This is a genomic window from Limnohabitans sp. DM1 (genome assembly GCF_001269385.1).
Lineage (GTDB): Bacteria > Pseudomonadota > Gammaproteobacteria > Burkholderiales > Burkholderiaceae_C > Limnohabitans_A.
Genome location: NZ_CXOO01000010.1, coordinates 285223 through 341141, shown reverse-complemented (window position 1 = coordinate 341141; position 55919 = coordinate 285223). Strand labels below are relative to the sequence as shown.

General features: G+C 60.1%; 56 protein-coding genes, 3 tRNA genes and 1 pseudogene (2 of these 60 only partly in view). 37 read left to right on the top strand and 23 right to left on the bottom strand.

Annotated elements, in window-relative coordinates; genetic code table 11:
• The 21 genes from AMM33_RS02840 to AMM33_RS02740 all read left to right on the top strand — a co-directional run.
• On the top strand, nt 1–117 hold the final stretch of the coding sequence (locus AMM33_RS02840) for a M16 family metallopeptidase (protein ID WP_090138779.1). 1257 nt of this gene lie to the left of the window's left edge; the window shows 117 of its 1374 coding nt (coding positions 1258–1374); its start codon lies off the left edge, out of view; the stop codon is at nt 115–117.
• 124 nt (nt 118–241) lie between these two features.
• Nucleotides 242–559: a hypothetical protein gene (locus AMM33_RS02835; RefSeq protein ID WP_090138568.1), complete on the top strand. Its 318-nt coding sequence runs from the start codon at nt 242–244 to the stop codon at nt 557–559.
• A gap of 330 nt (nt 560–889) precedes the next feature.
• Nucleotides 890–1534: a 16S rRNA (guanine(966)-N(2))-methyltransferase RsmD gene (gene rsmD, locus AMM33_RS02830; protein WP_090138566.1), complete on the top strand. Its 645-nt coding sequence runs from the start codon at nt 890–892 to the stop codon at nt 1532–1534.
• A gap of 45 nt (nt 1535–1579) precedes the next feature.
• On the top strand, nt 1580–2074 hold the full coding sequence (coaD, locus tag AMM33_RS02825) for a pantetheine-phosphate adenylyltransferase (RefSeq protein ID WP_090138565.1): 495 nt from the start codon (nt 1580–1582) through the stop codon (nt 2072–2074).
• A 139-nt stretch (nt 2075–2213) separates the two neighbouring features.
• On the top strand, nt 2214–3017 hold the full coding sequence (locus AMM33_RS02820) for a GntR family transcriptional regulator (RefSeq protein WP_194945202.1): 804 nt from the start codon (nt 2214–2216) through the stop codon (nt 3015–3017).
• Between the two features lie 21 nt (nt 3018–3038).
• Nucleotides 3039–4241 (top strand): ABC transporter substrate-binding protein, encoded by a 1203-nt coding sequence (locus AMM33_RS02815; protein WP_090138563.1) that lies wholly within the window; start codon nt 3039–3041, stop codon nt 4239–4241.
• 24 nt (nt 4242–4265) lie between these two features.
• Nucleotides 4266–5138, top strand: a complete 873-nt coding sequence (locus AMM33_RS02810; RefSeq protein ID WP_053170744.1) for a branched-chain amino acid ABC transporter permease — start codon at nt 4266–4268, stop codon at nt 5136–5138.
• The gene (locus tag AMM33_RS02805; RefSeq protein WP_090138561.1) at nt 5135–6112 is read left to right on the top strand and encodes a branched-chain amino acid ABC transporter permease; all 978 of its coding nucleotides are present in this window, start codon (nt 5135–5137) and stop codon (nt 6110–6112) included. Before AMM33_RS02810 ends, AMM33_RS02805 begins: the two co-directional genes overlap by 4 nt.
• A complete protein-coding gene (locus AMM33_RS02800) occupies nt 6109–6885 on the top strand; it encodes an ABC transporter ATP-binding protein (RefSeq protein ID WP_369802390.1) in 777 nt (258 codons plus the stop codon). The genes AMM33_RS02805 and AMM33_RS02800 overlap by 4 nt, the downstream gene beginning before the upstream one ends.
• On the top strand, nt 6882–7592 hold the full coding sequence (locus AMM33_RS02795; protein WP_090138557.1) for an ABC transporter ATP-binding protein: 711 nt from the start codon (nt 6882–6884) through the stop codon (nt 7590–7592). The genes AMM33_RS02800 and AMM33_RS02795 overlap by 4 nt, the downstream gene beginning before the upstream one ends.
• A 100-nt stretch (nt 7593–7692) precedes the next feature.
• Nucleotides 7693–8685 carry a tripartite tricarboxylate transporter substrate binding protein gene (locus AMM33_RS02790; RefSeq protein WP_090138556.1) on the top strand — a complete coding sequence of 331 codons (993 nt, stop codon included), beginning with the start codon at nt 7693–7695 and terminating at the stop codon, nt 8683–8685.
• Entirely contained in the window at nt 8682–9962 is a 1281-nt protein-coding gene (locus AMM33_RS02785) for a 3-isopropylmalate dehydratase large subunit (protein WP_090138554.1), read from the top strand. Before AMM33_RS02790 ends, AMM33_RS02785 begins: the two co-directional genes overlap by 4 nt.
• Nucleotides 9959–10462, top strand: a complete 504-nt coding sequence (locus AMM33_RS02780; protein ID WP_090138553.1) for a LeuD/DmdB family oxidoreductase small subunit — start codon at nt 9959–9961, stop codon at nt 10460–10462. Before AMM33_RS02785 ends, AMM33_RS02780 begins: the two co-directional genes overlap by 4 nt.
• Nucleotides 10463–10491: 29 nt before the next feature.
• The gene (locus AMM33_RS02775; RefSeq protein ID WP_194945190.1) at nt 10492–12144 is read left to right on the top strand and encodes a hydantoinase B/oxoprolinase family protein; all 1653 of its coding nucleotides are present in this window, start codon (nt 10492–10494) and stop codon (nt 12142–12144) included.
• Nucleotides 12141–14213 carry a hydantoinase/oxoprolinase family protein gene (locus AMM33_RS02770; protein ID WP_090138551.1) on the top strand — a complete coding sequence of 691 codons (2073 nt, stop codon included), beginning with the start codon at nt 12141–12143 and terminating at the stop codon, nt 14211–14213. Before AMM33_RS02775 ends, AMM33_RS02770 begins: the two co-directional genes overlap by 4 nt.
• Complete coding sequence (locus tag AMM33_RS02765; protein WP_090138516.1) at nt 14210–14812, top strand: cysteine hydrolase family protein; 603 nt, start codon at nt 14210–14212, stop codon at nt 14810–14812. Before AMM33_RS02770 ends, AMM33_RS02765 begins: the two co-directional genes overlap by 4 nt.
• A 4-nt stretch (nt 14813–14816) precedes the next feature.
• Nucleotides 14817–16217, top strand: a complete 1401-nt coding sequence (locus AMM33_RS02760; protein WP_090138515.1) for an FAD-dependent oxidoreductase — start codon at nt 14817–14819, stop codon at nt 16215–16217.
• A complete protein-coding gene (locus tag AMM33_RS02755) occupies nt 16214–17095 on the top strand; it encodes an isocitrate lyase/PEP mutase family protein (RefSeq protein WP_090138513.1) in 882 nt (293 codons plus the stop codon). Before AMM33_RS02760 ends, AMM33_RS02755 begins: the two co-directional genes overlap by 4 nt.
• On the top strand, nt 17092–17583 hold the full coding sequence (locus tag AMM33_RS02750; protein ID WP_090138511.1) for a GNAT family N-acetyltransferase: 492 nt from the start codon (nt 17092–17094) through the stop codon (nt 17581–17583). The genes AMM33_RS02755 and AMM33_RS02750 overlap by 4 nt, the downstream gene beginning before the upstream one ends.
• 15 nt (nt 17584–17598) lie before the next feature.
• Nucleotides 17599–18588, top strand: a complete 990-nt coding sequence (locus AMM33_RS02745) for a Bug family tripartite tricarboxylate transporter substrate binding protein (RefSeq protein ID WP_090138509.1) — start codon at nt 17599–17601, stop codon at nt 18586–18588.
• A 23-nt stretch (nt 18589–18611) separates the two neighbouring features.
• Nucleotides 18612–19862 carry a flavin-dependent oxidoreductase gene (locus AMM33_RS02740; RefSeq protein ID WP_090138508.1) on the top strand — a complete coding sequence of 417 codons (1251 nt, stop codon included), beginning with the start codon at nt 18612–18614 and terminating at the stop codon, nt 19860–19862.
• Nucleotides 19863–19966: 104 nt separating this feature from the next.
• Here AMM33_RS02740 and AMM33_RS02735 read toward each other — a convergent pair whose 3' ends face one another.
• Both AMM33_RS02735 and AMM33_RS02730 read right to left on the bottom strand, forming a co-directional pair.
• Complete coding sequence (locus tag AMM33_RS02735; RefSeq protein ID WP_090138506.1) at nt 19967–20665, bottom strand: glutathione S-transferase family protein; 699 nt, start codon at nt 20663–20665, stop codon at nt 19967–19969.
• Between the two features lie 292 nt (nt 20666–20957).
• Nucleotides 20958–21662, bottom strand: a complete 705-nt coding sequence (locus AMM33_RS02730) for a 2-keto-4-pentenoate hydratase (RefSeq protein WP_228767909.1) — start codon at nt 21660–21662, stop codon at nt 20958–20960.
• 227 nt (nt 21663–21889) lie between these two features.
• Here AMM33_RS02730 and AMM33_RS02725 point away from each other — a divergent pair.
• Nucleotides 21890–21966: transfer RNA gene (locus AMM33_RS02725), tRNA-Met, on the top strand.
• Between the two features lie 449 nt (nt 21967–22415).
• On the opposite strand, the gene AMM33_RS21720 is transcribed toward AMM33_RS02725, so the two are convergent.
• Both AMM33_RS21720 and AMM33_RS02720 read right to left on the bottom strand, forming a co-directional pair.
• On the bottom strand, nt 22416–22601 hold the full coding sequence (locus AMM33_RS21720) for a hypothetical protein (RefSeq protein WP_194945189.1): 186 nt from the start codon (nt 22599–22601) through the stop codon (nt 22416–22418).
• Between the two features lie 40 nt (nt 22602–22641).
• Nucleotides 22642–23687 (bottom strand): annotated as a pseudogene (locus tag AMM33_RS02720) (NAD(P)H-dependent flavin oxidoreductase).
• Nucleotides 23688–23919: 232 nt separating this feature from the next.
• Between AMM33_RS02720 and AMM33_RS02715 the strand changes: the two are divergent.
• From AMM33_RS02715 to AMM33_RS02705, 3 genes are read left to right on the top strand one after another with little or no spacing between them, the layout of a single operon-like run.
• Nucleotides 23920–26439, top strand: a complete 2520-nt coding sequence (locus AMM33_RS02715) for an ABC transporter permease (protein ID WP_090138502.1) — start codon at nt 23920–23922, stop codon at nt 26437–26439.
• A 25-nt stretch (nt 26440–26464) separates the two neighbouring features.
• Nucleotides 26465–26869: a group II truncated hemoglobin gene (locus AMM33_RS02710; RefSeq protein ID WP_090138500.1), complete on the top strand. Its 405-nt coding sequence runs from the start codon at nt 26465–26467 to the stop codon at nt 26867–26869.
• Between the two features lie 35 nt (nt 26870–26904).
• Nucleotides 26905–27543 carry a Smr/MutS family protein gene (locus AMM33_RS02705; protein ID WP_090138498.1) on the top strand — a complete coding sequence of 213 codons (639 nt, stop codon included), beginning with the start codon at nt 26905–26907 and terminating at the stop codon, nt 27541–27543.
• Between the two features lie 35 nt (nt 27544–27578).
• Here AMM33_RS02705 and AMM33_RS02700 read toward each other — a convergent pair whose 3' ends face one another.
• Nucleotides 27579–28406: a symmetrical bis(5'-nucleosyl)-tetraphosphatase gene (locus AMM33_RS02700; RefSeq protein WP_090138497.1), complete on the bottom strand. Its 828-nt coding sequence runs from the start codon at nt 28404–28406 to the stop codon at nt 27579–27581.
• Between the two features lie 105 nt (nt 28407–28511).
• Between AMM33_RS02700 and AMM33_RS02695 the strand changes: the two genes are divergently transcribed.
• Nucleotides 28512–29825: a hemolysin family protein gene (locus tag AMM33_RS02695; RefSeq protein ID WP_090138773.1), complete on the top strand. Its 1314-nt coding sequence runs from the start codon at nt 28512–28514 to the stop codon at nt 29823–29825.
• 29 nt (nt 29826–29854) lie between these two features.
• On the opposite strand, the gene AMM33_RS02690 is transcribed toward AMM33_RS02695, so the two are convergent.
• A complete protein-coding gene (locus AMM33_RS02690) occupies nt 29855–30874 on the bottom strand; it encodes a P1 family peptidase (protein ID WP_090138495.1) in 1020 nt (339 codons plus the stop codon).
• 61 nt (nt 30875–30935) lie between these two features.
• Here AMM33_RS02690 and AMM33_RS02685 point away from each other — a divergent pair, with 61 nt between their 5' ends.
• The 7 genes from AMM33_RS02685 (at nt 30936) to greB (ending at nt 36871) form a co-directional block, all read left to right on the top strand.
• Complete coding sequence (locus tag AMM33_RS02685; RefSeq protein WP_090138772.1) at nt 30936–31895, top strand: ABC transporter permease; 960 nt, start codon at nt 30936–30938, stop codon at nt 31893–31895.
• Nucleotides 31896–31900: 5 nt separating this feature from the next.
• Nucleotides 31901–32737 (top strand): ABC transporter permease, encoded by an 837-nt coding sequence (locus AMM33_RS02680; RefSeq protein WP_090138770.1) that lies wholly within the window; start codon nt 31901–31903, stop codon nt 32735–32737.
• Nucleotides 32738–32742: 5 nt separating this feature from the next.
• On the top strand, nt 32743–33744 hold the full coding sequence (locus tag AMM33_RS02675) for an ABC transporter ATP-binding protein (protein WP_228767908.1): 1002 nt from the start codon (nt 32743–32745) through the stop codon (nt 33742–33744).
• The gene (locus AMM33_RS02670; RefSeq protein ID WP_228767907.1) at nt 33741–34553 is read left to right on the top strand and encodes an ATP-binding cassette domain-containing protein; all 813 of its coding nucleotides are present in this window, start codon (nt 33741–33743) and stop codon (nt 34551–34553) included. The genes AMM33_RS02675 and AMM33_RS02670 overlap by 4 nt, the downstream gene beginning before the upstream one ends.
• A 20-nt stretch (nt 34554–34573) precedes the next feature.
• Complete coding sequence (locus AMM33_RS02665) at nt 34574–36091, top strand: ABC transporter substrate-binding protein (RefSeq protein ID WP_090138492.1); 1518 nt, start codon at nt 34574–34576, stop codon at nt 36089–36091.
• Between the two features lie 53 nt (nt 36092–36144).
• Nucleotides 36145–36221 (top strand) — tRNA-Arg (locus AMM33_RS02660).
• 89 nt (nt 36222–36310) lie between these two features.
• On the top strand, nt 36311–36871 hold the full coding sequence (greB, locus tag AMM33_RS02655; RefSeq protein WP_090138490.1) for a transcription elongation factor GreB: 561 nt from the start codon (nt 36311–36313) through the stop codon (nt 36869–36871).
• A 4-nt stretch (nt 36872–36875) separates the two neighbouring features.
• Here the strand turns inward: greB and AMM33_RS02650 are convergent, their stop codons facing one another.
• From AMM33_RS02650 to AMM33_RS02635, 4 genes are all read right to left on the bottom strand, one after another.
• Complete coding sequence (locus tag AMM33_RS02650; RefSeq protein WP_090138488.1) at nt 36876–39146, bottom strand: RelA/SpoT family protein; 2271 nt, start codon at nt 39144–39146, stop codon at nt 36876–36878.
• Nucleotides 39147–39248: 102 nt separating this feature from the next.
• Nucleotides 39249–39449, bottom strand: coding sequence for a DNA-directed RNA polymerase subunit omega (gene rpoZ, locus AMM33_RS02645; RefSeq protein ID WP_019425866.1), 201 nt, complete (start codon nt 39447–39449; stop codon nt 39249–39251).
• Nucleotides 39450–39468: 19 nt separating this feature from the next.
• Entirely contained in the window at nt 39469–40089 is a 621-nt protein-coding gene (gene gmk, locus AMM33_RS02640) for a guanylate kinase (protein ID WP_090138486.1), read from the bottom strand.
• Nucleotides 40090–40101: 12 nt separating this feature from the next.
• Entirely contained in the window at nt 40102–41013 is a 912-nt protein-coding gene (locus tag AMM33_RS02635; protein ID WP_090138484.1) for a YicC/YloC family endoribonuclease, read from the bottom strand.
• 240 nt (nt 41014–41253) lie between these two features.
• Here AMM33_RS02635 and rph point away from each other — a divergent pair, with 240 nt between their 5' ends.
• The 3 genes from rph to hemW are packed head-to-tail and all read left to right on the top strand — an operon-like array spanning nt 41254 to nt 43788.
• Entirely contained in the window at nt 41254–41955 is a 702-nt protein-coding gene (rph, locus tag AMM33_RS02630) for a ribonuclease PH (protein ID WP_369802396.1), read from the top strand.
• An 18-nt stretch (nt 41956–41973) separates the two neighbouring features.
• Nucleotides 41974–42576: an RdgB/HAM1 family non-canonical purine NTP pyrophosphatase gene (gene rdgB / locus AMM33_RS02625; RefSeq protein ID WP_090138480.1), complete on the top strand. Its 603-nt coding sequence runs from the start codon at nt 41974–41976 to the stop codon at nt 42574–42576.
• A gap of 3 nt (nt 42577–42579) precedes the next feature.
• The gene (gene hemW, locus AMM33_RS02620) at nt 42580–43788 is read left to right on the top strand and encodes a radical SAM family heme chaperone HemW (RefSeq protein WP_090138478.1); all 1209 of its coding nucleotides are present in this window, start codon (nt 42580–42582) and stop codon (nt 43786–43788) included.
• Between the two features lie 10 nt (nt 43789–43798).
• Here hemW and AMM33_RS02615 read toward each other — a convergent pair whose 3' ends face one another.
• The 4 genes from AMM33_RS02615 to AMM33_RS02600 all read right to left on the bottom strand — a co-directional run bounded on the left by AMM33_RS02615 (nt 43799) and on the right by AMM33_RS02600 (nt 47426).
• Nucleotides 43799–44371: a hypothetical protein gene (locus AMM33_RS02615; protein ID WP_090138476.1), complete on the bottom strand. Its 573-nt coding sequence runs from the start codon at nt 44369–44371 to the stop codon at nt 43799–43801.
• Entirely contained in the window at nt 44368–44736 is a 369-nt protein-coding gene (locus AMM33_RS02610) for a helix-turn-helix domain-containing protein (protein WP_090138474.1), read from the bottom strand. The genes AMM33_RS02615 and AMM33_RS02610 overlap by 4 nt, the downstream gene beginning before the upstream one ends.
• Nucleotides 44737–44846: 110 nt before the next feature.
• On the bottom strand, nt 44847–45947 hold the full coding sequence (gene lptF, locus AMM33_RS02605; RefSeq protein WP_090138473.1) for an LPS export ABC transporter permease LptF: 1101 nt from the start codon (nt 45945–45947) through the stop codon (nt 44847–44849).
• 33 nt (nt 45948–45980) lie between these two features.
• Complete coding sequence (locus AMM33_RS02600; RefSeq protein WP_228767928.1) at nt 45981–47426, bottom strand: ArnT family glycosyltransferase; 1446 nt, start codon at nt 47424–47426, stop codon at nt 45981–45983.
• A 52-nt stretch (nt 47427–47478) separates the two neighbouring features.
• Between AMM33_RS02600 and AMM33_RS21715 the strand changes: the two genes are divergently transcribed.
• Complete coding sequence (locus AMM33_RS21715) at nt 47479–47706, top strand: hypothetical protein (protein WP_194945206.1); 228 nt, start codon at nt 47479–47481, stop codon at nt 47704–47706.
• A 36-nt stretch (nt 47707–47742) separates the two neighbouring features.
• Here AMM33_RS21715 and AMM33_RS02595 read toward each other — a convergent pair.
• The 9 genes from AMM33_RS02595 to AMM33_RS02555 form a co-directional block, all read right to left on the bottom strand.
• Nucleotides 47743–47830, bottom strand: a tRNA-Ser gene (locus tag AMM33_RS02595).
• Between the two features lie 64 nt (nt 47831–47894).
• On the bottom strand, nt 47895–49067 hold the full coding sequence (locus tag AMM33_RS02590) for an ABC transporter substrate-binding protein (RefSeq protein ID WP_090138469.1): 1173 nt from the start codon (nt 49065–49067) through the stop codon (nt 47895–47897).
• A gap of 73 nt (nt 49068–49140) precedes the next feature.
• A complete protein-coding gene (locus tag AMM33_RS02585) occupies nt 49141–51009 on the bottom strand; it encodes an AMP-dependent synthetase/ligase (RefSeq protein WP_090138467.1) in 1869 nt (622 codons plus the stop codon).
• Nucleotides 51000–51776 (bottom strand): ABC transporter ATP-binding protein, encoded by a 777-nt coding sequence (locus tag AMM33_RS02580; protein WP_090138464.1) that lies wholly within the window; start codon nt 51774–51776, stop codon nt 51000–51002. The genes AMM33_RS02585 and AMM33_RS02580 overlap by 10 nt, the downstream gene beginning before the upstream one ends.
• A gap of 2 nt (nt 51777–51778) precedes the next feature.
• On the bottom strand, nt 51779–52558 hold the full coding sequence (locus AMM33_RS02575; RefSeq protein ID WP_228767906.1) for an ABC transporter ATP-binding protein: 780 nt from the start codon (nt 52556–52558) through the stop codon (nt 51779–51781).
• Nucleotides 52555–53631: a branched-chain amino acid ABC transporter permease gene (locus tag AMM33_RS02570; RefSeq protein WP_090138462.1), complete on the bottom strand. Its 1077-nt coding sequence runs from the start codon at nt 53629–53631 to the stop codon at nt 52555–52557. The genes AMM33_RS02575 and AMM33_RS02570 overlap by 4 nt, the downstream gene beginning before the upstream one ends.
• Nucleotides 53632–53652: 21 nt before the next feature.
• On the bottom strand, nt 53653–54537 hold the full coding sequence (locus AMM33_RS02565) for a branched-chain amino acid ABC transporter permease (RefSeq protein WP_090138460.1): 885 nt from the start codon (nt 54535–54537) through the stop codon (nt 53653–53655).
• Nucleotides 54534–55475, bottom strand: a complete 942-nt coding sequence (locus AMM33_RS02560; RefSeq protein ID WP_090138458.1) for a winged helix-turn-helix transcriptional regulator — start codon at nt 55473–55475, stop codon at nt 54534–54536. The genes AMM33_RS02565 and AMM33_RS02560 overlap by 4 nt, the downstream gene beginning before the upstream one ends.
• Before the next feature lie 46 nt (nt 55476–55521).
• On the bottom strand, nt 55522–55919 hold the end of the coding sequence (locus tag AMM33_RS02555; protein ID WP_090138456.1) for an acetyl-CoA C-acyltransferase. Its footprint extends 802 nt past the window's final position; only the last 398 of its 1200 coding nucleotides appear in the window; the start codon falls outside the window, past its right edge — the gene reads right to left on this strand; the stop codon is at nt 55522–55524.

Below are 55919 nucleotides of genomic sequence, written 5' to 3'. Positions count from 1 at the left end.
GACACCTGGACGCAGCAGGTCGAGCGCGTGACCACCGCCGATGTGCGTCGGGCCATGGCCCGCGTGCTGCAGCCAGATCGCATGGCCACGGTGGTGTTGGGCGGCAGCGCGCCTTGAAAGATCGGACACACGGCGTTACAACTGCACCCAGCACTTCGTCCTCACCACGTCTTCGGGCCGCGTTGTAGTTGCAAGTCCAACAAGGTGTTGGGCTTCAAACCCGAATGAAAGAAGTCTTATCATGAACAAGTTGCTCGCTACACTGGTTGCCGGTTTCTTCGCTGCCGGTGCATTCGCTCAAGCGCCTGCAGCCCCTGCGGCGACCACCACACCCGCAGCAGTTGCTGCGCCCGCCAAGGCTGACATGAAAGATGCCAAGGCCGAAGCCAAAGCGACCAAAGCCGAGAAAAAGGCAGCGGCCAAAGCTGAACAGAAAGCGAACAAAGAAAACGCCGCCAAAACGGCAGAAAAAGCACAAGCGCCTGCAGCCAAAGGCGCTGAAAAGGCAGCTGCCAAGGCAGAAGTGAAAGCCGACGTAAAAGCCCCACAAGGCAAGTAAGCGGTGGACGCCAGACGCATAGTCTGGCGTCGCATGAGGCATGCGACCCAGCCCCGAAAAAACCAGCCAAGTGCTGGTTTTTTCTTGCCTGCGCCGAAGCAAAAAATGTCGGTGCTAAAGCTACCGACCTACGGGGGCGGTATTCGTAGGTCGGCGGTCGAAGACCCCGACATGGGGTCTGTGCCGGAGCGGACAACCGTCAGAGCCGACCTACGGTAGGCCGTATTTGTCGGCGGCTTGAGCCCCGACATCGACCTTTGCCCAGGCCCGCAATCCATCCAGACCTGGTGCGCAGTCATGGCTTGCTCGCGGCCTTTACACTTGCCGCCTATGCCTCCAACGCCCAAAAACAGAACAGCAGCGTCGTCTGCGCGCCAACCTGCAGCCAAGCCAGCCGCCCAGTGTGGCCCCAAGGGACACGCCGCACACGAAGTGCGCATCATCGGCGGCCAGTGGCGCAGAACCCGGCTGAAAGTGATCGACAAGCCCGGCCTGCGCCCCACGCCCGACCGGGTGCGTGAAACCCTCTTCAACTGGCTCGGACAAGACCTGAGCGGCTGGCGCTGTGTGGATGCCTTTGCGGGTACAGGGGCTCTGGGCCTCGAAGCCGCATCGCGGGGGGCAGCGCATGTGCTCATGCTCGAACAAGATTCTTTGCTTGTGCGTGCCTTGCAAGAGCATGTTGTGCGCTTGCAAGCCAGCACGGTGCAGGTGCAGCGCAGCGACGCCATCACCGCTTTGCAGCGCTTGTCTGCGGGCAGTGTCGATCTGGTGTTCATCGACCCGCCCTTTGATGGACCCTGGTTTGAGCCCGCACTTCAAGCCGCTGTACGGGCAGTGCCTGTGGGCGGCTGGGTCTACCTCGAAGCGCCGCAGGCCTGGACGCCAGAGGCTTTGCAGCCGCTGGGCTTGCAGTGCGAGCGCCACCTCAAAGCCGGTGCCGTGCACGCGCATTTGCTGCAACGCACTGCATAATTTGCCGCCATCCATTTGCCCTGCCATTCGTCCAAGGACACGCCCATGAACCGATCTGTGACCGCTGTGTATTCCGGTACTTTTGACCCCATTACCCTGGGGCATGAAGACGCCATCCGCCGCGCAGCCCAGATGTTTGACCGGGTCATCATCGCTGTGGCCAAAGCCCATCACAAAAACACGATGTTCACCCTGGACGAACGGTTGGCGTTGGCGCAGGCTGCCCTGGCCGATTGCCCCAATGTGAGCGCGCTGCCTTTTGATGGCCTGATCGTCAACTTTGTGAGCGCGCAAAACGCTCAGGTCATTGTGCGTGGCCTGCGCTCGGTGACCGACTACGACTACGAAACCCAGATGTCCGGCATGAACCGGCACCTGGCCCCGCAGCTGGACACCGTTTTCCTGCACACCAGCGCGAACGTGCAGCACATCAGCAGCACCTTGGTGCGCGAAATCGCCAAATTGGGCGGTGATGTTTCGGGTCTGGTGTCGTCGCCTGTGGGGCAAGCTTTGCGGGCCAAAGTCTCACTCAAGGCCTGACTGCCTGAATGGGCCTCGCAGGCCCTGTGGCGTGATTTTCGGACGGTCCGAATTCAGGGTAAATCCTAGTCAAATGTCTCATGCATGGGACCTGCTTGTCCTATTGACAGAACATTAGGACTGATCGACCATGCAAGGCATGAACGCAGCCTTGCCTTTGCCCAAATACCACCAGATCTACTTGGTGCTGCGCGAACAATTGCGTGAAGGGCGTTTTGATGCCGGGCTGCCTGGCGAGATTGCCTTGATGGGGCAGTTTGGTGTGGCCCGTGTCACGGTGCGGCGGGCCTTGTCGCAATTGGCCCAAGAGGGCCTGATCAGCCGGGAGCCTGGACGTGGCACACGACCTGTACACGCACGGGCCAACGAAGTGCAGATGCAGGCCTCCACCATGGCTACTGGCCATCAAGCGCGACTGACAGGTTTGCTGGAGAACCTGGTCACCATGGGTTTGCGAACCAAAGTCAAGGTGTTGTCGGTGGAGCGCATGCGTGCACCTGTGGATGTGGCAGCGGCGCTGCAACTGCAGGCAGGCGCTGCGGTGCAAAAAGCCGAGCGCGTGCGCAGCACGCCCGAAGGCCCCCTGTCGCACATCACCACCTGGGTGCCCGATGCGATTTCGGCTGGCTTTGGCAAGCGTGAGCTGGCGCAAAAACCCATTTTGGTGCTGCTCGAAGAGTCGGGCGTCAAGGTGGGCCGGGCTGAGCAAACCATCTCGGCCCGTCTGGCCGATGTGGGCATGGCCCAGCACCTGGATGTGTCCGTCGGATCGGCCTTGCTGGCGGTGCGGCGTTTGATTTATGACGAGGACGACCGTCCCGTCCAATGGCTGCATGGCTTGTACCGACCGGACCGGTACGAATACCAGATGCAGTTATCCCGCGTTGGCAGCATCGATGCCAAGGTGTGGGTAAGCCAAGAGCTGTCCGCCAACTTTCATTGACCTACCTTAAAGGATGTTCTCATGACCTCACGTCGCACTTTCATGGGCCAGTCCGCTGCTGCGGCCTCGGCGCTCGCGTTTCCATTGGTGGGCGGGGCTCAGCCCAAGCCCATCAAAGTCGGTGTTCTTCACCCCGTCACCGGTGCCTTGGCTTATTCGGGCCAGCAGTGCCGCATGGGCGCCTTGATGGCGATTGAAGACATCAACAAGGCTGGCGGCATCAAGTCGCTGGGCGGCGCCAAGATCGAAGCCATGCTGGGCGATGCGCAGTCCAGCCCCCAAGCGGGCACGGCCGAGATCGAGAAGATGAACGAAGCGGGTGTGAGCGCCGTGGTCGGTGCCTTTGCATCCGCCATTTGCCTGGCCACGACGCAAGCCGCAGCCAAATACAACCTGCCCCATGTGGTGGACGTTGGTGTGGCCGACCAGATCGTCGAGCGCGGCCTGAAAAACACCTTCCGCTTTGGCCCTGGCTACAAGAAGTGCGCCGAAGTGGCCGTGTCCAGCCTGCACGTTTTGAACACCGCTGCAGGCAAGCCCGCTCGCACCGTGATGATCGTGCACGAAGAGTCGCTGTTCGGCACAGGCACGGCCAACTTGCTGGCCAAAGAGCTGCCTGGCTACGGCTATGAGGTGAAAGAAATCATCAAGCACGCCAACCCCACGCGTGACTTCAACAACATTGCGCTGCGCATCAAGCAGGTCAACCCCGACATCCTGATCCCGGCCAACTACTACAACGAATACGCCCTGCTGGTGCGCACACTGCAGCAGCAAAAGATCACGCCCAAGGCCATTTACTCGGTGCTGGGCGGTGCGGCGTCGAGCTACAAGTTCGTCAAGGAATTCCCAGATGCGGCCAACGGCATCATCGACTGCAACCATTGGTTCAACCCCAAGGACAAGCGTTCGGCCGAGTTGCGCAAGCGCGTGGAGGCACAAGGCCAGTTCTTCAGCTACGAAGTGTTCATGACCTACACCGCCATGATGCTGCTGGCCGATGCGATCGAGCGCGCCAAGTCGCCTGACCGCGCCGCCATCATCGACGCGCTGGCGTCCAGCAAGTTCGCCAATCACATCATGCCCTACGGCGCGACCAATTTTGTCAACGGTCAAAACATGGGCGCACAGCCTTTGATGACCCAGGTGCAAAAGGGCGACATCAAGGTGATCGTGCCGCGCGACTACCGCGAGATTGAGCCGATTTTCCCGCTCAAGGGCTGAGCTGCGCTGACCTGAAAGACCCCGATGCTGGACTTCAACATCCTGTTTCCTTCGGTGCTCAACGGCATCACCACCGGTGCCGTGTACGCGCTGATCGCGCTGGGCCTCACGCTGATTTATGGCGTGCTGCACATCATCAATTTCGCGCATGGTGCGTCCTTGATGGTGGCGCTGTATGGCGTGTACATGCTGAAGCAACACTTCGGGGTCGATCCCTACATGGCCCTGCCCATCATGGTGCCCGCCATGTTTGTGCTGGGCTATGCGCTGCAGCGCGGGGTCATCAACCGCGCCAGCCACGGCAAGGATGAAAACATCCTGCTCGTCACGCTGGGCATCTCCATCGTGCTCGAAAATTTGGCGCTTTTGTTCTTCAAGTCCGACACCCGCACCATTGAAACGGCCTACACCTTGACCACGGTTGAGATCGGGCCCGCCTTCATCGCGCTGCCCAAGCTGGTGTCCTTTGCCGGGGCTTTGGTCGTGTCGGCTGTTTTGTTGCTCATCGTGCAAAAAACCGACTTGGGCCGCGCCATTCGCGCCGTCTCCAAAGAGAAACAAGGCGCACGTTTGATGGGCATCGATGTGGACCATGTGTACGCCATGTGTTTTGGTTTGGGCCTGGCCAGTCTGGGCGCAGCGGCCTGCTTTTTGATGCCGGCTTATTACGTGAACCCGCAAGTGGGTAACGGTTTTGTGCTGGTGGCCTTCACCATCGTGGTGCTGGGCGGCATGGGCAGTTTTGCCGGAGCCTTATTGGGCGGTTTGCTGATTGGTGTGGTGGAGTCGCTGGGCGGTTTGCTGCTGGGTGAGTCGCTGGGCCAGGTGGGTATTTTTGTGATTTTCATTGCGGTGCTGTTGCTGCGGCCGCAGGGCTTTTTTGGAGCGAAAGCATGAAAGACTTTCGCAACATCGCACTGTTTGTGGTGCTGGTGGGGGCGGTGCCCTTGTTCACCGATTCGGGCGTGATGCTCAACTTTGTCATGACCTCTTTGTACGCCTGCCTGCTCTCGCAAGCGTGGAACGTGCTGGGCGGTTTTGGTGGTCAGTTTTCTTTTGGCCATGCGCTGTTTTTTGGCACGGGCGCTTATGTGCAGGCCATCGCACAAATGCAGTGGGGCCTGAGCCCCTGGGTGGCATTGCCACTGGCCATGGTGTTTGCGGCGGGTGTGGGGGCCTTTGTGGGCGCGGCCTCGTTCCGTTATGGCCTCAAGGGCTCTTACTTTGCGCTGGTCACGCTGGCTTTTGCCGAGGTGTTCCGCATTTTGGCCACCTCGGTGCCCTTCACTGGGGCGGGCGTGGGCCTGATGCTGCCGCTCAAGGAGTCGGCGGCCAACATGCAGTTTGGCAGCCGTGCCGGTTTCATCTGGCTGATGCTGGGCCTGGTCACGCTGGCGCTGTGCATCACCGCTTGGCTGCGCCACTCGCGCTTTGGCGCCTACTTGCAGGCGGTGCGTGACAACGAAGACGCGGCCCGCGCCATTGGCGTGAACCCCTTCAGTGTCAAGCTGATCGCCACCGTGTTGTCGGGCGGCCTGATGGGCGCAGGCGGCGCGTTTTATGTGCAGGTGTTCCAGTACATTGACCCGGGCATTGCCTTTGGGGCGCACACCTCGGTCGAGGCCTTGGTGGGCGCGATCGTGGGCGGCATGGGCACGCTGTGGGGGCCGCTTTTGGGTGCGGTCAGCTTGCACATTTTGGCCGACCTGACACGCAATTTGTTCGGGCAGTTGCCCGGCATCAACATGGTCATTTATGGCGTGGTGCTGATCGTGATTGTGATGTTCTTGCCGCGCGGCATTGCGGGGCTGGGCACCATCACGCCGCTGCAGTGGTTGCGTGGCCAAAAGTCTGATGGAGACAAATCATGAGCACGCTGCTGCAGATCGAGGGCGTGGGCAAGTCCTTTGGCGGCTTGAAAGCCGTGCAAAACGTGAGCCTGTCGGTGACCGAAGGCCGTTTGAGCGCCTTGATTGGCCCCAACGGCGCGGGCAAGACGACCTTGTTCGCGCTCATGTCGGGCTTTTTGACACCGGATACGGGCCGTGTGGTGTTTGCAGGCCAGGACATCACTGGTCAGCCGCCGCACCTGAACGCCCGCATGGGCCTGACGCGCACCTTCCAGATCGTGCAGCCTTTTGCCGCGCAAACCGTGCGTGAAAACATCGCGGTGGGGGCGCACCTGCATTTACCGCGCCGCGCCCAAGCGCTGGAATTTGCCGAATCGGTGGCAAGCCAAGTGGGCCTGAGCCCGCAGCTGGACAAGCTGGCCAGCGACCTCACGGTGGCGGGGCGCAAGCGCCTGGAGCTGGCCCGCGCATTGGCCACGCGTCCGCGCTTGCTGCTGCTGGACGAGGTGCTGGCAGGCCTGAACCCGCAAGAAATTGCCGAGATGATCCCCGTGGTGCAAGGCATTGCCCAGAGCGGCGTGACGGTGCTGATGATCGAACACGTCATGCAAGCGGTGATGAGCCTGGCGCAAGAGGTGTGGGTGCTGGCGCAGGGACAGCTGATCGCGCAGGGCACGCCCGCCGAAGTGACGAACAACAAAGCCGTGGTCGAGGCTTATCTGGGCCACGGCACGGCCGAGCGCTTGCAAAAGAACGCAGCCCAAGCCAAAGCAGCGCAGGAGGTTCAGGCATGAGCGCTTTGTTGAATGTGAAGGGCCTCAAATCCGGCTACGGCGTGGTCGAGGTCTTGCGGGGTGTGGACCTGCAGGTCATGCCCGGCGAGCTGGTGGCGCTGCTCGGCAGCAACGGTGCGGGCAAGACCACGCTCAACCTCACGCTCAGCGGCCTGGTGGCCACGCGTGGGGGTCAAGTGGGGTTTGACGGACAGGACATCACGGGCCTGCATTCGCGCCAGGTGGTCCAGCATGGCTTGATCCAGGTGCCCGAAGGCCGCAAGGTCTTCCCCAACCTGAGCGTGCACGAGAACCTGGAGCTGGGCGCCTTCACCCGGGGGCGGGAGCGGAAGCAGCAAAACCTGGACAAGGTCTATGAGACTTTTCCGCGACTGAAAGAGCGCGTGGCGCAATTGGCGGGCACTTTGAGCGGTGGCGAGCAGCAGATGCTGGCCATTGGCCGGGGCCTGATGGCCGAGCCTCGCTTGCTGATTCTGGACGAGCCCTCGCTGGGTTTGTCACCTTTGTTGGTGGAAGAGTTGTTTGGCCTGATCTCGCAGCTACGCAGCAGCGGCTTGGCGATCTTGTTGGTGGAACAAAACGTGGGCCAGTCGCTCGACATCGCGGACCGCGCTTATGTGATGGAAAACGGCCAGATCCGTTTTTCTGGCACACCTGCCGAGTTGTTGGCCAGTGACACGCTCAGGCAAGCCTATTTGGGCATGTGAAACCTGTGAGGCAGAGCTGGCCCATGTGCAACGGGGGCCAAATGCGCAGGTCAGTGATTTGCACAGACCCGATTGAATTTTTGACACGGAGGACAGCCAGATGACACCCACAAACCTCTCGCACCGCGCCACGACCTCGCGCCGTGCCCTGATTGTGAGCGCAGCCTTGGCCAGTGCGGTCGCCAGCGGCTGGGCTCAGGCCCAAACGCAGCCGCCCATCAAAATTTTGGTGGGTGCGCCCGCAGGCGGCACCACCGACACCATGGCCCGCACGCTGGCCACGGTGCTGGGCACGCAACTGGGCCGCACGGTGGTGGTCGAAAACAAACCCGGCGCGGGCGGCAACCTGGCGGCGGATGCGGTGGCCAAGGCCGCGCCCGATGGCAACACGCTGCTGATGAGTTTTACCAGCCACGCCATCAACGCCTCGCTCTACCCCAGCCTGCCTTTTGATCCTGTCAAAGATTTCACGCCGCTGACCATGGTGTCGACTTCGCCGTCGATCCTGGTGGCCCACCCCAAAGTGCCAGCCAACAACGTCAAGGAGTTGGTCACGCTGGCCAAGACCAAGCCCGGACAACTTAACTTTGCGATTGGCGCACTGGGATCGTCCCTGCACATGGCCGGTGACGCCTTCAAGATGCAGTCGGGCGTGTACATCGTCAACATTCCCTACCGGGGCACGGCCCCTGCGGTGCAGGACGTGCTGGCCGGACAAGTCGATTTGATGTTTGCCGCCATTGGCAATGTGCAGGCGCACATCAAGGCGGGCAAGCTCAAGGCCCTGGGCGTGACCAGCGCCAAGCGCTTGCCCGCATTTCCCGACGTGCCCGCCATTGGCGAGAGCTTGGCCCGTTACGAGTCGAGCGCCTGGTTTGGTTTGTTTGGCCCGGGGCGCATGAGCCCTGAACTGAGCAAGCGCCTGGCCGATGCGGCCCGCGCTGCGGTGTTGTCGCCCGATGTCAAGCGCCGCATCGAAAGCGAAGGGGCCACGGCGGTGGGCAACAGTCCGGAAGAATTTGCCCGTTTTGTCGACAGCGAGATCGTGCGCTGGCGCAAGGTGGTGCAGTACGCAGGAGCGAAACCAGAATGAGCGCTGCTGTTTCGCAAACCCTGGCTCAAAAGCTGATCGCCCGTGCCGCTGGCCGCAGCCATGTGGCCGTGGGTGAGGTGGTCACCTGCAAGGTCGACCTGGCCATGTTCCACGACTCGTCCGGCCCGCGCCGCTTGAAGCCCATGCTCGACGAGCTGGGGGCCGAGATTTGGGACAAAAACAAAGTCGTGCTGGTGCTGGACCACTACGTGCCCGCACAAGACGCGGACGCGCAGCAGATTGTGCAGATCGCACGCGACACGGCCAAACAATGGAAGCTGCCGCATGTGATCGACAGCGAGGGCATTTGCCATGTGGTGCTGCCCGAGCGGGGGCACTTGAAGCCCGGCATGTTTTGCGTGGGCGGCGACTCGCATTCGCCCACGGGCGGTGCTTTTGGTTGCTACATGTTCGGCATTGGCGCGACCGAGATGCTGGGCGTGTGCGTGACGGGCCAGATTTGGGTGCAGGTGCCGCGCACCTTGCGCATGCACTGGTCGGGCCGCTTGCAGCGCGGTGTGTCGGCCAAAGACATGATGCTGCACATGGTCGGGCGCTTTGGCATGAACGGTGGGCAATACCAGGCGGTGGAGTTTGCCGGGCCTGCGGTGCAGGCGCTGTCCATGGCCGAGCGCATGACGCTGTCCAACATGAGCGCCGAGATGGGGGCGCAAGCCGGCTTGATCGCGGCTGATGAGACCACCTTGCAGTACCTGCGCGGCATTGGCGTGGCACCTGAGCATCTGGCCGGGGCCGAGCAATGGTTCACCGACGAAGACGCCGAGTACGAGCAACAAGACTTTGACGCCAACACCCTCAGCCCGCAGGTGGCCGCGCCGCACAGCCCGGCCAACACGCGCGATGTGGGCGCGTTTGCCGATGTGTTGCCGAACATTGCCTACATAGGCGCCTGCACCGGCGCCAAACTGGAAGACCTTCGGGCCGCCGCTTCGGTGCTCAAGGGCCAGCGCGTGGCTGCCGGTGTGCAGCTCATGGTGGCTCCTGCCAGCGCCCGCGAACAAGCGCAGGCCACACAAGAAGGTGTGATGCAAATCTTGCTGGACGCTGGGGCCACGGTGCTGCCCAACAGCTGCGGCGCGTGTGCGGGCTACGGCGCGACTTTCCCCGAAGGCTCCACCGTGATTTCGACCACCGCCCGCAATTTCAAAGGCCGCATGGGCCCCGCCAGCGTGAACGTGTATTTGGCCTCGCCCTACACCGTGGCTGCCTCGGCTTTGCGCGGGCGCATCAGCGATGCACGCGAGGTGCTGGCATGACGAAGCGTTCGTTTGACAACGCGCGGGTGTGGCGGCTCGGTGCCGATGTGGACACCGATGCCCTGGCGCCGGGCGCTTACATGAAACACGGCCTGGAAGTGATCGGCTGGCATTGCCTGGAAGCGGTGCGCACGGACTTCGCATCCGGTGTGCACGAGGGCGATGTGATTGTGGCCGGGGTCAACTTTGGCATCGGGTCATCGCGCGAACAGGCGGCCGGTGTGCTGCGGCACCTGGGCCTGGCGGCGGTCATTGCACCGTCTTACAGCGGTCTGTATTTCCGCAATGCCTTCAATCTGGGCCTGCTGCTCTTGACCTGCCCAGAAGCCGACCAAATCGAAGAGGGCGAGCGTGTGGGCGTGACGTTTGAGGGCGACACCCCGCTGGTGATTCGCGCGAACGGCCAGCGCCTGGCCTGCGCCCCGATTCCTGAATTTTTGATGGACATGGTCGATGCAGGGGGCTTGCTGCCTCTGCTCAAACAACGAAAGCCTGCATGAAACCGACTGAACGTGTAATCGAACCTGTGATGGATCCCGTCACCTTGGCCGTGCTGCGCGGCCGTTTGGAGCAAATCGCCGACGAGATGGACGCGACGCTGTACCGCAGCGCTTTCAACCCCATCATTGCCGAGGCGCACGATGCCTGCCACGGCTTGTACGACGCCCTCACCGGCGACACCCTGATCCAGGGCAAGTCGGGCTTGCCTGTGTTTGTGGGCGCCATGGCTTTTGCCGTGCGGGCGGCCATGCGTGTGGCGGCCGAGCGCGGCGGCATGCAACCGGGCGATGTGTGGCTGTTCAACGACCCGTACGAGGGCGGCACACACGCCAACGACTTCAAGCTGGTCAAGCCCTGCTTTCGCAATGGGCAGCTGTATTGCTTTTTGGCATCGGCCGCGCACTGGCACGACGTGGGCGGCGCAGTGCCCGGCAACTACAACCCGGCGGCGACCGAGTGCTGGCAAGAAGCGGTGCAGATTCCGCCGGTGCGCATCTTACGAGCTGGTGTGCTGGACGACGATGTGCTGGCCATTTTGCGCGCCAACACCCGCTTGCCCGACAGCCTGTGGGGCGACCTGAACGGCCAGCTGGCCGCGCTCGAATTGGGCGCACGCCGCCTGGATGGCCTGCTCGATGAATACGGCGACGCCAAAGTGGCGCAGGCGCTGGTGGAGCTGCGCACCCGCGCTGTGCGCCTGATGCGCTCACACATTGGCAGCCTGCCCGATGGCCGTTACAGCTTTGAAGACGTGCTGGACAACGACGGCGTGAAAGACGAGTTGCTGACCATCGCGCTCGACATGACGGTGGCTGGTGACCGGCTGACGCTGGACTTTTCTCGCACCTCGGCGCAATGCGCCGGGCCGGTGAACATCTCACGCGCCACGGCAGTCGCTGCTTGTTATGTGGCTTTGAAGCATGTGTTCCCCGATGTGCCCGCCAACGCGGGTGTGCTGGACGCGGTGGACTTTGTGATCCCCGACGGGCTGGTCATCAGTGCCTCGCGTCCGCGCCCTGTGGGCGGCTATACCGAAACCATTTTGCGCATGATTGACGTGATCTTCAGCGCCACGGCCCTGGCCGACCCGCAGCGGGCGGTGGCCCATGCCTACGGCACCATCAATGCCTTGTCGATTGCCGGGCACCGCACCGACGACAAACGCAAAGGCCAGCGCTGGGTGATGTTCAGCTTCTTTGGCGGCGGGCACGGTGGCCATTCCGATGGCGATGGTTTGTCGCACGGCAACGCACCGATCTCGACCGCCACCATCCCGCCCATGGAGATTCTGGAAGCGGCCTACCCGGTGCGCTTCACGCAATGGGCTTTGCGCCCCGGCTCGGGCGGCGATGGCCAGCACCGGGGCGGTCTGGGCGCGATTTACGAGATTGAATTGCTCGAAGACAGCGCCGAGGCCTTCATCTTTGGCGAGCGCGGCAAGTCGGCCCCCAAAGGCATCTACGGCGGCCAGCCTGCGCTGCCCAACGTGTTCGAGTACTGCCAAAACGGCGAGTGGAAGACGCCGCCCATGGTGTCCAAGATGCTCGGCATCCATCTGAAAAAAGGCGACCGCGTGCGCCTGCAAACCCCTGGCGGCGGCGGTTGGGGATCGCCCGCTGAGCGCTCGGCACAAGACCGTGCGAAAGACAGTGCACTCGGGTATACCAAGGAACAAGCATGAGCGAGGCAGCAGTGAATCAGCCGCATTGGGTGGTGGGTGTGGACGTGGGTGGGACCTTTACCGACCTGTTTGTGCTGGACGAAAAAACCGGCCAGGCCCGCATTGTCAAGGTGCCGTCGACCCGGGGTGAAGAAGCCCGGGGCTTCATGAACGGCATCGCCAAAGTGACCGGCAACACCGGGGCCGATGGCGCCAAAGACATTGCCACCATCGTGCACGGCACGACGGTGGGCACCAACGCCTTGTTGGAGCGCAAGATCGCCCGCACCGGCATCATCACCACACGCGGGTTCCGCGACGTGTTGGAGATGCGCCGCCGCGACCGCCCACAAACCTGGGGCCTGCGCGGCAGCTACACCCCGGTGGTGCCACGCGCCTGGCGTCTGGAAGTGGACGAGCGCGTGCTGGCCGATGGCCAGTTGCACACCCCCGTGAATCTGGACCAAGTGCGCGAACAGGCTCTCGCCCTGCTGGCCGAAGGCTGTGAGGCGGTGTGTGTGTTTTTTGTGCACGCCTATGCGAACCCCGGTAACGAACAAGCCGCCGTGGCCGCCGTGCGCGAGATCTGGCCCAACAGCTATGTGACAGCGGCCAGCGAAGTGCTGCCGGAGATCCGTGAGTTTGAGCGCTGCTCCACCGCCACCCTGAATGCTGCTTTGCAGCCCGTGGTGGGCAGCTATTTGCAGCGCCTCGATGGTGACTTGCGCGCCCAGGGCTTTGGCGGTGAACTCTTGATCGTGCAAAGCAATGGCGGCGTGATGTCGCGCCAGACCGCTTGTGATGTGCCGGTGCGAACCGCCTTGTCCGGGCCTGCGGCAGGCGTGATGGCCTGCGCCGAAATTGCCCGCGCTTCGGGCTTTGAAAACGTGATCACCGGCGACATCGGCGGCACCTCGTTTGACGTGTCTTTGGTGGCCGGTGGCGAAGCGGCATTGGCCGCGCAAACCTCGATCGAGTTTGGCTTGGTGGTGCGCTCGCCCATGATCCAGATCGAGACCATCGGTGCCGGTGGCGGCTCGATCGCTTCGGTCGATGCGGGCGGCATGCTGCAAGTGGGCCCCGAGTCGGCCGGCAGCATTCCCGGCCCGGCTTGTTATGGGCGCGGCAACACCCGACCCACGGTGACCGACGCCAATGTGCTTTTGGGCCGCATCGCGGCCGACCGGCCTTTGGGTGGCGGTTTGTTGCAAAAGCTCGATTCGGGCTTGTCTGAAACAGCGATTGCTCAGCATGTGGCCGAGCCTTTGGGCTTGACGGCGCTGGCGGCGGCCGAAGCGATTTTGACGGTGGCCAATGCCCGCATGGCGGGTGCGATCCGCGTGGTGTCCATTGAGCGCGGGCACGATCCGCGCCAGTTTGCCTACATGCCCTTTGGCGGTGGTGGCGGCTTGCATGTGTGCGCCATGATGCGTGAGGTGGGCGTGACCACCGGCATCGTGCCGCGTTACCCGGGCGTGACTTCGGCGCTGGGCTGCGTGATGGCCGACATGCGCCACGACGCGGTGCAGACCTTGAACGTGGCTTTGGCCGATGTGGCTTGGCCGGCTTTGCTGGAACGCGTGGATGGCTTGGCCGAAGCCTGCCAGGTGCGCTTGGATTCTGCCGGTGTGAATTTTGTGAGGGTGGACGAGGTCATCAGCTTTGACATGCTCTACATGGGCCAGACCCACACGCTGCAGGTGCCGGTGAAGCGCGAACAATTGAATGCGGCGGGTTTGCTGGCCGCGTTTGAAGCGGCTTACCAGCACGCCTTTGGCCGCGTGCTGCAAGGCCCGGTGATCCGGGTGATGAACCTGCGTTATGCGCGCATCGGGCGGCGGCCCAAGTTTGACCTGGCGGTGCTGGCGCCGCAAGGCGAAGGCCGCACCGACCCGGTGGGCGAGCAGCAGGTCTACCACCAGGGCCAGTGGTGGACTGCGCAGCGCTACGAGCGCCTGAGCCTGCCCGTGGGCACCGTGGTGCAAGGCCCGGCGATTTTGGAGCAGCCCGACACCACGGTGTGGTTGGAGCCGGGCTTTGAGGGCCGGGTGGACAAATTGGGCAACTTGTTGGTGGAGCGCACAGCATGAACTTGAAGAACGCGAAATTGGGCATGGTCATCGTGGACCTGCAAAACGACTTTCTGGCGCCAGACGGCGCTTATGCCCGCGGCAATACCTTGAGCGCCGAGGCGGTGAAGCTGCCCGAGCGCATGGCCCCGGTGGCGCGTGCCATCAAGGCCCACGGCGGTTTGGTGACAGCCAGCTTGTTTACCCTGTGGCCCGATGCGCAGGGCGAGCCCATGATCTCGGCGCACCTCAAAGAGCGCCGCCCGTTTTTGCGCAAGGGTGACTTTGCGCCGGGCAGTCGGGGCCAGGCCAATGTGGACCTGCTCGCGCCACTGGTCGATGTGTCGGTGTTCAAGGTCGCGTATTCGGCCTTCTTTAACACGCAACTTGACTGGGTGCTCAAAAAATCGGGCATCGACACCCTGGTGGTGTGCGGCATTGTCACCAACGGTGGCGTGGCCAGCACAGTGCGTGATGCGCATGTGCGTGACTACCACGCCATTGTGTTGTCCGACGGTTGCGCCGCCTTCAGCGAAGCCGCGCACCAGGCCGCGCTGGCCGACATGGGCTCGGTGGGTGATGTCATGGACAGCGCCACTTTTTTGAAGCAACTGGGCTGAAGCCATGAACGCGCCGCTGCCGCAAGTTCGCCTGGCTGCTGATTTGCAAGCCGAGGACCACACGCCGGTGGTGATCGTGGGTGCAGGCGCTTGTGGCCTCACGGCTGCGCTGGCCCTGCACCGCTTGGGTGTGGATTGTGTGGTGCTGGAGCGTGATGCCTTTGCAGCAGGCTCCACCGCTTTGTCCTCGGGCTTCATCCCGGCCCCCTGCACGCAAGCGCAACAAGCGCAAGGCATCAGTGACAGCGTGGCGCAGTTTGCTGCTGACATTCAGGCCAAGGCCCACGGCCAAGCCGCACCGCACCTGGTGCAGGCCTATGCCCAAAACATCGGCCCCGCCATGGACGCTCTGGCCACGCACCACGGCCTGCCCTGGCAGGTGCTGGACAACTTTTTGTATCCCGGCCACAGCGCCCACCGCATGCATGCCGTGCCCGAAAAAACCGGTGCCGGTCTGATGAGTCGCCTGCAAGCGGCTGCCGATGCCGCCGGCGTGGTGGTGCTCACCCAGGCGCAAGTCACCGAGCTGTGGGCCGACGACGCGCAGCGCATCCACGGTGTGGGTTTTGTGCGGCCCGACGGGCAGACCGAGCGCATCCGCTGCGATGCGGTGATCTTGGCTTGCAACGGTTTTGGTGGGGCTGCTGCCATGGTGAAAGAGATGCTGCCCGAGATGGCCGAGGCCACTTATGCGGGCCATGTGGGCAACGACGGCAGTGCGATCGCCTGGGGCCAACAACTGGGTGCGCGATTGGCCGACTTGGGCGCGTACCAAGGCCACGGCTCCTGGGCCGTGCCACAAGGCGCTTTGATTTCGTGGGCGCTGATGATGGAAGGCGGCGTGCAGATCAACGCCCAAGGCCAGCGTTTTCACGACGAAACCCAGGGCTACTCGGAGGCAGCGGTGCATGTGCTGGCTCAGCCCGGTGGTGTGGCCTGGAATGTGTTCGACGATGCGCTGCTGGCCTTTGCGCAAGACTTTCCGGATTTTGTGGCGGCGCAAGGCGCGGGCGCGGTGCAACACGCCGCCGATGTGGCCGCACTGGCTCAATTGATCGGTTGCCCACCCGAAGCCTTGCAAGCCACTTTGAACGCCGTGCAACCCGGCACCGACCAGTCCACAGGCCGTGACTTCAAACGCAAACTGCAAGCCCCGTTTCACGCCATCAAAGTCACGGGCGCTTTGTTCCACACCCAAGGCGGTTTGGACATCGACGCGCAAGCCCGCGTGTTGCGCGAAGACGGCACCCCTTTGCCCAATGTGCTGGCCGCAGGCGGCGCAGCGCGGGGCGTGTCGGGGCAGGCGGTGTGGGGCTATTTGTCGGGCAACGGTTTGCTCAGCGCCATTGCGGGCGGCCACATGGCAGCGCATACAGCACAACAACTTTTGAAGGACACGCCATGAGTCAGCACACCACTTTGGCCCAGCGCCTGCAACAAGGCCAGGCCTTGCTCGCCCCCGGTGTGTACGACGCACTCACCGCGTTGGTGGCCCAGCAAGCCGGCTTTGAAGCCGTGTACCTGTCGGGCGCATCGATCGCCTACACGCGCCTGGGACGCTCCGACATTGGCCTGACCACCGCCACCGAAGTGGCACAGACCTTGGCGCACATCACCGACCGGGTGAATATTCCGGTCATCGTGGACGCCGACACCGGCTTTGGCAATGCGCTCAACACCCAGCGCACCGTGCGTGATTTTGAACGCGCCGGGGCCGCGATGATCCAGATCGAGGATCAGACCTTCCCCAAACGCTGCGGCCACCTGGACGGCAAAGGTGTGGTGCCCGTGGCCGAGATGCAGGGCAAGCTGCGCGCCGCATTGGACGCCCGCCATGACAAAAACACCTTGATTTTGGCGCGCACCGACGCTGTGGCCGTGGAAGGCCTCGACGCCGCGCTGGAGCGGGCCGAGCGTTACCTTGAATGCGGGGTGGATGCGATCTTCATCGAGGCGCTCAGGTCCGATGAACAAATGAACCGCGCCTGCGCCCAGTTTGCCAAGCGTGTGCCACTGCTGGCCAACATGGTCGAGGGTGGCAAAACGCCAGTGCAAAGCGCGGCCGAGTTGGGTGAGCGGGGTTTCAAGATCGTGATCTTTCCGGGTGGCACGGCGCGGGCGGTGCTGCACACGCTGCAAGGCTATTACTCGAGCTTGCACACGCACCAGACCACGCGGCCCTGGCAAGACCAGATGCTGGATTTTGATGGCCTGAATGCGGTCATCGAAACCCCGCAGCTGCTGGCGCTGGGGCAGCGTTATGAAGGCCGCGAAAAGACATGACGCAGCCCTTTGTTCTGCGGGGTCTGCAAGTCGGTGACATCGGTTGGGTGGCCCATCGACAGGGCATTTTGTACGCGCAGGAATACGGCTGGGACGGCACTTTCGAGGCCTTGGTGGCCGAGATCGCCGCGCAGTTCGTCAAGAATCTGGATCCTGAAAAAGAAAATGCCTGGATTGCCGAGTGCGAAGGCCGGGTGGTGGGTTCGGTGTTTGTGGTCAAGGTCTCGGACACGGAAGCCAAGCTGCGTTTGCTCTATGTGGAGCCCGAGATGCGCGGCACGGGTCTGGGTCGACGCCTGACGCACGAATGCATCGCTTTTGCCAAAGCACGGGGCTACCAAAAACTGACTTTGTGGACCAACGACATCCTGCATGCGGCACGCCGCATCTACCAAACTGCCGGTTTTGTGTTGTTGTCTGAAGAAAAGCACCATTCGTTTGGACACGATCTGGTGGGGCAGTATTGGGCGCTGGACCTGAACATTTAACGACAGGAGACTTCGATGACATTCCCTTCATTTCGCCATGGTCGAACATGGTTGGCTGGTTTGATGGCTTTTGTGCTCATGGGCGCTGCGCAAGCCCAGACCGCAGCGCCTTACCCCACCCAGCCCATCAAAATCATCGTGCCCTTCACGCCGGGCACCGGCATGGACACGATCGCCCGTGCCGTGGCACCGCGCCTGAGTGAGCGCCTGGGTCAACCGGTGGTGGTGCAAAACCAAGCGGGTGCCAGCGGCAACATTGGCTCGGATGCGGTGGCCAAATCGATCCCTGATGGCCACACCCTGTTGATCACGGCCAACACCATGCTGATGGCCACGCAAATGAGCGCCAAGAGCAGCTACAACCCGGTCACCGACTTTGCACCCATTGGCATGACGGCCTACGGCACCTTGATGCTGGTGGCCCATCCCAAAACCGGTGTGAAGTCCGCCAGTGACTTGGTGCGCATGGCCAAGGCCCAGCCGGGCCGTTTGAATTTTGGTTCGCCCGGTGTGGGCACCCCCCATCACATGGCCATGGAGTTGTTCAAACTCGAGACCGATACCTTCATGCTGCATGTACCTTATCGAGGCACGGCGGGTTACACACAAGATTTGTTGGCGGGTGAAGTTCAGGCTGGATTTTTGCCAGTGCATGTGGCCGCCGGGTTTGTCAAAAGCGGTCGCTTGGTGGCGCTGGCGGTGGGCAGCCAAAAACGTCACCCTGTGGCAGCCGACGTACCGACCTTTGCCGAAGTCGGCATCCAGCGCATTGACGTGGACCTTTGGTACGCGTTTTATGCGCCCAGCAAAACACCGTCTGCGGTGGTGACCCGCTTGAACACCGAAATTTCGGCCATCATCCGCCAAAACGACGTCAAGGAACTGCTGGCCCGAGCGGGTATGGATGCCAGCACCTCCACCCCGGCCGAGTTGGGCGCCTTGGTGGCCAAAGACTACCCGCGCTGGGGCCATGTGATTCGTTCCAAACAAATTTCAGCCGATTGAAGGGCTTGGATTCAAGGGTGCATATGACACAAAGAACAGCAGACATCGCCATCGTGGGCGGTGGCATTGGTGGCTTGGCTTTGGCGCTGCACTTGCACCGCCGCGGTGTGGTGTGTGATGTGTTCGAGGCTGTCCCCCAAATCAACGAGATCGGGGTGGGTATCACCGTGTTGCCTCACGCCATGCGCGAGTTGGCCGCATTGGGTTTGGCCGAATCGGTAGAGGCCGCAGGCATTGAAAACTACGAAAGTGTGTTCTACAACCGCTATGGCCAGTTCATTTACAGCGAACTGCGAGGTCGCCATGCCGGTTATGCACTGCCTGAGGTGGGCATTCACCGGGGCAAGCTGCACAAGATTTTGTGGGATGCGGCGGTGCAACGCTTGGGTTCTGAGCGGGTGCACACGGGGCACCGTTTTGCCAGCCTGCATCAGGACGAAACGGGTGTGACGCTTTTGTTCACCGATGCGCAGGGTCAAACCTTGCCAGCGGTGCGCCGTGGCGTGGTGGTGGCTGCAGATGGCGTCAACTCGGCGGTGCGCCGGGTGTTCTACCCGAATGAGAAAGTGGCATTCAATGGCATCAACACCTGGCGCGGCGTCACGCGGCACAAGCCGATCCTGACGGGCAAAAGCTATATGCGGGTGGGCTCGATCGACACCGGCAAGATGGTGATTTACCCGATTGCTGACAACATCGACGGGCAAGGCACCCAGTTGATCAACTGGGTGGCCGAGATTGGCTTGCAAAACGAAAGCCCCAACGACTGGAACCGCCAGGGTCGACTCGAAGATGTCTTGCCCCTGTTCAAGGACTGGACGTTTGATTGGCTCAATGTGCCCGAGTTGATCGCCAAGGCCGATTCGATTTTGGAATACCCGATGGTGGACAAGGACCCCGTTCCGCAATGGACGTTTGGTCGCGTTACCTTGCTGGGCGATGCGGCCCACCCCATGTACCCGCGTGGCTCCAATGGTTCGGCGCAAGCGCTGGTGGATGCACGCACCTTGGCCGACGAATTGGCCCAGGTCACGCTCGGCGGTGATTGTGTGCAGGCCCTGCATCGTTACGAAGCCGTGCGCAGGCCAGTGACCACCCAGGTGGTCTTGACCAACCGCAGCACGCCGCCGGACTTCATCAACATCAAGGTGGACGAGTTGACACAAGGCAAACCGTTTCGCCACATTGACGACGTGATCAGTCAGGCCGAGTTGCGGCAAATTTCAGAGGACTACAAAAAAATCGCGGGCTTTTCGCTTCAGACGATGAAATAGAAGTCATGAACGCAAGCCCCTCGGGCGATGCGGTCCCAACGAAGGCCCACCCCTGTGGGCGATGGTTGACATCGCTGGCACCACGCCTGGGCTGAGCTTTGGGCTCAGGCCTTGTTCAGCCGCTCGTTTTGCGGAAATATGAACTTTTTGGCATCCGCGTCCATCTCCGTTTTGAAGGTGTATTTCGCTTTGAAGGCCTCGGCACGCTGGGCCGCTGGACGGGCGTTGACCAGGTCGAGCAGGCGTTTGATGTGGGGGTATTGCGTCCAGGTGGCGTCCCCGGTGCCCAGCACATAAGGCAGCATGCGGGCCCAGCCCCAAAGGGCCATGTCGACGACGCTGTAGTGCTCGCCCAGCATGTAGGTGTTGTGCGACAAATGCTTTTCCAGCACGTTCCAGTGGCGGTGCGCTTCAAAGTCGTAGCGGTTCAAGGCATAGTCTTTGGGCTCGGGTGCAGCATGGCGAAAGTGCACCGACTGACCAGAAAACGGTCCGATGCCGCTGGCGATGAAGAGCAGCCAGGACAGGGCCGCGCCGCGCTCCTGGGCCTGTGCGATGCCGGGCATGAATTGTTGCTCGCGGTCGGCCAGGTATAACAAGATGGCGTTGCTGTCGAACACAGTCACGTCGCCATCGGTGATGGCGGGCACTTTGGCGTTGGGATTGATGGCCAAAAAGTCAGGCGCAAATTGTTCGCCCTTGCGCGTGTCCACGGGCACGGCTTCAAAAGGCAGGCCCAGCTCTTCGAGCAGCAGGGCGATCTTCATGGGGTTGGGGGCTGCGTTGAAGAAGAATTTCAGCATGAGAGGACTCCATCAAAAAGAGCGTGAAGGTCAAGGTTTTCAGGCCTAGGGCCAAGCCAACTGCGAGTGTCACTCAGGCCAGGCTCAGAACGGGGGAGGGGCCAGTCTTGTGGGTGACTCAGTGGTCTGTGTTTTGTCGCTTCGGTCCCTCATGCCTTTGGGCTGACCGGGACCGGAAATTGTGCTTATTGCCAGTAAATGCGTTCGCCATAAGGGTTAACGATGTATGCATCGTTGATCGATGCGGGATGTTTTCAAACCATCTCCACAAAGGTGGATCAGCCCCATGACATCAGATCGAAAAATGCATGCTGACTTGTCCCAGATTTCCAAAATCGGCCCAAGCACTGTCACCGGGCTGCAACTCCAGCGGGACCATGCAGGTGCCTGTGGTCACCACATGCCCCTTGTGCAAGGTGATGCCCAGACTCGACAGCTGGTTTGCCAGCCAAGTCAAGGCGGTGCGCGGGTCACCCAAGACCCAAGCGCCTGATCCTGTGCGGCTGTATCGAATATGTTCACCTTGCAGAACTCGGGCTTGCACTTCATGCTGGCTCAAGTCGCTGTTTTGCCACCCCTCGGGTGCGGGTGAGCCGAGGACGAAATGGCATGCGCAGGCATTGTCTGCCAGCAATTGGGCTTCTCCCGCCTGGGTAAAAGGATCAAGCCGCGAGTCCGGCACTTCGATGGCTGGGTGCAGCGAGGCCACGGCGGCCATCACTTGCTCCCAACTGTAAGGGGTCGTTTGCGGTGCCAGGTCTTGCCCCATGGTGAAGGCAAATTCAGGCTCGGCTACCCGCATGCGGTTGCCCTTGGATGGCACGTTGTCCCCGCTTTCAAACACTTGGCCCGACAACAAGCGCCCAGCCAGAGGACTGCTCACGTTGATGTGGGCTTGGCCATTGCTGCTGGTGGCTGCAATCTTCCAGCCCACCACAGCACGGCCAGACACCATGGGCAACTGGGCTTGCGCCTGGTAGCCTTGTATCGCGGTCAAGGGTTTGCAGGTTTCAGGCAGGGCTTGGCGTGTCTGGCCCGATCGCCACAGTTCCCAAATCACTTGGGCAGCCTGTGTTGCGAAGGTCTCATCCTTTGATTTTTTTGAGGTCATCTGGGTTTTCTTGCGCCAAGGAGGGCTTTTTTCGTCAAATTTATGTGTAGAATAATGGGCTTGATGACACGCGTCATCCACTTCATGACAGTTTGCCATGAAGTTGGTTTAAAGGTGATATAGCTCAGTTGGTTAGAGCGCAGCATTCATAATGCTGATGTCGGTGGTTCAAATCCACCTATCACCACCAGAACACGATCCAAGGCCGTTCACTGACATCCAGTGAACGGCCTTTTTCATTGGGAAATCGCTGTTCTATCTACTACCCGAGTTCGACAGTTAACGACGTAATTTATTGATTTGTATAGGGGTGCGTTGCAAACGCTCCGCTACAACAGGCGCATTTTGGGGTTGCGTTTGGGTTTTTGATGTTCAGTGTGACCAAGATGGCTTTGTGCTCTTGAGTGATGGTCGACAGGCACGTGCCGGGCTGTGTTTTGTTCAAACTGATCTTCTGATGCTGAATGCGCCGCAATTTGTCCAGCACCTTCTGGGGTTGGGCAACAGCTTGGTTTGTCCCTCAATCAGTTTGGCGCGCACTATTCGGTAAATAATCGGGAGTGTCATAAAACAAATCGCTGCATGCGCCGGGATCCTCTTAGGCAAGTTGTGAAACAACGGGCCGATCTCGATCTCAAACTAAAGCAACCGAAACCCTTGCTCAATGTTGGTCAGAGATTTGTAGCGCTCCAGCACCTCGGTAGGCAGCAGCAGTAGCTTGCCATCCATCAAGCGCGCATGCGCCAAGACTTTGTTGTTGATCGTGTTGCTGAACCATTTGATTTTGAGGTCCTCGCGCACGACGCGCAGAGAAGGGCTTCGCAAGCCTCGAGATAAAACTTGGTGCATCTGATCGATGCAGGGGTTACGCTTCAGCTGGGAGGCCCGCGAGTAGCCGAGTAAGCGCCGCAGCCGGTATCTCGCGGCAGCCAGACGCGTTTTGTCCAGCCCATAGTGGTGAGAAACCGTTTATTCCGCGAGCTTCAGCCGCTTGCCGCAGAGGTGCGATGGCAGAGGTCGCCAGGGGAAACGCAGGCGCGGCCGCACTGATAGGGCCCAGTTCCCGCATGATCCGATTCATGATTCCCCGGGCGGGTCGTCCGGTAAACAGATTCGTCAGCGCCGTCAGGTCGGATTCTTTGCTCTTTATGGCCGCGCGGTGCAGGGTGGAGGTGGTCGCCTCTGGACAGAGCATGTATGCAGTACCGACCTGAAACCCACTGCGCCCAGCGCCAATGCTGCTGCCACGCCGTTTGCATCGGCAATTCCGCCTGCAGCGATGACAGGCACTTTGACGGCCTTCACAATCTGCGGCAGCAATGCGAAAGTCCCGATTTGCGTTTGGAGGTCGTCGGATAAGAACATCCCTCGATGTCCACCGGCTTCAAGCCCTTGCGCAATGATCGCATCGACTCCTTGTGCCTCAAGCCAACGTGCTTCGCTCACAGTGGTCGCTGAAGACAGGATCTTGCTTCCCCAACTGCGGACCCGAGCGAGCAGTTCGGCCGAAGGCAGCCCGAAGTGAAAGCTGACGACTTCCGGTCTGAACTCGGCCAATACGTCGGCGGCGTCCTCGTTGAATGGATGTCTGCCAGGGCCCGAAGTCACAGTTGTTGGATCAATCCCGAATTCTTCGAAGTATGGTAACAGTGCGGCCTTCCAGACTTGCTCCCGAACAGCGCTGGGCTCGGGCGGTGAGTGACAGAAAAAATTGACGTTGAAGGGCCGCGTTGTGCGCATGCGGATGACAGCCAGTTCCTTGCGCATTGCATCCGGGCTCAGCATGGCGCATGGTAGCGAGCCGAGCCCACCCGCGTTGCAAACGGCTATCGCCAGTTCACTGCCCTGCACGCCAGCCATTGGCGCTTGAATGATGGGCAGTTCCACTGCAAGGAGTGTTTGCATTCTCATGTGTATTCCTTAGCTTGGCCGGTGATGCTGTGCCCTGCGCCGATGGCCTTCAATGGACACACACCACCAAGACATCTTCCAATGCCGTTCACTGATGTCCAGTGTACGGCCTATTGCATTAGGGAATTGGGGTGGTAGATGGTTGAATATGTCCAAGCCACGGTGCTGCCCCATTGATCTTGTCAAAATCCCCGCCCTCACAAGACCTCTGCGTGTGCGGTAAGGTCAGGGCATGAATCAACAAGGATGGATGCACGGTCTTCGTCTCGGTGGGCGCCAGTTGTGGCGTGACTTGCGGGCGGGTGAACTGCGGCTTTTGATGCTCTCGGTCACCCTGGCCGTGGCGGCACTGACGGCGGTCGGGTTTTTGGCCGACCGCCTGCAAAACGGCTTGTGGCGCGACGCCCGTCAATTGCTGGGGGGTGATGCGGTGGTGGTCAGTGACCAGGCCACCCCTACGGCGTTTGTGCAGCAGGCTCAAAAACTAGGGCTGGTGACCAACACCAATATCAGCTTTCCCACCATGGCCCGCGCACTGGCCGAGCAAGGCGGGGCCAGCCGTCTGGTGGCCTTGAAGGCGGTGGAATCGGGTTACCCCCTGCGTGGCCGACTTGATCTGTCGCCTGCAGCGACACCGCCTGCGCTTCCAGCTTCGGGTGAAGTGTGGGTGGACCCGGCAGTGCTGGAAGCCCTGAGCCTGCAAACCGGACAGATGATTGGCCTGGGGGAACGCAGCTTTCGCATTGTCGCCACCATCGTGCGTGAGCCCGACCGGGGTGCGGGTTTCATGAGTTTTGCCCCCCGGGTCATGATGAATGCGGCCGATTTGGCCGCGACGGGGCTGGTGCAACCGGCCAGTCGCATCACCTGGCGCATGGCGGTGGCGGGCGATGCAGCATCTTCCGAGAGCTTTGTGCAGTGGGCCCGCTCCGAGCTGGAGTCATCTCGGGTGCACGGCGTGCAGATCGAGTCCCTGGACAGTGGTCGCCCCGAAATGCGCCAGACCCTGGACCGTGCTTCGCAGTTTTTGAATTTGGTGGCCTTGCTTGCGGCGCTCTTGTGCGCGGTGGCGGTGGCCCTGGCGGCCCGCAGCTATGCTGAGCGGCAGCTCGATGCCTGTGCTTTGCTGCGGGTTTTGGGTCAAAGCCAGCGCACACTCACCTTGAGTTACGGGCTGGAGTTCTTGGGCGCGGGGCTGCTGGCCAGCGCCTTGGGCGTGCTGGCGGGCTATGGCGTGCATTTGGTGTTTGTGCAGCTGCTGGCGGGGCTGGTGGATGCCCAGTTGCCCGCGCCTTCGGCGCAGCCTGTGCTCATGGGATTGGCCATGGGCCTGACCTTGCTGGTCGCATTTGGCCTGCCGCCCGTTTTGCAATTGGCGCAGGTGCCACCCCTGCGGGTCATTCGGCGCGATTTGGGTCAGTTGCAAGTGCGCTCGGGCCTGGTGCTGGTCATGGGTTTGCTGGGTTTTGCGGCCACGCTGCTCATGGTCAGTCGCAACTTGACGCTGGGCCTGATCACCGTGGGTGGATTTGCCGTGGCCTTGCTGGTGTTTGCGGGCCTGGCCGCCGCGGCGCTTTGGCTGCTGCGCCGTGCGGTGCCTGGCGAGCAAGCACCGCGCTGGTTGCGCCTGGCCACGCGCCAAGTGGCGGCCCGGCCGGTGTTTGCGGTGGTGCAGGTCAGTGCCTTGTCGGTGGGTTTGCTGGCGTTGGCTTTGCTGGTTTTACTGCGCACCGATCTGGTGGGCAGCTGGCGCCAGGCCACACCGGCCAACGCCCCCGACCGTTTCGTCATCAATGTCCAGCCCGAGCAGGCGCAGGACTTTTTGGCCCATTTGCAAAATGCCGGGGTGCAGTCGCCCGATTGGTTTCCGATGATCCGGGGGCGTCTGGTGGCCATCAACGGTCGAGACGTGGGGCCGGGTGATTTTGTGGAGGATCGCGCCAAACGCCTGATTGACCGGGAAATCAATCTCTCGCACACGGCCGATTTACCGGGCCACAACGCATTGACAAGCGGGCGCTGGGTGGCGGAGGAAGCCGACGGCGTCAGCGTGGAGTCGGGAATTGCCCAGACCCTGGGCCTGAAGCTGGGGGATCAATTGCGTTTTGACATCGCCGGGCAAGTGCGCGAAGCCCGCATCACTTCGCTGCGCAAGGTCGACTGGTCTTCGATGCGGGCCAATTTTTTCATGCTCTTTCCGGTGGCCAATATGCCCGATTTGCCCATGACCTATATGGCGGCTTTTCGCACCCCTGAAGGCGCACCAGGTTTTGAAAACGCCTTGGTGAGTCGCTTCCCCAACATCACCAGTGTGGACCTGCGCAGCACCCTGGGCCAGATTCAGCGGGTGATGGATCAGGTCATCCGCGCTGTGGAGTTCCTGTTTGCCTTCACCCTGGCTGCGGGCCTGATGGTCTTGCTGGCCGCTGTGGGCGCGAGCCGACAGGCGCGTGAACGTGAGTACGCCATCATGCGGGCGCTGGGCGCCGGGCGCGCCTTGCTGGCGCAGGTGCAGCGCACCGAACTTTTGGGCATTGGCTGGTTGGCGGGTTTCATGGCCAGCAGCATGGCGCTGGTGGTGGGCTGGGCTTTGGCGCGTTATGTGTTTGAATTTGCCTGGCAGCCGCCATTGTGGGCGCCGCTGCTTGGCGGTGTGCTGGGAGCTGTGCTGGCTTGGGCGGCAGGCAGCCTGAGTTTGTCCGGGGTCTTGCGTCAGCCCGTCATGCACACGTTGCGCCAAGCTGCCGATTGAACCAGTCACGTCACAATACAAGCCTATGCAGATTGAAGAAAAACCACCATTTGACACCCCCTTTGAGTGGATCGGGGGTGAGGCTCAGGTGCGTGCGCTCGTGGAGCGTTTTTATGACCTGATGGACCTGGAGCCCAATTACCAGGCTTTGCGCGACAGCCACGGCAGTTCCTTGCAGGGTGCCCGCGACAAATTGTTCATGTTCTTGTGCGGCTGGCTGGGTGGCCCGGATCTGTATATTGAGCGCTTTGGTCATCCCCGCTTGCGCATGCGCCACATGCCCTTTTCCATTGGCATTGAGGAGAGAGACCAATGGCTCGCTTGCATGGACCAGGCCATGGGCGAAGTGCAAGTCGACCCCGTGCTGCGTGATCGTCTGAAGAAAAGCTTTTTCCAGACTGCCGACTGGATGCGCAATCGCGGCGTCTGAGCGGTGGGTCACATTTTCATGGAACGGGACACCTTGTGAAACTCAACTCGCTGCAAGACCTCAAACAGGTCCAGAAAAAGCTGGCCGATGCCCACGCACAAGCGCAAGCCCAAGCTGCCGCGCAGGCGGCGGCTGCCCGTCAACGAGAGGCCGAGAGCAATTTGTTTGCGCGCGCCGTGGGGGTGGTCCAGCGCATCTCCCATCCCGAACCCGTCAGCATCTCACCGCCTGCACCGGCGCCGGTGGCTTCGCAGCGGCAAAAAGACGAAAAAGCGGTCTTGCGTGATTCGCTCAGTGATGAATTTGATGCCAGTACCTTGCTGGACACCGATGACGCGCTGAGCTTTCGCAGGCCGGGCATTGGTCGCGATGTGACCCACAAACTGCGCAAAGGTGACTGGTCCATTCAGCGAGAAATTGATCTGCACGGCCTGCGCAGCGACGAAGCCCGACTGGCGCTGGCCGATTTCATCCGACTGGCACACCGTCAAGGTCTGCGCTGCCTGCGCGTGGTGCACGGCAAAGGCCTGGGCTCGCCCGGTAAAACGCCGGTGCTCAAATCCAAAGTGCACAGCTGGCTGGTCCAAAAAAATCAGGTCATGGCCTTCGTTCAGGCCAAACCTGCAGAAGGCGGTGCGGGGGCCTTGGTGGTGCTCCTCAAACCCGCTGATTAACGCGCATTCAGGTGCTGGGTCTTGCGCCCATGGGATCAGCCCGGCCGCTGGGCTGGTTCGCATTTCACCTGGATCACCTCGTGAAGCCCGGTATCCGACAGGCGCATGGCGCTCAGGCAACCGCCCCACACGCAGCCCGTGTCCAAGGCCCAAACGTCCGGGCGTTGCAGCCCTCCCAGAGTGGACCAGTGTCCAAAAGCCACGACCCCATCGGCGGTTTGGCGTCCGGGCACATTAAACCAGGGCATGAAACCTTCGGGGGCTGCATGGGCACCTTCTTTGGCGGCGAATTCCATCACCCCATCGGCCGAACAAAAACGCAAGCGGGTGAGCGCATTGACAATCACCCGCAAGCGATCCATTCCCGCCAAATCATCCCGCCAGGCAGCAGGCGCATTGCCATACATCTGATGCAAAAAGTCCGGCAGATCTGGCCCGCGCAGCACACACTCCACCTCGGCGGCCAAGGCCAGGGTTTGCTGGGCAGACCAGCTGGGCAGCACGCCTGCGTGCACCATCAGTACATCGTGCGCCTGGATGGCCATGCGCTGGTGGCGCAGCCAATCGAGCATGGCCGTGCGGTCTGGCGCTTGCAAGATGTCGTCCAGTGTGTCCCCGGGCTTGAGGCGACCCGCACCGGCGGCCACAGCCAGCAAATGCAAGTCATGGTTGCCCAGCACACAGTGCACCGCTGTGCCCAAGTCCATCAAGCGGCGCAGCACGCCCGCCGAGTCGGGTCCACGGTTGACCAAATCGCCCAGCACATACAAGGTGTCGCGACTTGGCGAAAAATCGACTTGTTCCAACAAGCGGCCCAAGGGCGCATTGCAACCCTGAATATCGCCCACCCAATAATTTGACATGTTCACCTCTGGTGCCCGATTGTGCGGGATGATTGCTCGCCCCCCATAGGGTGTTGCCATGCAAGTTGCACGGGCGGGCCAAACATCCTTGGCACAATGGTGCCCATGGATTTTTTATTGATTGTTTTTCTCACCCTGCTCAATGGGGTGTTCGCCATGTCTGAACTGGCGCTGGCTTCCAGCCGCAAGGCCCGTCTTGCGGCCATGGATGAGGCGGGTGATAAAGGCGCCCATGCCGCTATTGAGTTGCTCCAGGAACCCACGCAGTTTTTGTCGACAGTGCAGGTGGGCATCACGTCCATTGGCGTGCTCAACGGCATTGTGGGTGAGGCCGCTTTCAGTGCCAGCCTGGCCGCCAAACTGGGGGGCTGGGGCTTGACGGAGTCGGTGGCGGGCATCACTGCCACGGCGATAGTTGTGACCCTCATCACCTTCACCACCATCATTTTTGGCGAACTGGTGCCTAAGCGCATTGGGCAGCTTTATCCTGAAGCGGTGGCGCGGCTTGTGGCGCGGCCCATGGCCTGGCTGGCCAAAGCGGCCGGGCCGTTTGTCAAGCTCTTGTCGCTGTCCACCCAAGGCATGCTCAAGCTCATGCGCATCGACAGCCAGGGCAGCCGGGCCGTGACCGAAGAAGAAATCACCGCCAGTCTTGAAGAGGGCGTCGATGCCGGGTTGATCGAGGAGCACGAGCACCAGATGGTGCGCAATGTGTTCCATCTGGATGACCGCGCTCTGACGTCAATGATGACGCCGCGCAGTGACATCCAGTGGCTCGAAGCAGGCCTCACGCCTCAGCAGGCCATGGACCGCATCAACCAGATGCGCCAGCAGGGCAACCACTCCTGGTATCCCGTGTGTCGCGAAGGTTTGGGGCATGTGGTGGGGGTCATCAGCTTGTCGCACCTGTTGGCCTTGCCTTTGGCTGACGGTCATGCGATTGAACGCTACGCCCAATCGGCCCACTTTGTGCCCGAAACCTTGTCTGGCATGGAGTTGCTGGAACAAATGCGTGACAAATCCAGCCGCATGCTCTTTGTGGTGGATGAATATGGCGAAGTTCAGGGCTTGCTCACGCCCCTGGATTTGCTGGAAGCCATTACCGGCGAACTCAAACCCGAAACCCAAACCGAAGCCTGGGCCACAGAGCGTTCGGACGGCAGTTGGCTGCTGGACGGCCTGATGCCTGTCAATGAACTCAAAGCGCGCCTGGACATCAAGGAATTGCCAGCCGAAGACAAGAACCGTTACAACACACTGGCTGGTGTGCTCATGTATGTTTTGGGGCAATTGCCTGTGACGGGCCAAAAAATCGAGATCGACGAATGGGTGTTTGAAGTGGTCGATCTGGATGGGCGGCGCATTGACAAGGTGTTGGGACAGCGCCGCAAGCAAGAGGATGAAGGGGCGCAAAGCTAGTTGTTTGAACGGGTGTCACGGCGATGTATTCAAGCGCGCATCTCCAGTGCGCTTGGCAAATACCCCAGGGTGGTTTGAACGCCTTGCGCATGGTGTATCGCATCAAGCGTGGCCAGTGCGGTGGCTTGCGCGGCCATGACGGTCAGCAGCATCAGGTCGGCGGGCTGGTTTTCGGTGCAGGTGGCCAGGGCAAAGAGGGTGTCGCCGTCCAGGGTGGTGTGCGCCGGGCGGATGCTTCTGGCCAGGCCGTCGTGTGCACTGATGGCCAGGCGCTGGGTCTGCGCTTTGGTCAAGGTGGCGTTGGTGCCCACCACACCTATGGTGGTGTTGGTGCCGGGCAGGGGGCGGCTGCCAGAATCGCCACAGAGCAAGGCGCGCTGCGTGTCAAGTAATTGCTGACCATCTGCCGTCCTGGCACCTGCCAGGATCTGGCCGCTGCTGGGGTCGATCACGTCACCGACCGCATTGCAGGCGATCAGGGCGCCCACCACCCACGGCCCCACGCGCACGCTGGCGTGACCCATGCCGCCTTTCATGGCGCGGCCCATGCCAAACAGTTTGCCCACGCTGGCGCCTGCCCCTGCGCCCACATTGCCTGCGGCGGGTGGCCCTGAGCTGGCGGCTTGGCAGGCGGCATAACCGGCGGCGGCGTCGGGGCGAATGTGGGGGATGTCGCCTGGCCTGACCACAGGCAGATCAAAGAGCACCGCCGCAGGCACGATCGGCACCCGACCAAAGGGCGTCTCAAAACCGATGTGGTGTTCGTCCAGCCAGCGCATCACGCCGCTGGCGGCGTCGAGCCCAAAGGCGCTGCCGCCGCTGAGCAAGACGGCGTGCACCCTTTCGACCAGATTGGCAGGGTCCAGCAAATCGGTTTCGCGGGTGCCGGGTGCGGCGCCCCGGACATCCACAGCACCGACGGCGCCATCGGGGGCCAGCACGACGGTGCAGCCGGTCAGGCGCTGGCTGTGGGTAAAGTGGCCGACTTGCAGGCCTGGCACATCCACGATGGCGCCGGGGGCAGTGTTTACAATGTTTTGAGATGTCATGGGCGTGCTCGTTTTGTACCGTTGCTATGCTGCCGTGTGGTCATTCATCTTAGGCGAACGCGTGTCCTTATTTTTCCTCAAACGAATGAGCAGCTTCATGGTGACGCTGTTGGCGGCCTCGGTCATCGTGTTTGCGGTGCTGGAGTTGCTGCCCGGTAATGCCGCTCAGGTGATTCTGGGCGAGACGGCCACGCCCGAGTCTTTGGCGGCGATGGAAGAAAAGCTCGGTTTGAATCTGCCTGCCAGTGCCCGTTACCTGCAGTGGGTGAGCGGCATGCTGGCCGGGGAGTCGGGCATCAGCATTTCTTATGAGACACCGACCGCGCAGTTGATGGCCGAACGGCTGCAGGTCACGCTGCCTTTGGCGATCATGGCCATGAGTCTGACGGTGTTGCTGTCTTTGTCGCTGGGTATTTATGCCGCATCCCGCCAAAACCGCGCAGGCGATGTCGGGGTCATGAGTCTGAGTCAGCTGGGTTTGGCCCTGCCCAATTTCTGGTTGGCCATCTTGCTCATTTTGTTGTTTGCTGTGCATCTGCAGTGGGTCAGCGCTGGCGGCTTTCCGGGCTGGACTGAAGCGTCAGGAGGCGGAATTTGGGAGGCGATCAAGGCTTTGCTGTTGCCCGCCATGGCTTTGGCGGCAGTGCAGACGGCCATTTTGACGCGGGTGACGCGCTCGGCGGTGCTGGAGACGATGCGTGAAGACTTTGTGCGCACGGCGCGGGCCAAGGGCTTGAGCCGCAGGCAGGTGCTCTGGCGCCATGTGCTGCGCAATGCCATGTTGCCAGTGCTCACGGTAATGGGCTTGCAGTTTGGCAACCTGATCACCAGCGCGATTGTGGTGGAAAACGTGTTTGTATTGCCCGGAATCGGACGCCTGATTTTTCAGGCCATTGCCAACCGTGATTTGATCGTGGTGCGTGATGTGGTGATGTTGTTGTCGGTCATGGTCATCGTCATCAATTTCGTGATTGATGTGTTGTATGTCTGGATTGATCCGCGTTTGAAAGCTGTGTCATGAGCGGCATGAATGCGTCATGGCGCCGTGCTTGGCGCCACCCCAGTTTTGTGGCGGGAGGGTCGATGGTGTTGCTGCTGGTGCTCAGCGCATTGCTGTCTGTCTTTTTGTCGCCCTACCCGGTGGGCGACATTGATATTCCGAATAAATTGGCACCGCCCAGTGCGGCACATTGGCTGGGCACCGACAGCCTGGGGCGGGACATTGCCAGCTTGTTGCTGGTGGGCAGTCAGAACTCGCTGTGGGTGGGCTTTATTGCGGTGGGACTGGGCATGGGCGTGGGTGTTCCTGTGGGCTTGCTGGCGGCGGCGCGTCGTGGCTGGGTGGAGGAACTTGTCATGCGGGCCGCCGATTTGACCTTTGCCTTTCCGGCCTTGTTGTCGGCGATCATGTTGTCGGCCATTTATGGACCCGGTTTGGTGGTGAGTGTGGTGGCCATTGGCATTTTCAACATCCCGGTGTTTGCGCGCATCACGCGAGGTGCGGCGAATGCGGTGTGGTCGCGTGATTTTTGCGCGGCTGCCCGCACGGCTGGCAAAGGCAGTTGGCGCATCACGCGAGAGCATGTCTTGCCCAATATCCTGAGCGTGCTGATCGTGCAGGCGACGATCCAGTTTGCGATTGCCATTCTGGCCGAAGCGGCTTTGTCCTATTTGGGTTTGGGTACGCAGCCACCGCAGCCAAGCTGGGGGCGCATGCTCAATGAGGCGCAGTCCCAAATGTTCCAGGCCCCTTGGTTGGCGGTGTACCCCGGGGTGGCGATTGCCCTGGCAGTGTTGGGTTTGAACCTGATGGGCGATGGCTTGCGTGACCTGCTCGACCCACGTTTGGCCAGGCAAAGATGAGCACCATGACCGATTTCATTTCTCAGCCCATGTTGCAAGTGCGTGACTTGCGCGTGAGCTTGCCCACCGCGCGTGGCTGGGCCCAAGCTTTGCGCGGCGTGTCTTTCGACTTGGCGCGTGGTCAGACGTTGGGGCTCATTGGCGAGAGTGGTTGCGGCAAATCGCTGACTGCGCTGGCTTTGATGGGGCTCTTGCCCGAGCAAGCCCGGGTCAGTGGTTCCATCCGTTTTCAAGGTGCCGAGTTGGTGGGCATGGCCGATGCCGCTTATGGGCAATTGCGTGGTGCCCGCATGGGCATGATTTTTCAGGAGCCGATGACGGCGCTCAATCCGCTGCATCCGATCTGGCGGCAGATTGCAGAGCCTTTGCGTTTGCACCAGAACATGGGGCTTGAGCAAGCCAAGGCCAAGGCGCTGGAGTTGCTCGAGCGTGTGCAATTGCCGCGCGCCCGTGAGCGGCTGCAGGCCTATCCGCACCAGTTGTCGGGCGGGCAGCGTCAGCGCGTGATGATTTCAATGGCTTTGGCCTGCAGCCCGGATCTGCTGATTGCCGACGAGCCGACCACGGCGCTGGATGTCACGGTCCAAAAAGAGGTTCTGTCGCTGATTCGTCAATTGGTGCGGGAGGACGGGATGGGCCTGGTGCTCATCAGCCACGACCTGGGGCTCATGCAAGACCAGGTCGACCGCGTGATGGTGATGTATGGCGGCACCGTGGTCGAAGAAGCAGCCACGCAGGAGCTGTTTGCACAAAGGGCGCACCCTTACACACGGGGTTTGTTTGCGGCGCGGCCAAGGCTGGGCTTGTCACGCGGCATGCGTTTGCAGACCATTGCGGGCAGCGTGCCCGAGTTGATGGACATGCCAGCGGGTTGCGCATTTTCTGATCGATGTGATGGGGCCGTCGAGGCATGCCGGACGACGGCGGTGGTAGCGCAAACCATTGCGCCGCGCGTGGTGTCTGATGTGCCGCACCGGGTGAGCTGCCCGCGCTGGAGTTTGTCATGAGTGCTGGGGCGATGTTGGCGCCTGCGCCTTTGCTGGAAGTGCGTCACTTGGGTAAGCGTTTTACCTTGCCCAGGTCGTCCATGTTCGGTGCGGCGGGCAGTTTGCAGGCCTTGTCTGATGTCAGTTTTACCCTGGAGGCCGGGCAAAGCCTGGGCATTGTGGGGGAGTCGGGGTCTGGCAAGTCCACGCTGGCCAAGTTGGTGATGGCGCTGGACAAGCCCAGCGAGGGGCAAGTTTTGCTGGCGGGCGTGGATGTGCATCAACTGGGTCCAGCGGATTTGCGCAGGCTGCGCCCACGCTTTCAAATGGTGTTTCAGGACCCTTACAGCTCCCTGGACCCTCGCCAGAAGGTGCGTCAGATCGTGACCGAGCCCCTGGAGGTGTTGTCGCCTGGCAGTGCCGCCGAAATGCATGAACGCGCTGCGCAGGCTTTGAGCGAGGTGGGTCTGCGAACGTCTGACCTGGACAAATACCCACACGAATTTTCAGGCGGGCAGCGTCAACGCATTGCCATGGCGCGGGCCTTGATCACGCGACCGTCATTGATCGTGGCGGATGAGCCTGTCAGCGCTCTGGATGTGTCCGTTCAGGCTCAGGTGCTCAATTTGATGATGGATTTGCAAGACCGCTATGGCTTGAGTTATCTGTTTGTCAGCCATGATCTGGCTGTGGTCAAACTCATGTGCGACGATGTGCTGGTTTTGCAATCGGGCTGCGTGGTGGAGCAGGGCACGGCCCAGCAGGTTTTCAATCAAGCGCAACACCCCTATACGCAAGCATTGATGGCGGCAGTACCAGGACAGAATTAACCGGTTTTTCAGGAGATCTCATGACATTCAAGGAACAGACTTTTTCGCGTCGCACTATGGGTTGGTGCGCGGTGGCTTTGCTGGTGGGGGCCAGTTGGGTGATGCCCTCCATGGCGCAGGCACAAGCCCGCAAAGACAGCCTGGTTTTGGGCATGATTTTGGAGCCTACCAGTCTGGACCCCACCATGGCCCCGGCGGCCGCCATTGGTGAGGTGGTGCACTACAACATTCTGGAGGGGCTGACCAAGATCAACATGGATGGTTCCATCACCCCTTTGCTCGCAGAGAGCTGGAAGATGGACGCCGACGGCAAGGCCTTCACCTTCAAGTTGCGCAAATGGGTGAAGTTTTCGGATGGTTCTGACTTTGATGCCTCGGCGGTTAAGTTCAGCTTTGAGCGCGCCAAGGGTGAAAAAAGCACCAACAAGGCAAAAGCTGTCTTCAACAACATCAGCTACATCGCCACGCCGGATGCCAACACGGTTGTTCTGGTGCTCAACAACCCCGATGGCAACTTCCTGTTCCGTCTGGGTGAAAACACGGCCGTGATATTGCACCCCAGCAGTGCGGCCAATGCAGCCACCAAACCTGTGGGCACCGGCCCCTACAAACTCGACGCATGGGCCAAGGGCTCCTCGATTTCCATGTCCAAGTGGGATGGCTACCGTGACCCGGGAGCCATCAAGATCAAGAAGGTCACCTTCCGCTTCATCAATGACTCGGCCGCGCAAGTGGCGGCTTTGCTGGCCGGTGACATCGACGGTATGCCCCGTTTTCAGTCGCCTCAAAGCCTCAAGCAATTTCAGAGTGACAAACGCTTTGTAGTCGAAATGGGCAGTTCGGCTGGCAAAGGCATCATGACGATCAACAACCGCAAGAAGCCGTTTGATGATGTGCGTGTGCGCCGTGCGCTGTCGCATGCGGTTGACAAGAAAGCCTTCATTGATGGCGTTTTTGAAGGCATGGCCAAACCGATTGGCAGCCACATGGCGCCCACCGACGCTGGCTATGTTGAGTTGAGCGGTTTGTATGCCTACGATCCTGAAAAAGCCAAGGCCCTGCTCAAGGAAGCCGGCGTACAGACGCCCTTGAATGTCACGCTGACCTTGCCTCCACCTCCCTATGCACGAAAAGGCGGTGAAATCCTGGCGGCCCAATTGGCCAAAGTCGGCATCAACGCCAAGATTGAAAACGTGGAATGGGCGCAATGGTTGGGCGGGGCTTTCAAAGGCAACTTCGACTTGACCGTGATCAACCATGTGGAACCCCTGGACTACATGGCCTATGCCAATCCCCAGTATTACTGGGGCTACGACAGCAAGGCTTTCCGCGAACTGGCGGCCAAGCATTCAGAAGCCACCAACGCCAAAGATCGCACCAAATTGTTTGGTGACATGCAACGCTTGATTGCCAACGATGCGGTGAATGTGTTCTTGTTCAATGCATCCAACACAGCGGTCTACCGCAAAGGCCTGAAAGGCCTGTGGTCCAGCTCCCCCATTTTTGCCAATGACATGGCGGCAGTTTCCTGGCAATAATTGTTCATCGTCTCAAAAGCGGCTCAAAATGCCGCTATAATTCAATGCATAGCGCGGCTGTAGCTCAGCTGGATAGAGTACTTGGCTACGAACCAAGGGGTCGTGGGTTCGATTCCTGCCAGCCGCACCATATTGAAAAGCTCACAACGAAAGTTGTGGGCTTTTTCTCTTTGGGGCCTGCGTATCAGGCTTCCTCTCTCGCACATGGATCTTCACAGCATGAGCAAAGCTTTCACCAAAGAAACGGATGCAGATGACGATGATGACATCGCACTGCCTGCCTTGCCTGCCGGTGCTCGCAATTACATGACGCCTGCGGGCTATGCGCGATTGCGAGCGGAATTGTTTTGCCTGATTGACGATGAACGCCCCAAGGTGGTGGAGATCGTTCATTGGGCGGCCAGCAATGGTGACCGTTCAGAAAATGGTGACTACCTTTACGGTAAAAAGCGTTTGCGCGAGATTGATCGTCGCATACGGTTTTTGACCAAACGCCTTGAAATGGCCGAGGTGGTCGATCCTTCGGTGCACCACGGCAGTGAGCAGGTTTTTTTTGGCGCCACGGTCACTTATCTGGAGTCCTCAGGGGTCGAGCGCACAGTCACCATCATGGGCATTGATGAAGCTGACAGCCTGAAGGGGCAGGTCAGTTGGGTATCGCCCATTGCACGCACGTTGATCAAGTCGCGTGAGGGTGAGGAGCTTCAGCTGGTGACGCCATCTGGCGTGATGGCCATTGAGGTGTTGCAAGTGAGTTATCCCTCGCCAAGCCCGCGTTAAGGGGTCAGCTGAGCGGGTGTCCCGGGTTGGTTTGTCGGCTGGCCTGAATGACGGCGGGGTTGCGTTTGAGCTGGCGCAAGACGGAGTCCAGGTGCGATGTATCGCGCACGGCAATCACGAACCGCAAATCCGCAGTGTCTTGTGGTGAGCCCTGGCCCATGTCCACATGCACGATGTCGGCCTCTGCTGTGGCCAAAGCCCCTACCACACGGGCCAGCACACCCTTGCCATTGACTGCGGTGACTGCGATACCAGTCTCGAAGTTCCGCACAGGTTCATCCGACCATTCCACGCCGATGAATCGCTCGCTGTCCTTGTGTTCGAGTTTTTGGGCAATGGCGCAATCGCGGCAGTGAACGGCCAAGCCCTCACCCCGGCCAAGGTAGCCCACAATCGCATCCCCAGGCAGGGGGCGGCAGCAGCGTGAGTACACCACAGAAGCGTTCTCGCTGCCATCGAGCGTGATGGCCCCTTGCGACACCGATTCATGGGCCGTGAAGCGTTCGCGGGTCATCAGCAAGGCGTCGGGTTTTTGACCCAGTTCGCCAAGCAGCACCACCAAGCGTTTGGCGACGATGCTGGCAATTCGTTTGCCCAGGCCCAAGTCCATCAATAAATCGGCGCGATTTTTATTGCCGGTAAAGCGCAGCAATTTATCCCACAAGGGTTGAAGTAAAGCCTCTTCTGTAGGCAATTCGTCGATACCCTCAGCCCTCAAGGCCTGGCTAAGCAATTTTTCGCCCAGCTCCACCGACTCGGTTTGTGCCATCGTTTTCAGATGGTGGCGGATTTTGGAGCGTGCCCTGCCCGTGCGCACAAAGCCCAGCCACGCTGGGTTGGGGGATGAAACGGGCGCTGTGATCACTTCGATCACGTCGCCATTTTTCAGCTCGGTGCGCAGGGGCACCTGGTCGCCATTGATTTTGGCGGCCATGGCGTGGTCGCCGACGCGGCTGTGAATCGCATATGCAAAGTCCACCACGGTGGCGCCGCGCGGCAGCGCCATGATTTGGCTCTTGGGTGTGAAAACGTAGACCGCATCGGGGAATAAATCGACTTTGACATGGTCCCAGAATTCGGCCGCGTCGCGAGTCTCGTTCTGGATGTCGAGCAGCGATTGCAGCCATTGCGTGCCCAGGCGTTCGGACTGGGCTTGGGTTGTGCTGTGCTCCTTGTAGAGCCAGTGTGCAGCGATGCCGGATTCGGCCACCAGGTGCATGGCTTCGGTCCGTATCTGAAACTCGACGTTGACCCCGGCTGGCCCCACCAGCGTGGTGTGCAGGGATTGGTAGCCATTGACTTTGGCAATGGCGATGTGGTCCTTGAACTTGCCGGGCACCGGTTTGTAGATCTGGTGCAACAAACCCAAGGCCGTGTAGCAATCGATGACCGAGGGTACGATGACCCGAAAGCCATAAATGTCGGTGACCTGGGCAAAGCTCAGGTGTTTGTCATCCATTTTTTTATAGATGGAATACAACGTTTTTTCTCGACCACTGATGCGCACATCCATGACAGCGTGGGCAAAAACGGATTCGACCTCGGCTTGCACCTTCTGTATCAGGTCCCTGCGACGGTTGCGGGCACGCGAGACGGCTTTGGTCAGCACGGCATAGCGCCAGGGCAGCAGGTGCTTGAAAGACAGGTCCTGCAACTCGCGATAAATCTGGTTCAGGCCCAGACGGTGCGCGATCGGCGCATAAATGTCGAGCGTCTCGGATGCAATCCGGCCCCATTTGCTGCGCGGCATGTCGGACATGGTGCGCATGTTGTGCGTGCGATCGGCCAGCTTGATGAGGATGACCCGCACGTCGCGTGCCATGGCCAGCAGCATTTTGCGGAACGACTCGGCCTGGTTTTCTTCGCGGGTATTGAATTCCAGCTTTTCGAGCTTGGTCAAGCCATCTACCAGTTCAGCCACAGGCGCGCCAAAGCGCTCAATCAATTCTGCTTTGGTGACGCCACAGTCTTCTATGGCGTCGTGCAGCAAAGCGGCACAAAGCGCTTGTGCATCGAGCTTCCATTCAGTACACAAACCAGCTACCGCGATGGGGTGCGTGATGTAGGGCTCGCCACTTTTACGCATTTGGCCCAAGTGAGATTCGTCTGCAAACTTGTAAGCTTTGCGCACCATCTCAGCATCGGGCACGCTGAGATAGTCCAACCGGGCTGTCAGAGCCGCAAAACTGGCCGCCGCCGCATTGGCTGTGGCGGGGCTGACCGCCTCGGGGGCGGGGAGACCAGTTTGAGAGGAAGGGGGCAAGACGGCACTCATGGTGTCAATGTAACTGAAGCGACCCTCTGCTCAGGGTGCAGACGTAAAAAAGCCCCATTGCTGGGGCTTCAGTGTCCCTGGCCGGGGCCAGGTTCAGGCGGATCAGGAGACGCGCTTGAGCATTTCAATGCCCACTTTGCCTGCTGCGATTTCGCGCAAGGCGGTCACACCGGGCTTGTTTTTGCTTTCGATGCGGGCTGTATGGCCTTGGCTGAGCATACGAGCGCGGTAGGTGGCCGCCAGAACCAGTTGGAAGCGGTTCGGGATCTGCTCCAGGCAGTCTTCAACAGTGATACGGGCCATGGTGATTTTTTCCTTCAGGTTAGGCGAGATGCAGCGCCTCGAATGTGTCTGCGCGGGCTCTGCGCTGAGCGGGATACTTGAGCCTTTGGGCATGAATGATGGCTTTGAGGTCAAACAAAGCACGTTCAAAAACTTCATTGATTATAACGAAGTCGAATTCTTTGGCTTGTGCAAGCTCTACGGCGGCGTTTTGCATCCGCAACTCAATGATCTCGGGGGCGTCTTCGCCTCGGCGCTCCAGCCGCGAGCGCAATTCTTCCCAGCTGGGCGGCAAGATGAAGATCAGCACAGCATTGGCATACATCTGCTTGATCTGTATGGCGCCCTGGTAATCAATTTCCAGCACCACATCGGAGCCTTGGGCCATGCGCTCTTCGATCATTTTCTTGGAAGTGCCATAGCGTTGGCCGTGCACATTGGCCCACTCGACAAAGGCGTCGGCCAGCACCATGGCGTCAAATTCCTGTTGCGAGGCGAAGAAGTATTCGCGGCCGTGCTTTTCCTGGCCACGCGGTGCGCGGGTGGTGTGCGAGACAGACGGGTGCACGCCCGAGTCGAGTTCCATCAATGCCTTGACCAGGCTGGATTTGCCCGCCCCGCTGGGGGCGGCCACGACAAAAAGGTTTCCTGGGTAATCCATGGTGATTCAGTTTTATTCGATGTTTTGGACTTGTTCGCGCATTTGTTCAATCAACACTTTCATGTCCACCGAGATGCGGGTCATCTCCAGCACGGCAGATTTGGAGCCCAAGGTGTTGGCTTCGCGGTGCAGTTCCTGAATCAGGAAGTCCAGTCGTTTGCCAATGTCCCCACCTTTGTTGAGCAGGCGGGCAATCTCATCCAGATGAGAGCGCAGGCGTGTCAATTCTTCGGCCACATCAATGCGGATGGCAAAGGCAGTGGCCTCGGTCAGGGCGCGGTCTTGCGCAGCTTCATGCAGGTGGCTGCCATCGGCCAGGGCCATGGCGTCTTTCCAGCGTTCCAGAAAACGTTGGCGCTGTTGCTCCACGAGTTGTGGCACCAGTGGGGCCGCTTGCTCGGCCAGCGTGCGCAATTGGTTAATGTGGCCTTGCAGCATGTCGGTCAGGCGTGCGCCTTCGCGGGCGCGGGCATCGCGCAAGGCGGTGACCGCTTGCTGGGCCAGTGCGAGCCAGGCGACTTCTTCCACGGCCACTGGCGTGGTATTGCCCGCCGTCAGGCGCAGCACGTCGGCCACGCTCAGGTCCCTGGCTTTGGGCAGCCAGTCATGAATCTTGTCTTGCAGAGCTGCGATTTTTTGCAAGGCCAGGTGGTTGGGTGCTTGCAAGGAAGTGCCATCGCCAGCATCCTGGCTGGCACGCACTTCCACCTTGCCGCGTTTGATCTGGCGTGTGATCAGTTCGCGCAAGCTGGGTTCGAGTTGGCGCAGATCTTCGGGCAAGCGAAAACTCAGGTCCAGAAAGCGACTGTTGACCGAGCGGATTTCAAGTCCAAGTCGCGCTGTGTGGGGGGCGGTCGCCGCAAGGGCAGCGGTCTCGACGTCTACGGGCAGCGGGCTGTGCTGCACGCTGGCGTATCCGGTCATACTGTAAACTGGCATTGATCAGGATCCTTGTGACAGCGCATTGACAACTTGGCTCAATAGCGCTGCAAATGCCCAGCCTAACAGCTGTGCATGAAACAAAGGATTATCTCAAACTCTCGGCTGACCACCCTGGTTCGCTCTGCGGACAGCGGCGCTGCTCAGGACCATCCTCGAACCATCATGAACACCACTGCTTTCGCTTATGTCCGTACCGGTCGTGCCACCGATGCATTGCGCCCTGTGCGCATTACCCGTGGCTACACCATTCACGCCGAGGGCTCGGTTCTGATCGAGTTTGGTCAGACCCGTGTGCTGTGCACGGCCTCGGTGGAAGAAAAAGTGCCCGGCCATAAAAAAGGCAGTGGCGAAGGGTGGGTTACGGCGGAATACGGCATGTTGCCTCGCGCCACCCATACCCGTGGAGACCGCGAAGCGGCGCGGGGCAAGCAAAGTGGACGCACTCAGGAAATTCAGCGTTTGATTGGCCGATCACTGCGTGCGGTGTTTGACCTGAAAAAGCTCGGCGAGCGCACCATTCACCTGGACTGCGACGTGCTGCAAGCCGATGGGGGCACGCGCACGGCCAGCATCACAGGTGCATTTGTGGCGGCCCAGGACGCGGTGGCTTGGCTGATGGCCACCGGCAAGCTGCAAGAGTCGCCCATCCTGGACCGTGTGGCAGCCATCTCTGTGGGTTTAAAAGCGGGCACCGCATTACTTGACCTCGACTATCCAGAAGACTCCGCTTGCGATACCGACATGAATGTGGTGATGACGGGCGCTGGCAACTTTGTCGAGGTGCAGGGGACCGCAGAAGGCGTGGCCTTCACCCGCATCGAGATGGACCGCATGCTGGCCTTGGCCGAAAAAGGCATCGCGCAATTGGTGGGCCTGCAAAAACAGGCACACGACGAACCCAAGACCTTGACTTTCTCGGCCTGAACCACGGACCGCGTGCGCATGAAAATCGTCCTTGCTTCCAACAATGCGGGCAAATTGGCCGAACTGCAAGCCATGTTCGCCCCGCTTCAGTTGACGCTGGTGCGCCAGTCCGAGCTGAACATTCCGGAGGCCGAAGAGCCCTTCAGAACCTTTGTTGAAAACGCCCTGGCCAAAGCCCGCCATGCGGCCAAGCTCAGTGGCTTGCCTGCCCTGGCAGACGATGCCGGTTTGTGTGTAGATGCCTTTGGCGGGCTGCCCGGTGTCGATACGGCCTACTACGCCACCCGTTTTGGTTATGCCAAAAGCGATGACAACAACGTCACGGCGCTGCTGGAGCAAATGCAGGGCATCGACAACCGCCGCGCCGCCATGGTCAGCACGCTGGTGGCTGTGCGCAGTGCAGACGACCCGGAGCCTCTGATTGCCGTGGGGCGTGTGGTCGGCGAGATTGCACTCGAACGTCGCGGCACTCAGGGGTTCGGGTTTGATCCGATCATGTTCATCCCCGAATTTGGCAAAACCTTTGCGCAATTGCCGGTCGAAGTCAAAAATGCCAACAGCCACCGTGGCCGCGCAGCGCAGGCCATGCTGGCCTTGATGCGTGAACGCTGGATGGCCTGACGCATGAGCCATCCGCTTGATCCGGTTCACGCCATGCGCCCTGGCGTGTTGCAGCTCAATGCGCTGCCACCGCTGTCGCTGTATGTGCATTTGCCCTGGTGCATCAAAAAGTGCCCCTATTGCGACTTCAATTCGCATGAGTGGCGCGCAGGCGATGACCGGTCGATGCAAACCCAATACATCGATGCCTTGTTGGCCGATCTGGAAGCGAGCCTGCCCCTGATCTGGGGGCGCAGCATTCAGACCGTTTTTTTGGGCGGCGGCACACCCAGCCTGTTTACGCCCGACGCCATTGACCAGCTGATTGGCGGCATTCGTGCCCGTGTGCGCGTGGCACCCGATGCCGAAATCACCCTGGAGGCCAATCCGGGCACGTTTGAGAAAGACCGTTTCAAGGCTTTTCGCCAGGCCGGCATCACCCGTTTGTCCATCGGGGTTCAGAGTTTCAACAATGCCCACCTGAAATCATTGGGCCGAGTGCATGACTGCGATCAGGCGTTGGCAGCCGTGGCTGAGGCGGCGCAGGTGTTTGACACCTTCAATCTTGACCTCATGTATGCCTTGCCCGGCCAGACGCTGGAAGACCTGGGCCAGGACATCCAGACCGCGCTGGCCTTTGCGCCGCCGCACATCTCGATTTACCACCTGACGATCGAGCCCAACACGGTGTTTGCCAAGTTTCCACCGGCGCTGCCCGAGGACGATCTGGCCTACGAGATGATGGACCGCATCACCGAGCTGACAGCATTGCATGGCTTGTCGCGTTATGAGGTCTCGGCCTACGCCCAACCTGGCCACGCCTGTGCGCACAACCTGAACTACTGGCAGTTTGGGGATTACCTGGGCATTGGCGCCGGGGCGCACAGCAAGCTCAGCTTTGCGCACCGTGTGGTGCGGCAAGTACGCTTTCGGGAGCCGCAGCTGTATATGCAACAGTCCATGAAAGGCGAGCCAGTCACGCAAAACACCGAAGTCTCACGTCAGGACTTGCCCTTTGAATACATGCTCAACGCCCTGCGTTTGCGCGAGGGTTTTGTATTGACGGATTTCGTTGCACGCACAGGCTTGCCCGTGACCAGCATTCAAAAAGGCTTGCTGGAGGCCGAACGCCTGGGCTTGATTCAGCGAGACCTGATCCGTGTCTGGCCCACCGAGCGGGGCTTTGATTTTCTGTCTGATCTGCAAGCCCTGTTCTTGAGTGATGCAGCCTGAAAGCTGCTGCTTAAATTCTTGGCCCAACTTGCCAGTGCCTGGCGGACATGAGCAGCAACTTCCACGCATACAGCATCAAGAGTGCACCTGCTGCATCGCCCACAAACATCGGCCACACATCAATCCACCAATTGACCTGAGTGCGGTGCAGCCACACCCAGACGGTGTGGTGGGCTGAAGCGTTGGCCGCTGAATAGACCACGGTGAAAGTCAGGAGCTTTTGTGCGGTCATGTCGTCCAAGTGGGCGCTGAACAACTCTCTTTTCTCCAACCATTTCTGGACCAGCCAAGGCGTCCAGCCTGACACGATGCCATTGAGCACCACCAGCCCATTGACATCTCCGATCAGTGTGGCCCGGTCTATATACCAGGAGCCCAGCATGATGCCGATGGCACCCGGTATGCCCAAAACCAGCACCAAAATGACCCGGAATCCAGACGGCAGAAACACCCAATTGATGCCCGTGCGGTATTCCAGTGCGGAAAAAACCCATGCATTGAAGTGAAAGACAGCTGCAAACAAAACAGCACTGACCAAAGTCAGTACAGCGCACTGGTAGGCAGCCCGAAATTCCGTCGTCATGAAGTCAAGGTCTGCTGTACCTGTTGCATGGATTGGCCCAGATGGCTGAAGTACTCAATGGTGCGCGGGGTAGGCATCAGGTATTTGGCGCGACGGTCGCCATCGAGATTGAGAGTGCTGAGCATTTCTTTTTCACGCAGACGTGTGATGCGTTTGTGCAGTGTGGCGGGAGATCCCAAATCCGCTAGACCAATGGCCTCGCGCACGGTCATGGGCTGGTTTTCATACCAGCGCAGCACCACGGCTTGCAAAAGAGCGCTTTCGTTGGCGTCCATTTCCATGCCGTCAGGCAAAGCTTTGACGACGCGAGCCAGTTGCAAAAATTTCAAATAAGCAGTGGCAAATGGGCTGGTATTTTTTTCCATAGGTTTTAATTTTATCAATTAAATTAAAAAATTCAAAAAACTATAAGGCCAAAAATCATTCAAAAAATGTTGGATGTCCATCAAGCATTTCGAATCCTGCGAACGACATCTCAGGCGTTCACACGTCGCTGACGAAATAGCCAAAGCCGCAATGTCCAATTGGTTTGCCGACTCATGATCCACAATCCCGCAATCAAGGCCGCTGTGCCATGAAGATAAATCATCAACAATGCCAATGGCATGCGTCCTTCGGCAATCCAGCGTTGACCGAAATTGATCATGTTGTAGTAAATGACGAAAGTCAAAATGGCTTTCATCAAATGATAACTTTTGGCAGCTCTTGGATTGACCGCCGCCAATGCCACGGCCAGAAAAACCAGATTCAGTGCGCAAAATCCCTGACCTAAGCGCCAGAACATCTCACCCATGCGTGAGGGGTCGGGTTTCTGAACCAGGTCCAGGCTGGCAACCGTGTGGTTCGCACGGGCACCAGAGGCGGCAACAGCATGCTCTTCGATCAACAATTGATAGTTTTCAAAGGAAGTGATTCGGGTTTCCTGGGTCACCGTATTGAGGGAGACCTGTTGCCCGTTTCTCAGTTTCAGAAAACGCTCATTTTTGATGTTGTCGACAAACCCTTGTTGTGCGGTTGTGATGGTTTGCAAATCCCCATCCGTTGTCGAGACAAAGACGTTAGTGCCGGACAAACTTCCCGAATTTTCCTTATCAATGAAAAAAACACTTTTACCGCCTGAAAACTCCTGAAATTTCCCCGGGGCCACACGCTCGACATCGCTTCTGGATTCAAAACGGTCTTTGAGATCCTGTATTTTTTGGTTACTCCATGGCCAAACCACCAAGGCGGAAAAAAATATGGCCGCCAAGATGGGCCAGGCAAATCGAAAAATGGGGCCAACAAAAGAAAACAGGCTGCGCCCACTGCAAAACCAGATCACCATCTCACTGTCGCTGTACATGCGCGAGAGTGTGGAAACCACTGAGAGAAACAAACTCAAGGTCAACAAAGTGGCGGAATAACCCAGAGCTGTGAAGCCCATCACCAGCAACACATCGGACGGGTTGATACTGCCTCGGCTGGCCTGGCCCAAGGTCTGAATCAGCATATTGGTCATGACCACAGTCAGCAGGACCACCAAGGTGGTCACAAATGACTGGGCTAAATCCTTGCGGAGGGACGATTGCAAAACCACGGTGAATCCATCAAATCAATGCAGTCGGCATGATCATGGTTTGTTGTTGCTGAGGAGTTGGCAGCGCTGGCCTACAGGCGGGGTGGTCAGTGGCAAAGCAGGACCTGAGCGCCACAGCCACCAAGCATGCCCCTTGAATGCCACTTGCCAGCTTTCGTTCATGTTGGCGTGGGAAAATTGTGGCCGGGTCACCAGCCAACGCACATCTGGCGATGACTGTTTCAGGACTTCAGGCGATTGCAGCACCTGTCCAGCTGCGTGGTCAAAATTTGCTCCCTCAAAAAAGACCCTTCTCCAATTGTCCCCAGAATTCTTTCGTGCGTCGTCCCAGTAGTCAATCACAATCAGCGCTTGGGATCGTTGGGCCAGAAAGGCCAAATCAAAGGGGTATTCTCCAAATACATAAACTTTGTCTTCGGGGTGCGACAGGCATGTGAGTGTTTGTGCGACGTCTTGACTGTGGTCTTGCATGCTGTTGTAGCGCGCCAGAAAATTGGCTCCCGTGGCCAAAGCCAAACTGAAACCACATACCCCCCAAAACCAGGCGTTGGCTGATTTTTTGTGCCCCATCAATGTGTCCCAATTCTGAACGGCGAGGATGGCAACCGGCGGAATAACGGGCAGGATGTAGCCGATCAATTTGGAATTGGGCAGCGAGAAAAAGAACAAGATCGTGCCCAACCAAATCCAGGGTAAAGACGTCCAGGGATTGCGCCTCAAAGCGGCGATGCCACCGCGCAAAGCTTTGCCAGAGAGAATTTGTTTCACAACATTCCAGGCGATGAAAAGCACCCAGGGGAACATGAAAATCCCAATGACGGCGGGGTAAAACCACCAATCCTGCTGATTGTTGAAATGGTCTCCATTGAAGCGGGAAAAGTGATGTCCGATGATGAAGTAATCAAAAAAACCTGAATACTGTGCCTGGACTTGCACCATCCATGGTAGGGCTGTCAGCCCCCAAATCAGCAAACCACTGAGCCACGGAAAGTGGAGAAGTTGACGCGCTTTGCCTGACAAAATCACCCAGATGAGCATCACCATGCCGGGTAGCACGATGCCAATCAGTCCCTTGCTCAACACACCCAGGCCACAAGCGAAAAATCCCAGCCGCGCCCAAAAAACATCGGGTTGATCGTCATCCTTCATAGCGATGGCAAACAAACCAATGGCCACAGTGATCCAAGTGGCCACCAAAAAATCATGGTTGATGTATTGGCCACCCACCAAAAATCCCACACTCGTTCCCAGCACCAGACTCACTTTTCGGGCTGTGATCTCGCCAAGAATGCGCCGCACCCCCAAATACACCCCCGTCAACATGATCAGTGCATGCACAGCCGTCACCAGTCGGGCCGTCCATACATGCACGCCAGCCAAGTGGAAAACCTCGGCTTGCAACCAGTAAAGCAAGGGGGGCTTGTGAAAGAAAGGAATGCCATTGAGCCTGGGCACCAGCCAATCATCAGAGAGGTACATCCAGCGCCCTATGTCGGCATAACGACCTTCATCGGGCAGCGATAAAGGTCTGATGAGCGCCAAGACCAGCAGCAACAACCAGATGCAAGCGATGGTCAACCAGGACTTTGTTTTCTCGGTCATTGGAAAGATGGACGGTGAATGGTTGGGCAGGATTCTTGTTGGCAAGGGGTCATCAGTCCCCAAGCGAATGAAATTCCAGTGTAACGTCCCACCCCATTACCGCAGGGGCGCGGGGAATAAACACATGGCCATGAAAAAAGCGCCACAAGGGCGCTGAATATGTGTGATCGAGAGCTGACCTTGTGCGGCCATCTGGCGGAAGCGGTGAGATTCGAACTCACGGACCTTTTCAAGTCGCCGGTTTTCAAGACCGGTGCAATCGACCACTCTGCCACGCTTCCTTGGAGGCAGATTGTAGCCTGATCGGCCCGGGGTCGGCCGCAGCCGAGCCTCGGGCCGTGGGCATTATTTGCTGCCCGGTGCGGCCACCTGAACCCACTTGCCGCCCTTGATCTGGTCGATGGAGACCAATTCAGGACCAACATGGTTGTTGGTGAAAGACTGCCGGTTGAACGTGGTGAAGTCCTGGTGTGTCACACCCGCCATGCTTTTGGCCATGCCGGCTGATGTCAGGTTGCGCCCAGCAGCTTGCAGGCCAGCGATGAACCACGAGGTGTAGGAGTAAGCGTTGGCTGCGTTCTCATCGGCGTCCAGGTTGAATTTGGCTTTGAAATCGGTCATGAATTTCTTGGCAACAGGGTCGGTGCTGTCGGCATCGTGGAGTTTCCAGCCACCGATGCCATAAAGGCCTTCCACAGAGTCCTTGCCCAATCGGGCGACGATGCTGGAGCGCCCTGGAATGGTGGTCAAGACCTTGACCTGAGACCAGTTGAGTTTTTTCACTTCGCTCATGACGCCCAGGGTTTCACGCACCACGGTGCCCGCCACGATCAGGTCGACGTTGGCGGCCTTCATTTTGGCCACTTGCGACGAAAAATCGATGTCACCCACTTTGTAAGCGGCTTCGGCTGCCACAGTGAAACCGCCTCCTTTGAGCGCCTGTGTGATGCCGCCTCGGACCAGATCACCAAAGGGGCCTTCCTGGTAGATGACGCCGACTTTTTGGGTCTTCCAGTTGTTCACGGCCCAGGTCAACGCCGAGGCGGTGGTGGTGTCGTAGTTCATGACGGTGGTGAACAGCAAAGGGCTGTTGCCGCTGACTTTCTGGATGATGCCCGATGCACCCCAGGGTGCAAACACCATCACGCCCGCATCGTTGGCGAGTTTGACCGTGGCCGCATTGGGGCCAGAGCCAAAAGGGTTGACGATGGCAAATACACCGTCGCTTTTGATCAGCTTTTGCACAGCCCGCACGGCCAGTTGGGGCTGGCTGCCGTTGTCTTCCACGATCAGCCGGATCTTGCGCCCGTGCACGCCACCTGCGGCATTGAGTTCGTCGATGCGCAGTTGCATGCCGTTTCGCAGCATGGGCATGCCAGGCGCTGCCGGTCCCGACAGGTCAATGTGGGTGCCGATCACGATTTCGTTGTCGCTCACCCCTTGGGTGGTTTGCGCTTGAACGGCCCCTGCGAGGGCGCCCGTGGTGGCGAGAATGAGAAGTCTTCTGCTGAGGTTCATGGTTGTCTCCTTGTGGTTAAACGATAGTCATCTGGCCTGGATCACGCATGCGTGCATACCCTGAGCGGCCGCCTCAGTTGGGGTACATGCTCTCGATCAACGCCGAATACTTGCTGGCGATGACCTTGCGTTTGAGTTTCATGGTGGGGGTGAGTTCCTCGTCTTCGGCCGTGAGCAGCTCGGCAATGATCCTGAAGGCCTTGATCTGTTCGACCCGGGCCAGTTGGGGGTTGATGCGCTCGATCTCGCTGTGGATCAAGGCCACAACCTCGGGGGCCCGCGTCAGACTGCCGAAATCGGTGTAGGGCACTTGGTGTTCTTGGGCAAAACGGGCCACATGTTCCTGGTCGATCATGACCAGACAAGTCAGGTATTTGCGGCCATCGCCAATGACCACCGCATCGGTGATGTAGGGGCTGAATTTGAGCAGGCTCTCGATGTGGCTCGGGGTCACGTTTTTGCCACCCGAGGTGATCAGGATGTCCTTGATGCGGTCCCGGATGGCCAGGTAACCTTCGGCACTGATTTCGCCGCAGTCGCCAGTGTGCAGCCAGCCTTCATCGTCCAGGCTTTCGCGGGTTTTTTCGGGCAGGTTCCAGTAACCGCCGAACACGTTGGGGCCGCGCACCAGGACCTCGTTGTTCTCGCCAATGCGGATTTCGGTGCCAGGGGCTTTGACGCCTGCCCAGCCCAGGCGCAAACCGCCTTTTGGGGTGGCGGTGCAAAAGCCGGTGGTTTCGGTCATGCCGAAGGCTTCGCGCAGTTCGATGCCGCAGCCCAAATACCAGCGGATCAAATCCGGTGGCACGGGCGCAGCGCCCGTGAGTGCGCTCTTGACGTTTTGTAAGCCCAGAAAGACGCGCACATTGCGCAAGGCCAGCCATTGCATGGCGTTTTCCAGCAGGCCAGGTGGGCTGCTGGCTTGCCCTTGCAGTTGGGCTTCAACCCGCGCAGCGCCCATGATGCGGGCTGTTTGATAAGCCCAGCGGGCCGGCGCGATGGCATCGCGCATGAACAGGTCGATCTGGGAGTACATCTTTTCCCAGAACCGGGGTGGTGCAAACACCAGGTGAGGGGCGACCTCGCGCATGTCGTTGAACACCGTGCCGGAATTTTCCGGGAAGTGAACCGTCAGGCCCAGCGCCAGGGGGTTGTAGACCGAAGACATGCGCTCGGCAATGTGGCACAGCGGCAAGAAGGACACCGATTTGTCACCCGGCTGGATGTCCAGGTATTCGGTGGCCAGACTCAGCTGGAACACCAGGTTGCGGTTCAAAATCATGGCCCCCTTGGGCGCACCCGTGGTGCCCGAGGTGTAGACCAAAAAGGCCAGGTCTTCGGACTGGGTGCGGTCAATCAATGCCTCAAAAACCGATGCCTGGGAAGCGGCCAGCGTGTGGCCACGCGCCAGAAAATCGTCAAAAAACTCCACGTCGGGATCACTGAAGCCGCGCAGGCCTTCGCGGTCCATGACCACGATGCGCTGCAGTTGCGGGCATTGCGCACGCACTTCCAGGGCCTTGTCGAGTTGCTCCTGGTTTTCCACAAACAGCAGGCGGGTGTTCGAGTCCACCAGGATGTGTTGCAACTGGCCCGCCGACGAGGTGGGGTAGACCCCGTTGCCGATCAGGCCCATGCATTGGGCGGCCATGTCCACATACAGCCACTGCGGCCGGTTTTCAGCCAGCACGCACACCACGTGTCCGCGCTCCAGCCCCATGTCCTGCATGGCCAGGCCCATGGCGCGGGCATGGCCGAAGTACTCGGCCCAGGTGGTGCTTTGCCACAGGCCGCGCTGTTTGTAGCGCAAAGCAGGTTGATCGGCCCAGGCGCGTGAGCGCTGGCGAAAAACCTTGGCGGGCGTGTCTTCGCCCAGGAAAGTGATGGGGGCAGGTGCGTTCATGGTGTTCACGGTGTTCATGGGGTGGGGGGTCATCGCCATGTTTTGCGCCGTTTCCAGCGTTGTGTGGTGCCGCTGACGCCTTGCGCGCCGTGTCCGCCCAGATAGGCTTCGCGCACATCGGCTTTTTGGCTCAGGACGGCGCAGCTGTCAGCGGCCACGATACGGCCCAGCTCCATGATGTAGCCATAGTCGGCGTGCGCCAGGGCAATGGCCGCGTTTTGTTCGACGACCAACACCGAGGTTCCGGTTTCCTGGCGGATGCGGCTGATGATGTTGAAGATCTCTTTGGTCAACAAGGGGGACAGGCCCAGCGAGGGCTCGTCGAGCATGAGGAGTTGGGGTTTCGCCATGTAGGCGCGACCAATGGCCAGCATCTGCTGCTCACCGCCGGACAGCAGACCGGCGTGTTGCTGGGCCCGCTCCAGCAGCCGAGGGAACCACTGAAAAACCCGCTCCAGGTCTTGCTGCACGCCATCGGCATCGCGGCGCGTGTAGGCGCCCATCTTCAAGTTTTCCCCAACACTCAGGAAGGGGTAGATCTGACGCCCCTCGGGCACCAGCACCAGGCCGCGGCGGCACACCTCGTCGGCGTCCAGCCCGTGGTTGGGTTGCCCGTTGAACAGGACCTGGCCCTTGAACGGGTCGATGACCCCGGCCAGGGTGTTGAGCAAAGTGGTCTTGCCCGCGCCATTGGCGCCGAGGACGGCGACCATTTGGCCTTTTTCAACCTGCAGGTTCACCCCTTGCATCGCAGCAATGGGGCCGTACCAGGTTTCCAGGTTGCGCACTTCCAGCAAGGCACTCATGCTCAAGCTCCCAAATAAGCGGCAACAACGGCCGGATGACTTTGAACATCGGTGGGGCTGCCTTCAGCCAGCACCCGGCCTTGGGCCATGCAAATGACCCGGTCGGCCACGGCGCTGACCAAGGACATGTCGTGCTCCACCATGACCACGGTGATGCCCAGCTCGCTGCGGATGTCGTCGATCCAGAACGCCAGCTCGCGTGTTTCTTCCGGGTTCAGACCCGAGGCGGGTTCATCCAAGAACAGCAGCTCAGGCTGGGCGCACAGGGCGCGGCCTAGCTCCACGACCTTGCGCACGCCGTAGGGCAGTCCCGCAATCGGGGCGTGTCGCCAGGGTGTGAGGTCCAGAAAGTCAATCACCTTTTCCGCCTCAGCCAGCGCGGCTTCTTCCAGACGCGTCAAGGCCGGTGTGCGCAAAACCTGTTGCCACCAGTGGCCCTGGAAAAACCGGTGGCGGCCCAGCAGCAAGTTGTCCAGCACGGTGGCCGCTTCAAACAGTTCGATGTTTTGAAAGGTGCGCGCAATGCCCAGGTTGGCGATTTGATGGCGTTGCAAGGCCGTCAAGTCCTGGCCTTTGAAGCGGATGTGTCCGCCGCTGGGGTCAAACACGCGGGTGACGGCATTGAGCAGCGAGGTTTTGCCCGCACCGTTGGGTCCGATCACGGCCAGGACTTCGCCGGGGCGCACCTCCAGGCTCAGATCCGCAATGGCTTGGACGCCGCCAAAAGTGAGTGACAGTTTTTCAACCGTCAGCAGGGGGGATGTGACGATGGGGGTGTTCAACGGTAACGCTCCGATTTCATGTAGCGCTTGTTGCGCTTGAAGGTGTCTTTGCGGTAGATGGGGAAAGACTCCAGAAGGCTGCGGATCTTGAGCCAGCGGCCGTTCAGGCCCATGGGCTCATACAGCACAAAAAAGGCCAGGACAAAGCCGAAGATGAAGGTCTCCAGACCGAACTGTTTGGCCACGGTGTCGGGCAAAAAGGGTTTGATGCGCGAGATGGCGGTGGGCAGCAGGCTGATGAGCACGGCCCCCAGCACTGCGCCGCGCAGGCTGCCCAGACCACCGATCACGACCATCAGGACCAGCTCTAGCGACAACAGCAGCGTGAAGCCATCCGGCGTGAGGTATTTCAGGTGGTGTGCCAGCATGCTGCCAGCCAAGCCGGTGATGCCCGCCGACAGCGCAAAGGCGCCGGCCTTCATGCGCTCGACCGGTATGCCCAGTGCGTAGGATGCTGCCTCGGATTCGCGCACACCGATCAGGGCGCGCCCCATGCCCGAGCGCAAGATGTTGAGCAAGGCCAGCAGCACCAGCACCAAAATGGTCAGGCACAGGTAATAAAAAGCTTTGGAGCCACCGAGTGACATGCCCATTAAAACGGGCTCGTTCACCGACAAGCCGGTGAAGCCACCGGTCACGGAACTCCAGTGGCCGATGATTTGCTCGACGATGATGGCAAAGGCCAAGGTCACCATGGCCAGGTACAGACCCGAGACCCGAATGGCCGGTATGCCCACCAGCAAACCAGCGCTGGCGCTGAGCAAGGCGGCCAGCACCATCGACAGGGGCAATGGCACGCCCTTGGACATGAACCAGGCGTGGCCATAGGCCCCGATGGCGATGAAGGCCGCATGGCCCAGTGAGACCTGTCCGGTCAGACCGGTCAAGGTCATCAGGCCCAGACTGGCCACGCACAAAATGAACACATAGGCCATCTCGCCCAGCATGAAGGGCGTGATGACCCAGGGCAGTGCGCACAAGCCCAGCAGCAGCAAGGCGTAGAGGTTGCGGTCAAAAGGGCTGCGCCAAAGGGCAAAGCCTTCGCGGTATTGGGTGTGGTAATCGAAACGCATGGGGCGGGTTCTTTCCTTTTTTCAGACGCGACGGCCATGGGCTTCGCCCAGCAAGCCATGGGGCCGGACAATGAGCACGGCGATCAGCACCAGGTAGGCGACGATGTCCTTGGTGCCGTCGGGCATGTAGACCCCGGCGTATTGCTCGATCAGGCCAATGAGCAAGCCGCCCACAATGGCCCCGGGAATGCTGCCAAATCCGCCCAGCACCAGCGCCGACAGGGCCTTGAGCGTGACAAACCACAAGCTGATGTCGACCAAGGTGATGGGGGCCAGCAGCACGCCCGCAAATGCGGCCGTCACGCCGCCCAGGGCCCAGACCATGGAGTTCACGCGTTTGACGCGCACCCCGTTCAGATAAGCGGCCAACTGGTTTTGTGAAGCCGCCTGCATGGCCACGCCCAGCCGGGTGTAGCGGAAGAAGAAAAACAGCACCAGGGTCACCATCATGGAAACGCCCAGAATCACCAGTTGCAGGTTGGCGATCGAGATGCCGGCCACCTGGGTGCTTTGTTGGCTCCAGGGTGTGGGGTAGTTGCGCGACTCCGGCCCGAACAGCATGCTCACCGCGCCCCGGATCATGAAGGCCAGGGCAATGGTCAGCATCACTCCGGCAAACTGCGGTTGTCCGGCGATGCGGCGGATGACCACCGCGTCCAGCACATAGGCAAAAACGGCCACACCCAACACGGTGATCAGCAAGGCCAGCCAAAACGGCAAGGCCCACACCGTGATCAAGCCCCAGGCGCTGAAGGCCGAGACCACCAGCAAATCGCCATGGGCAAAGTTGAGCACCTCGGTGGCTTTGTAAATGAGCACGATGCCCAGCGCCACCAGCGCATAGATGGCCCCGACGGCGATGCCGTTGACGGTCAGTTGGGCAAAGGTTTGCCAGAAATCATTCATGGATTTTTTCCATTCGAAGGCGGGAAGGAGACTTCCCAGGGGTTCAGGCTTTGGTGGCAGTGGTCACACGCCACCATGGGAGAAAAGCTGTGCTGACAAGCACGGTGGCGTGGCCGGATCGAACTGGTTTCGTGCAGGTGTGACTCTGCGGCCCAGTTGGACAGGCAAACGATGTAGCCGAACAGGTCGCGGCTGCTGGGGGTCAGGCGGTACAGGCGCCTGCGGGCGTCCTGGGCATCGGTTTCGCATTGCAACAAGCGGGCCTCGACCATGTCCGAGAGCCGACGCGACAGCACCTTGGGGCCAATGCCCAGCGCGTGGGTGATCTGGTCAAAATAGTGGCATCCCAGCACCACCGCCGTGAGGATCAACAAGCTCCAGCGGTCCACGCGCAGCCCCAGGCTCATCTCGGTGGCTTCGCGCCCGGACATGCGCGGCGCACGCACGCCTTCCAGCGGCTGGTGACGCAGACGGGCATTGGGTACCAGGCTGTAGTCCAGGTCTTTCATGCTGACTTTTTCGCCGCAGGCTTTGCAACACAACTGTGGGTTGAAGCTGTGTTGGCAGGTCTGGTGAAAGAGGGTTTTGGGCAGGTCCTGGGCGCGTTGACCCCATTTCTTTTCCCAGGCCCAGATCATCAAGGTGGCGTCGTACAGGCCCAGCCCTTTGCGGCTCAAGTGGTATTCGTAGCGCGGCGGCTTTTCCTGGTACAGGCGGGGCTTGAGCACCCCGATTTGCACCAGTGAGCGCAAACGGTCTGACAAGGTGGGGCGGGGAATGCTGGAGAAACTCTGCAACTCATCAAACCGCCTGATGCCCAGAAAAGCCGACAGCATGACCTGCACCGTCCAGCGGTCGCCAAATACCTTCAGGCCGTGGCTGAGCGTGCTGGAGGCCAGCGCGGCGTGCGTCAGTTCCAGGTCTGGGTTGCTGATCATCTGTTCACGGGTGTGCGTTGGGGCATGGACGTTCGGGCTTGGGCGTTCACACGCGCTCAACCACCATGGCCACAGCCAGGCCGGCGGCACCACACAGGCTGATCACGGCACGGCGGGCTTGCCGGGCTTCCAACTCGTCCAGCGCCATGCCCACCAAGGCGCTGCCAGTGGAGCCCATGGCATGGCCCAGGGCAATGGCGCCACCATTCACGTTGAGCTTGTCGTGTGGCACGTTCAGGTGCTTCATGTAATGCAGCATCAGCGAGGCAAAGGACTCGTTGACTTCGAACAAGTCGATGTCTTCGATGTGCAAACCAGCCTTGGACAAAGCCTGTTGTGTGGCTTGCACCGCACCCGTCAGGGCCAGCGTGCGGTCCACACTCACGGTGGCCGTGGCCAAAATGCGCCCCCGAGGCTTGAGCCCTAGCCTGGCTGCAGCGCCCG

Bases quoted from the DNA above. Each gene is read 5' to 3' on its own strand.
- coaD (WP_090138565.1), top strand. From the start codon at position 1,580: ATGAACCGATCTGTGACCGCTGTGTATTCCGGTACTTTTGACCCCATT.
- AMM33_RS02580 (WP_090138464.1), bottom strand. From the start codon at position 51,776: ATGAGTGCCTTGCTGGAAGTGCGCAACCTGGAAACCTGGTACGGCCCC.
- AMM33_RS02755 (WP_090138513.1), top strand. From the start codon at position 16,214: ATGAGTCAGCACACCACTTTGGCCCAGCGCCTGCAACAAGGCCAGGCC.
- rdgB (WP_090138480.1), top strand. From the start codon at position 41,974: ATGAAAATCGTCCTTGCTTCCAACAATGCGGGCAAATTGGCCGAACTG.
- AMM33_RS02670 (WP_228767907.1), top strand. From the start codon at position 33,741: ATGAGTGCTGGGGCGATGTTGGCGCCTGCGCCTTTGCTGGAAGTGCGT.
- AMM33_RS02695 (WP_090138773.1), top strand. From the start codon at position 28,512: ATGGATTTTTTATTGATTGTTTTTCTCACCCTGCTCAATGGGGTGTTC.
- gmk (WP_090138486.1), bottom strand. From the start codon at position 40,089: ATGGATTACCCAGGAAACCTTTTTGTCGTGGCCGCCCCCAGCGGGGCG.
- AMM33_RS02615 (WP_090138476.1), bottom strand. From the start codon at position 44,371: ATGACGACGGAATTTCGGGCTGCCTACCAGTGCGCTGTACTGACTTTG.
- AMM33_RS02805 (WP_090138561.1), top strand. From the start codon at position 5,135: ATGAAAGACTTTCGCAACATCGCACTGTTTGTGGTGCTGGTGGGGGCG.
- AMM33_RS02610 (WP_090138474.1), bottom strand. From the start codon at position 44,736: ATGGAAAAAAATACCAGCCCATTTGCCACTGCTTATTTGAAATTTTTG.
- rsmD (WP_090138566.1), top strand. From the start codon at position 890: ATGCCTCCAACGCCCAAAAACAGAACAGCAGCGTCGTCTGCGCGCCAA.
- greB (WP_090138490.1), top strand. From the start codon at position 36,311: ATGAGCAAAGCTTTCACCAAAGAAACGGATGCAGATGACGATGATGAC.
- AMM33_RS02775 (WP_194945190.1), top strand. From the start codon at position 10,492: ATGGATCCCGTCACCTTGGCCGTGCTGCGCGGCCGTTTGGAGCAAATC.
- AMM33_RS02810 (WP_053170744.1), top strand. From the start codon at position 4,266: ATGCTGGACTTCAACATCCTGTTTCCTTCGGTGCTCAACGGCATCACC.
- AMM33_RS02745 (WP_090138509.1), top strand. From the start codon at position 17,599: ATGACATTCCCTTCATTTCGCCATGGTCGAACATGGTTGGCTGGTTTG.
- AMM33_RS02800 (WP_369802390.1), top strand. From the start codon at position 6,109: ATGAGCACGCTGCTGCAGATCGAGGGCGTGGGCAAGTCCTTTGGCGGC.
- AMM33_RS02710 (WP_090138500.1), top strand. From the start codon at position 26,465: ATGCAGATTGAAGAAAAACCACCATTTGACACCCCCTTTGAGTGGATC.
- AMM33_RS02740 (WP_090138508.1), top strand. From the start codon at position 18,612: ATGACACAAAGAACAGCAGACATCGCCATCGTGGGCGGTGGCATTGGT.
- AMM33_RS02560 (WP_090138458.1), bottom strand. From the start codon at position 55,475: ATGATCAGCAACCCAGACCTGGAACTGACGCACGCCGCGCTGGCCTCC.
- AMM33_RS02665 (WP_090138492.1), top strand. From the start codon at position 34,574: ATGACATTCAAGGAACAGACTTTTTCGCGTCGCACTATGGGTTGGTGC.
- AMM33_RS02680 (WP_090138770.1), top strand. From the start codon at position 31,901: ATGAATGCGTCATGGCGCCGTGCTTGGCGCCACCCCAGTTTTGTGGCG.
- AMM33_RS02785 (WP_090138554.1), top strand. From the start codon at position 8,682: ATGAGCGCTGCTGTTTCGCAAACCCTGGCTCAAAAGCTGATCGCCCGT.
- AMM33_RS02565 (WP_090138460.1), bottom strand. From the start codon at position 54,537: ATGAATGATTTCTGGCAAACCTTTGCCCAACTGACCGTCAACGGCATC.
- AMM33_RS02600 (WP_228767928.1), bottom strand. From the start codon at position 47,426: ATGTACCTCTCTGATGATTGGCTGGTGCCCAGGCTCAATGGCATTCCT.
- AMM33_RS02650 (WP_090138488.1), bottom strand. From the start codon at position 39,146: ATGAGTGCCGTCTTGCCCCCTTCCTCTCAAACTGGTCTCCCCGCCCCC.
- AMM33_RS02835 (WP_090138568.1), top strand. From the start codon at position 242: ATGAACAAGTTGCTCGCTACACTGGTTGCCGGTTTCTTCGCTGCCGGT.
- AMM33_RS02790 (WP_090138556.1), top strand. From the start codon at position 7,693: ATGACACCCACAAACCTCTCGCACCGCGCCACGACCTCGCGCCGTGCC.
- AMM33_RS02635 (WP_090138484.1), bottom strand. From the start codon at position 41,013: ATGACCGGATACGCCAGCGTGCAGCACAGCCCGCTGCCCGTAGACGTC.
- AMM33_RS02700 (WP_090138497.1), bottom strand. From the start codon at position 28,406: ATGTCAAATTATTGGGTGGGCGATATTCAGGGTTGCAATGCGCCCTTG.
- AMM33_RS02675 (WP_228767908.1), top strand. From the start codon at position 32,743: ATGACCGATTTCATTTCTCAGCCCATGTTGCAAGTGCGTGACTTGCGC.
- AMM33_RS02715 (WP_090138502.1), top strand. From the start codon at position 23,920: ATGAATCAACAAGGATGGATGCACGGTCTTCGTCTCGGTGGGCGCCAG.
- AMM33_RS02820 (WP_194945202.1), top strand. From the start codon at position 2,214: ATGAACGCAGCCTTGCCTTTGCCCAAATACCACCAGATCTACTTGGTG.
- AMM33_RS02770 (WP_090138551.1), top strand. From the start codon at position 12,141: ATGAGCGAGGCAGCAGTGAATCAGCCGCATTGGGTGGTGGGTGTGGAC.
- AMM33_RS21715 (WP_194945206.1), top strand. From the start codon at position 47,479: ATGAGCGCCAAGACCAGCAGCAACAACCAGATGCAAGCGATGGTCAAC.
- AMM33_RS02795 (WP_090138557.1), top strand. From the start codon at position 6,882: ATGAGCGCTTTGTTGAATGTGAAGGGCCTCAAATCCGGCTACGGCGTG.
- AMM33_RS02815 (WP_090138563.1), top strand. From the start codon at position 3,039: ATGACCTCACGTCGCACTTTCATGGGCCAGTCCGCTGCTGCGGCCTCG.
- AMM33_RS02570 (WP_090138462.1), bottom strand. From the start codon at position 53,631: ATGCGTTTCGATTACCACACCCAATACCGCGAAGGCTTTGCCCTTTGG.
- AMM33_RS02760 (WP_090138515.1), top strand. From the start codon at position 14,817: ATGAACGCGCCGCTGCCGCAAGTTCGCCTGGCTGCTGATTTGCAAGCC.
- AMM33_RS02585 (WP_090138467.1), bottom strand. From the start codon at position 51,009: ATGGCGATGACCCCCCACCCCATGAACACCGTGAACACCATGAACGCA.
- AMM33_RS02590 (WP_090138469.1), bottom strand. From the start codon at position 49,067: ATGAACCTCAGCAGAAGACTTCTCATTCTCGCCACCACGGGCGCCCTC.
- AMM33_RS02765 (WP_090138516.1), top strand. From the start codon at position 14,210: ATGAACTTGAAGAACGCGAAATTGGGCATGGTCATCGTGGACCTGCAA.
- AMM33_RS02780 (WP_090138553.1), top strand. From the start codon at position 9,959: ATGACGAAGCGTTCGTTTGACAACGCGCGGGTGTGGCGGCTCGGTGCC.
- rpoZ (WP_019425866.1), bottom strand. From the start codon at position 39,449: ATGGCCCGTATCACTGTTGAAGACTGCCTGGAGCAGATCCCGAACCGC.
- AMM33_RS02750 (WP_090138511.1), top strand. From the start codon at position 17,092: ATGACGCAGCCCTTTGTTCTGCGGGGTCTGCAAGTCGGTGACATCGGT.
- AMM33_RS02735 (WP_090138506.1), bottom strand. From the start codon at position 20,665: ATGCTGAAATTCTTCTTCAACGCAGCCCCCAACCCCATGAAGATCGCC.
- AMM33_RS02690 (WP_090138495.1), bottom strand. From the start codon at position 30,874: ATGACATCTCAAAACATTGTAAACACTGCCCCCGGCGCCATCGTGGAT.
- hemW (WP_090138478.1), top strand. From the start codon at position 42,580: ATGAGCCATCCGCTTGATCCGGTTCACGCCATGCGCCCTGGCGTGTTG.